The organism is Enterobacter sp. 04-C-12-SI-ECC (assembly GCF_047530715.1).
Lineage (GTDB): Bacteria > Pseudomonadota > Gammaproteobacteria > Enterobacterales > Enterobacteriaceae > Enterobacter > Enterobacter bugandensis.
In genome coordinates, this window is the sequence record NZ_JBLKDI010000016.1 from 1 (window position 1) to 57,671 (window position 57,671).

Annotated in this window: 50 protein-coding genes (1 of these 50 running past the window's edge); 13 read left to right on the forward strand and 37 right to left on the reverse strand. The window is 57.5% G+C overall.

Features of this window, described 5'->3' with window-relative positions:
- Nucleotides 1-140: 140 nt before the first annotated feature.
- The 4 genes from ACMWL8_RS18155 to ACMWL8_RS18170 all read right to left on the reverse strand — a co-directional run bounded on the left by ACMWL8_RS18155 (nt 141) and on the right by ACMWL8_RS18170 (nt 4,579).
- Nucleotides 141-842: a DnaA inactivator Hda gene (locus tag ACMWL8_RS18155; RefSeq protein ID WP_211438414.1), complete on the reverse strand. Its 702-nt coding sequence runs from the start codon at nt 840-842 to the stop codon at nt 141-143.
- A 96-nt stretch (nt 843-938) separates the two neighbouring features.
- Complete coding sequence (gene uraA, locus ACMWL8_RS18160) at nt 939-2,228, reverse strand: uracil permease (RefSeq protein ID WP_017692944.1); 1,290 nt, start codon at nt 2,226-2,228, stop codon at nt 939-941.
- Between the two features lie 82 nt (nt 2,229-2,310).
- Nucleotides 2,311-2,937, reverse strand: coding sequence for a uracil phosphoribosyltransferase (gene upp, locus ACMWL8_RS18165; RefSeq protein ID WP_008501641.1), 627 nt, complete (start codon nt 2,935-2,937; stop codon nt 2,311-2,313).
- Nucleotides 2,938-3,148: 211 nt separating this feature from the next.
- Complete coding sequence (locus ACMWL8_RS18170; RefSeq protein ID WP_045260211.1) at nt 3,149-4,579, reverse strand: 6-phospho-beta-glucosidase; 1,431 nt, start codon at nt 4,577-4,579, stop codon at nt 3,149-3,151.
- A 266-nt stretch (nt 4,580-4,845) separates the two neighbouring features.
- Between ACMWL8_RS18170 and purM the strand changes: the two genes are divergently transcribed.
- The 4 genes from purM to ppx all read left to right on the forward strand — a co-directional run bounded on the left by purM (nt 4,846) and on the right by ppx (nt 10,307).
- A complete protein-coding gene (gene purM, locus ACMWL8_RS18175) occupies nt 4,846-5,883 on the forward strand; it encodes a phosphoribosylformylglycinamidine cyclo-ligase (protein WP_008501643.1) in 1,038 nt (345 codons plus the stop codon).
- A complete protein-coding gene (purN, locus tag ACMWL8_RS18180; RefSeq protein WP_028014032.1) occupies nt 5,880-6,521 on the forward strand; it encodes a phosphoribosylglycinamide formyltransferase in 642 nt (213 codons plus the stop codon). The genes purM and purN overlap by 4 nt, the downstream gene beginning before the upstream one ends.
- A 183-nt stretch (nt 6,522-6,704) precedes the next feature.
- The gene (gene ppk1 / locus ACMWL8_RS18185; RefSeq protein ID WP_045260210.1) at nt 6,705-8,765 is read left to right on the forward strand and encodes a polyphosphate kinase 1; all 2,061 of its coding nucleotides are present in this window, start codon (nt 6,705-6,707) and stop codon (nt 8,763-8,765) included.
- A gap of 3 nt (nt 8,766-8,768) precedes the next feature.
- Complete coding sequence (ppx, locus tag ACMWL8_RS18190) at nt 8,769-10,307, forward strand: exopolyphosphatase (protein ID WP_028014034.1); 1,539 nt, start codon at nt 8,769-8,771, stop codon at nt 10,305-10,307.
- A gap of 4 nt (nt 10,308-10,311) precedes the next feature.
- On the opposite strand, the gene ACMWL8_RS18195 is transcribed toward ppx, so the two are convergent.
- A complete protein-coding gene (locus ACMWL8_RS18195; RefSeq protein WP_045260209.1) occupies nt 10,312-12,552 on the reverse strand; it encodes an EAL domain-containing protein in 2,241 nt (746 codons plus the stop codon).
- Nucleotides 12,553-12,923: 371 nt separating this feature from the next.
- Between ACMWL8_RS18195 and ACMWL8_RS18200 the strand changes: the two genes are divergently transcribed.
- Nucleotides 12,924-13,094 carry a YfgG family protein gene (locus tag ACMWL8_RS18200; protein WP_023337595.1) on the forward strand — a complete coding sequence of 57 codons (171 nt, stop codon included), beginning with the start codon at nt 12,924-12,926 and terminating at the stop codon, nt 13,092-13,094.
- On the opposite strand, the gene ACMWL8_RS18205 is transcribed toward ACMWL8_RS18200, so the two are convergent.
- Complete coding sequence (locus tag ACMWL8_RS18205; RefSeq protein ID WP_045260208.1) at nt 13,091-13,981, reverse strand: LysR family transcriptional regulator; 891 nt, start codon at nt 13,979-13,981, stop codon at nt 13,091-13,093. The genes ACMWL8_RS18200 and ACMWL8_RS18205 overlap by 4 nt on opposite strands.
- Nucleotides 13,982-14,078: 97 nt before the next feature.
- Here ACMWL8_RS18205 and ACMWL8_RS18210 point away from each other — a divergent pair, with 97 nt between their 5' ends.
- From ACMWL8_RS18210 to ACMWL8_RS18220, 3 genes are read left to right on the forward strand one after another with little or no spacing between them, the layout of a single operon-like run.
- Entirely contained in the window at nt 14,079-15,308 is a 1,230-nt protein-coding gene (locus ACMWL8_RS18210) for an MFS transporter (RefSeq protein ID WP_045260207.1), read from the forward strand.
- A gap of 49 nt (nt 15,309-15,357) precedes the next feature.
- Entirely contained in the window at nt 15,358-15,825 is a 468-nt protein-coding gene (locus tag ACMWL8_RS18215) for a DUF6130 family protein (RefSeq protein WP_045260206.1), read from the forward strand.
- 11 nt (nt 15,826-15,836) lie between these two features.
- Nucleotides 15,837-16,580: an alpha/beta fold hydrolase gene (locus ACMWL8_RS18220; RefSeq protein ID WP_045260205.1), complete on the forward strand. Its 744-nt coding sequence runs from the start codon at nt 15,837-15,839 to the stop codon at nt 16,578-16,580.
- Nucleotides 16,581-16,669: 89 nt separating this feature from the next.
- On the opposite strand, the gene iolB is transcribed toward ACMWL8_RS18220, so the two are convergent.
- The 10 genes from iolB to ACMWL8_RS18270 all read right to left on the reverse strand — a co-directional run bounded on the left by iolB (nt 16,670) and on the right by ACMWL8_RS18270 (nt 29,791).
- Nucleotides 16,670-17,494, reverse strand: a complete 825-nt coding sequence (gene iolB, locus ACMWL8_RS18225; RefSeq protein ID WP_045260204.1) for a 5-deoxy-glucuronate isomerase — start codon at nt 17,492-17,494, stop codon at nt 16,670-16,672.
- A gap of 9 nt (nt 17,495-17,503) precedes the next feature.
- Entirely contained in the window at nt 17,504-18,394 is an 891-nt protein-coding gene (gene iolE / locus ACMWL8_RS18230) for a myo-inosose-2 dehydratase (RefSeq protein WP_045260203.1), read from the reverse strand.
- Nucleotides 18,395-18,405: 11 nt separating this feature from the next.
- Complete coding sequence (locus ACMWL8_RS18235; protein WP_045260202.1) at nt 18,406-20,310, reverse strand: bifunctional 5-dehydro-2-deoxygluconokinase/5-dehydro-2-deoxyphosphogluconate aldolase; 1,905 nt, start codon at nt 20,308-20,310, stop codon at nt 18,406-18,408.
- Between the two features lie 12 nt (nt 20,311-20,322).
- The gene (locus ACMWL8_RS18240; RefSeq protein ID WP_045260201.1) at nt 20,323-21,456 is read right to left on the reverse strand and encodes a Gfo/Idh/MocA family protein; all 1,134 of its coding nucleotides are present in this window, start codon (nt 21,454-21,456) and stop codon (nt 20,323-20,325) included.
- Nucleotides 21,457-21,464: 8 nt separating this feature from the next.
- Nucleotides 21,465-22,493, reverse strand: coding sequence for an ABC transporter permease (locus ACMWL8_RS18245; protein ID WP_045260200.1), 1,029 nt, complete (start codon nt 22,491-22,493; stop codon nt 21,465-21,467).
- 11 nt (nt 22,494-22,504) lie between these two features.
- Entirely contained in the window at nt 22,505-24,052 is a 1,548-nt protein-coding gene (locus ACMWL8_RS18250) for a sugar ABC transporter ATP-binding protein (RefSeq protein WP_028014046.1), read from the reverse strand.
- Nucleotides 24,053-24,100: 48 nt separating this feature from the next.
- Nucleotides 24,101-25,030 (reverse strand): sugar ABC transporter substrate-binding protein, encoded by a 930-nt coding sequence (locus ACMWL8_RS18255; RefSeq protein ID WP_041908742.1) that lies wholly within the window; start codon nt 25,028-25,030, stop codon nt 24,101-24,103.
- A gap of 31 nt (nt 25,031-25,061) precedes the next feature.
- The gene (gene iolG / locus ACMWL8_RS18260) at nt 25,062-26,048 is read right to left on the reverse strand and encodes an inositol 2-dehydrogenase (protein ID WP_045260199.1); all 987 of its coding nucleotides are present in this window, start codon (nt 26,046-26,048) and stop codon (nt 25,062-25,064) included.
- A 300-nt stretch (nt 26,049-26,348) separates the two neighbouring features.
- Complete coding sequence (gene iolD / locus ACMWL8_RS18265; RefSeq protein WP_028014048.1) at nt 26,349-28,274, reverse strand: 3D-(3,5/4)-trihydroxycyclohexane-1,2-dione acylhydrolase (decyclizing); 1,926 nt, start codon at nt 28,272-28,274, stop codon at nt 26,349-26,351.
- Nucleotides 28,275-28,285: 11 nt separating this feature from the next.
- Nucleotides 28,286-29,791: a CoA-acylating methylmalonate-semialdehyde dehydrogenase gene (locus ACMWL8_RS18270; protein WP_045260198.1), complete on the reverse strand. Its 1,506-nt coding sequence runs from the start codon at nt 29,789-29,791 to the stop codon at nt 28,286-28,288.
- A gap of 292 nt (nt 29,792-30,083) precedes the next feature.
- On the opposite strand from ACMWL8_RS18270, the gene ACMWL8_RS18275 reads away from it, so the two are divergent.
- Nucleotides 30,084-30,917 carry a MurR/RpiR family transcriptional regulator gene (locus ACMWL8_RS18275; RefSeq protein ID WP_023333015.1) on the forward strand — a complete coding sequence of 278 codons (834 nt, stop codon included), beginning with the start codon at nt 30,084-30,086 and terminating at the stop codon, nt 30,915-30,917.
- A 695-nt stretch (nt 30,918-31,612) separates the two neighbouring features.
- Here the strand turns inward: ACMWL8_RS18275 and yidD are convergent.
- The 3 genes from yidD to ACMWL8_RS18290 all read right to left on the reverse strand — a co-directional run bounded on the left by yidD (nt 31,613) and on the right by ACMWL8_RS18290 (nt 32,623).
- Nucleotides 31,613-31,831, reverse strand: coding sequence for a membrane protein insertion efficiency factor YidD (gene yidD / locus ACMWL8_RS18280; RefSeq protein ID WP_072049681.1), 219 nt, complete (start codon nt 31,829-31,831; stop codon nt 31,613-31,615).
- 5 nt (nt 31,832-31,836) lie between these two features.
- Complete coding sequence (locus tag ACMWL8_RS18285) at nt 31,837-32,070, reverse strand: hypothetical protein (RefSeq protein ID WP_045260197.1); 234 nt, start codon at nt 32,068-32,070, stop codon at nt 31,837-31,839.
- Between the two features lie 115 nt (nt 32,071-32,185).
- Nucleotides 32,186-32,623 (reverse strand): hypothetical protein, encoded by a 438-nt coding sequence (locus tag ACMWL8_RS18290; protein ID WP_045260196.1) that lies wholly within the window; start codon nt 32,621-32,623, stop codon nt 32,186-32,188.
- A gap of 260 nt (nt 32,624-32,883) precedes the next feature.
- On the opposite strand from ACMWL8_RS18290, the gene ACMWL8_RS18295 reads away from it, so the two are divergent.
- A complete protein-coding gene (locus ACMWL8_RS18295) occupies nt 32,884-33,885 on the forward strand; it encodes a hypothetical protein (protein WP_052682969.1) in 1,002 nt (333 codons plus the stop codon).
- A 224-nt stretch (nt 33,886-34,109) separates the two neighbouring features.
- On the opposite strand, the gene guaA is transcribed toward ACMWL8_RS18295, so the two are convergent.
- Both guaA and guaB read right to left on the reverse strand, forming a co-directional pair.
- Entirely contained in the window at nt 34,110-35,687 is a 1,578-nt protein-coding gene (gene guaA / locus ACMWL8_RS18300; RefSeq protein WP_003860599.1) for a glutamine-hydrolyzing GMP synthase, read from the reverse strand.
- A gap of 66 nt (nt 35,688-35,753) precedes the next feature.
- Entirely contained in the window at nt 35,754-37,220 is a 1,467-nt protein-coding gene (gene guaB, locus ACMWL8_RS18305) for an IMP dehydrogenase (RefSeq protein ID WP_014884799.1), read from the reverse strand.
- A gap of 158 nt (nt 37,221-37,378) precedes the next feature.
- On the opposite strand from guaB, the gene xseA reads away from it, so the two are divergent.
- The 3 genes from xseA to ACMWL8_RS18320 are packed head-to-tail and all read left to right on the forward strand — an operon-like array spanning nt 37,379 to nt 40,181.
- A complete protein-coding gene (gene xseA / locus ACMWL8_RS18310; RefSeq protein WP_045260195.1) occupies nt 37,379-38,752 on the forward strand; it encodes an exodeoxyribonuclease VII large subunit in 1,374 nt (457 codons plus the stop codon).
- A gap of 58 nt (nt 38,753-38,810) precedes the next feature.
- Nucleotides 38,811-39,830, forward strand: coding sequence for a M4 family metallopeptidase (locus ACMWL8_RS18315; RefSeq protein ID WP_045260194.1), 1,020 nt, complete (start codon nt 38,811-38,813; stop codon nt 39,828-39,830).
- Nucleotides 39,831-40,181, forward strand: a complete 351-nt coding sequence (locus ACMWL8_RS18320) for a protealysin inhibitor emfourin (protein WP_028014053.1) — start codon at nt 39,831-39,833, stop codon at nt 40,179-40,181.
- Here the strand turns inward: ACMWL8_RS18320 and ACMWL8_RS18325 are convergent.
- The 16 genes from ACMWL8_RS18325 to pbpC all read right to left on the reverse strand — a co-directional run.
- Entirely contained in the window at nt 40,178-40,399 is a 222-nt protein-coding gene (locus tag ACMWL8_RS18325; protein WP_028014054.1) for a zinc ribbon domain-containing protein, read from the reverse strand. The genes ACMWL8_RS18320 and ACMWL8_RS18325 overlap by 4 nt on opposite strands.
- Before the next feature lie 47 nt (nt 40,400-40,446).
- Nucleotides 40,447-41,481: an oxidoreductase gene (locus ACMWL8_RS18330; RefSeq protein ID WP_045260193.1), complete on the reverse strand. Its 1,035-nt coding sequence runs from the start codon at nt 41,479-41,481 to the stop codon at nt 40,447-40,449.
- A 58-nt stretch (nt 41,482-41,539) separates the two neighbouring features.
- Nucleotides 41,540-43,084 (reverse strand): peptide MFS transporter, encoded by a 1,545-nt coding sequence (locus ACMWL8_RS18335; RefSeq protein ID WP_045260192.1) that lies wholly within the window; start codon nt 43,082-43,084, stop codon nt 41,540-41,542.
- A gap of 300 nt (nt 43,085-43,384) precedes the next feature.
- Entirely contained in the window at nt 43,385-44,860 is a 1,476-nt protein-coding gene (der, locus tag ACMWL8_RS18340; protein WP_028014057.1) for a ribosome biogenesis GTPase Der, read from the reverse strand.
- Nucleotides 44,861-44,972: 112 nt separating this feature from the next.
- The gene (gene bamB, locus ACMWL8_RS18345; protein WP_028014058.1) at nt 44,973-46,151 is read right to left on the reverse strand and encodes an outer membrane protein assembly factor BamB; all 1,179 of its coding nucleotides are present in this window, start codon (nt 46,149-46,151) and stop codon (nt 44,973-44,975) included.
- A gap of 10 nt (nt 46,152-46,161) precedes the next feature.
- A complete protein-coding gene (locus tag ACMWL8_RS18350) occupies nt 46,162-46,782 on the reverse strand; it encodes a YfgM family protein (protein ID WP_028014059.1) in 621 nt (206 codons plus the stop codon).
- Nucleotides 46,783-46,795: 13 nt separating this feature from the next.
- Nucleotides 46,796-48,070, reverse strand: a complete 1,275-nt coding sequence (gene hisS / locus ACMWL8_RS18355; protein WP_045260191.1) for a histidine--tRNA ligase — start codon at nt 48,068-48,070, stop codon at nt 46,796-46,798.
- A gap of 80 nt (nt 48,071-48,150) precedes the next feature.
- Nucleotides 48,151-49,269: a flavodoxin-dependent (E)-4-hydroxy-3-methylbut-2-enyl-diphosphate synthase gene (gene ispG, locus ACMWL8_RS18360; protein WP_045260190.1), complete on the reverse strand. Its 1,119-nt coding sequence runs from the start codon at nt 49,267-49,269 to the stop codon at nt 48,151-48,153.
- A 26-nt stretch (nt 49,270-49,295) separates the two neighbouring features.
- Complete coding sequence (gene rodZ, locus ACMWL8_RS18365; RefSeq protein ID WP_045260189.1) at nt 49,296-50,303, reverse strand: cytoskeleton protein RodZ; 1,008 nt, start codon at nt 50,301-50,303, stop codon at nt 49,296-49,298.
- 291 nt (nt 50,304-50,594) lie between these two features.
- Nucleotides 50,595-51,761, reverse strand: coding sequence for a bifunctional tRNA (adenosine(37)-C2)-methyltransferase TrmG/ribosomal RNA large subunit methyltransferase RlmN (locus tag ACMWL8_RS18370; protein ID WP_028014062.1), 1,167 nt, complete (start codon nt 51,759-51,761; stop codon nt 50,595-50,597).
- Between the two features lie 147 nt (nt 51,762-51,908).
- On the reverse strand, nt 51,909-52,340 hold the full coding sequence (gene ndk, locus ACMWL8_RS18375) for a nucleoside-diphosphate kinase (RefSeq protein WP_003860625.1): 432 nt from the start codon (nt 52,338-52,340) through the stop codon (nt 51,909-51,911).
- 122 nt (nt 52,341-52,462) lie between these two features.
- Nucleotides 52,463-53,338, reverse strand: a complete 876-nt coding sequence (locus tag ACMWL8_RS18380; protein WP_045260188.1) for a 4Fe-4S binding protein — start codon at nt 53,336-53,338, stop codon at nt 52,463-52,465.
- Nucleotides 53,338-54,126, reverse strand: a complete 789-nt coding sequence (locus ACMWL8_RS18385; RefSeq protein WP_045260187.1) for a dimethyl sulfoxide reductase anchor subunit family protein — start codon at nt 54,124-54,126, stop codon at nt 53,338-53,340. Before ACMWL8_RS18385 ends, ACMWL8_RS18380 begins: the two co-directional genes overlap by 1 nt.
- Nucleotides 54,119-54,748 (reverse strand): DMSO/selenate family reductase complex B subunit, encoded by a 630-nt coding sequence (locus tag ACMWL8_RS18390; protein ID WP_003860631.1) that lies wholly within the window; start codon nt 54,746-54,748, stop codon nt 54,119-54,121. Before ACMWL8_RS18390 ends, ACMWL8_RS18385 begins: the two co-directional genes overlap by 8 nt.
- Nucleotides 54,745-57,123 (reverse strand): DMSO/selenate family reductase complex A subunit, encoded by a 2,379-nt coding sequence (locus tag ACMWL8_RS18395; RefSeq protein ID WP_045260186.1) that lies wholly within the window; start codon nt 57,121-57,123, stop codon nt 54,745-54,747. Before ACMWL8_RS18395 ends, ACMWL8_RS18390 begins: the two co-directional genes overlap by 4 nt.
- A gap of 88 nt (nt 57,124-57,211) precedes the next feature.
- Nucleotides 57,212-57,671, reverse strand: partial view of a peptidoglycan glycosyltransferase PbpC gene (gene pbpC, locus ACMWL8_RS18400; RefSeq protein WP_045260185.1) — the 3' end only. 1,868 nt of this gene lie beyond the right edge of the window; the window shows 460 of its 2,328 coding nt (coding positions 1,869-2,328); its start codon lies beyond the right edge, outside the window; it ends in the stop codon at nt 57,212-57,214.

Genomic DNA, 57,671 nt, shown 5'->3' on the forward strand with positions numbered 1-57,671 from the left:
ACTGCAGGGATCTACAACACAGGCTCGTGGCCTAAGGCCGGGTACGGCATGTGGACTGCCTGACAGAAAGAACTGGCCGGTTCTTTCTGTACGGGAGGATAATACAAGGCCGGGTAAGGCGCAGCCGCCACCCGGCATAACTACAGCTTAAGAATATCTTTCACAAACGGAATGGTCAGCTTGCGCTGGGCGGTAATGGAGGCGCGATCGAGCTGATCGAGCGTATCAAACAGGGTGCGCATCTCGCGGTCCAGACGCTTGAGCAGGAAACGGCCCACGTCTTCCGGCAGCTCAAAGCCGCGCTGCTTTGCTCGCAGCTGTAACGCCTGCAGCTTATCTTCATCTGACAGCGGCTGGAGCTTGTAGATTTGTCCCCAGTCCAGACGAGACGCCAGATCCGGCAGCCCAAGGTTAAGCTGGCGCGGCGGACGATCGCCGGTGATCAGCAGCCGGGTTTTGCCCGACTCCAGAATGCGGTTGTAGAGGTTAAAGATCGCCATTTCCCACGGCTCGTCCCCCGCCACGCATTCGATATTATCGATGCAGACCAGCGAGAGATGTTCCATGCCCTCAAGCACTTCAGGCACAAACCAGGTACGTTTATCCAGAGGCACATAGCCGACCGCATCGCCGCGCGCCGAAAGCTCGGCACAGGCGGCATGCAGCAGGTGGCTGCGCCCCGCGCCTTCGCGTGACCAGATATAGATGTATCCGCTGTGATCCTGACGCAGCACGTTTTGCAGTGCAGCCAGTAAAGAGGGGTTATCACCCGGCCAGAAACTCGCAAAAGTTTCGTCGTCAGGGAGATAGAGTGGCAGAGAGAGCTGTGCCGGTCCGTTCAGAAATACCTCAACCAGAGATCTTACATAAAATCGGCGATGAGTTTAACACGGAACCTGCCAGGAGAGAACCGGGCGATCCTTCGCCCAGTTAATGGATCAGTGTGGGGCTTTTTCGCTTTCGTCAGCGTCCAGGACCACCTCTTCCGGGCGGATCACCGAGATCAGCTTGAAAATCAGGCTCAGGCCCACGCCCACGATGGTCGCCAGCGCCATGCCCTTCAGCTCGGCCGCACCGATGTGCACCTTCGCGCCGCTCACGCCGATGATCAGGATAACGGAGGTCAGGATCAGGTTTTGCGCCTTGCTGTAATCCACTTTGGATTCAATCAGCACGCGAATACCGGAGGCACCGATCACGCCGTACAGCAGCAGGGAAACGCCGCCCATTACCGGGACCGGGATAATCTGGATCGCTGCCGCCAGCTTGCCCACGCAGGAGAGCAGAATGGCGATGATCGCCGCGCCGCCGATAACCCAGGTACTGTAGACGCGGGTAATCGCCATTACGCCGATGTTTTCACCGTAGGTAGTGTTTGGCGTGGAACCGAAGAAACCGGAGATGATGGTGGAGAAACCGTTGGCAAACATGGAGCGGTGCAGACCCGGGTCGCGGATCAGGTCGCGCTTCACGATGTTCGCCGTCACCACCAGGTGGCCAACGTGCTCCGCAATTACCACCAGCGCGGCAGGCAGAATGGTGAAAATGGCGAACCATTCAAAGCGTGGGGTGTAGAAAGTTGGCAGCGCGAACCAGTGCGCCTCGGCAATCGGGGTGGTATCCACAACGCCCATGACGAAGGAGAGCGCGTAGCCCGCCAGCACGCCGATCAGGATCGGGATAATCGCCATAAAACCGCGGAACAGCACGGAGCCAAATACCGTCACGCCCAGCGTCACCAGCGAGATGATAATGGTTTTGGAGTCCGGTGACTGGCCGTCCGCAGGCAGCAGGCCGGCCATATTCGCCGCCACGCCCGCCAGCTCCAGGCCGATGACGGCAACGATGGCGCCCATCGCCGCAGGCGGGAACATCACGTCCAGCCAGCCGGTACCGGCTTTCTTCACAATGAAGGAAACCAGGCAGAACAGCACGCCGCACATGATAAAGCCGCCCAGCGCGACCTCATAACCCAGCGGCAACAGCAACAGCACCGGCGAGATAAAAGCAAAGCTCGACCCCAGATACGCCGGGATTTTGCCTTTACAGATAAAGAGGTACAGCAGCGTCCCGATGCCGTTGAACAGCAGCACGGTAGCCGGGTTAATGTGAAACAGGATTGGCACCAGCACGGTTGCGCCAAACATAGCGAACAGGTGCTGCAAACTAAGCGGGATAGTCTGTAAAAGCGGCGGTCTTTCACTCACCCCGATAGCACGGCGCGTCATAGTGTTTTCCTCTGTGTAGTATTGTTGGTTTTTATTCAAAAAAAAGCCGACTATCAAAGTCGGCTTATTTATCGTTATTCGATTATTTCGTACCAAAGATCTTATCGCCGGCATCGCCAAGCCCCGGGATGATGTACCCGTGCTCGTTCAGCCCCTGGTCGATAGAGGCGGTGTACAGCTCAACGTCCGGGTGCGCTTTTTCCAGCGCCGCGATCCCTTCCGGAGCAGCAACCAGCACCAGCACCTTGATGCTGCTGCAGCCCGCTTTTTTCAGCAGATCGATGGTGGCGATCATTGAACCGCCGGTCGCCAGCATTGGGTCAACCACCAGCGCCATGCGCTCGTCGATGTTAGAGACCAGCTTCTGGAAGTAAGGTACCGGCTCCAGCGTCTCTTCGTTACGGTAGATACCGACCACGCTGATGCGCGCGCTCGGTACGTGCTCCAGCACGCCTTCCATCATGCCAAGACCGGCACGCAGGATAGGCACTACGGTAATTTTCTTACCTTTGATCTGCTCAACCTGCACCGGTCCGTTCCAGCCTTCGATGGTCACTTTTTCCGTTTCCAGATCGGAGGTTGCTTCGTAGGTCAGCAGGCTGCCCACTTCAGAAGCCAGTTCGCGAAAACGCTTCGTGCTGATGTCATGCTCACGCATCAGGCCCAACTTGTGTTTAACGAGTGGGTGTTTCACTTCCACAATCTTCATTCTCTTTCTCCTCTGAGGTGGCATCCGCAAAAAAATCGCGGGATTATACCGCTTTTTTCGGATTGCGCCATACCCAACTTGCTTGACGTACATCAATCAAAAACAAAAAACCGGAGGCTGGGCTCCGGCTTGGGTGCGGGGTCTTGCCCGGTGGCGCTTACGCGGGCCTACGTGTATTGTAGGTCGAGTAAGCGTCAGCGCCACCCGACAATTAGAGGTTATCGCCGTTGCTCGCAATCACCTGCTTATACCAGTCGAACGATTTCTTCTTGCTGCGGTTCAGGGTGCCGTTACCTTCGTTATCTTTATCGACAAAGATAAAGCCGTAGCGTTTTTTCATTTCGCCCGTTCCGGCAGACACCAGGTCGATACAGCCCCACGGGGTATAGCCCATCAGATCCACGCCGTCTTCCACCACCGCTTTTTTCATCTCGCGGATGTGTGCGGAAAGGTAATCGATGCGGTACTGGTCGTTCACCGTGCCGTCGCTCTCCTGCACGTCGATCGCGCCAAAGCCGTTCTCAACGATAAACAGCGGCAGCTGGTAGTGATCCCAGAACCAGTTCAGAGAGTAGCGCAGCCCGACCGGATCAATCTGCCAGCCCCAGTCGGATTTCTGCACGTACGGGTTGGAGACCAGGCTCTTGCTCTCGTCGTAGTCCAGCGCCGGGTTATCTGCCGTCGCTTTGGTGGCGAAAGACATGTAGTAGCTGAACCCGATGTAATCCACGCAGCCCTGCTTCAGCGCGGCTTTATCTTCTTCGGTGATATCCAGCGCGAAGCCGCGACGCTCGAAGTAGTTGAGCAGATGCTGCGGATATTTGCCGCGCACGTGCACGTCGGTGAACCAGTAGCGACGGTGCATGGCGTTCATCGCCATCATCATGTCGTCCGGCGCACAGGTCAGCGGGTAGATGGGGCACATGGCAATCATGCAGCCGATCTGCAGCGACGGGTTAATCTCGCGGCCCGCCTTCACCGCCAGGGCGCTGGCCACCAGTTCGTAGTGCGCCGCCTGGAACATCACCGGCTCGCGGTCTTCACCTGGCGCGTACTTCAGCCCGGAGTTGGTAAATGGCGCAAAGTCTTCGTGGAAGTTGGCCTGGTTGTTGATCTCGTTAAAGGTCATCCAGTACTTCACCTTGTGCTGGTAACGCTCAAAAACAACCTTTGCAAAACGCACGAAGAAGTCGATCAGCTTACGGTTGCGCCAGCCGCCGTATTCCGTCACCAGGTGGAACGGCATCTCAAAGTGGGAAAGCGTGATAACCGGTTCGATGCCGTACTTCAGGCATTCGTCGAACAGATCTTCATAGAATTTCAGGCCCGCCTCGTTCGGCTCCAGCTCGTCGCCTTTCGGGAAGATACGCGTCCAGGCGATGGAGGTACGAAAGCATTTGAACCCCATCTCGGCAAAGAGTTTGATGTCTTCTTTATAACGGTGGTAGAAGTCGATAGCCTCATGGTTAGGGTAGTTTTTCCCCTCCAGCACGCCGTTGGTGATTTCACGCGGCACGCCGTGGGCGCCCGCGGTCATGACGTCGGCAACGCTTACGCCCTTACCGCCCTCTTTCCAGCCGCCCTCAAGCTGGTGCGCCGCAACGGCCCCACCCCACAGAAAATCTGCTTTGAATCCTGACATTCGCTTTCCCTCATTCTGCGTTATTTTCTGCAAAAACAATTACAGAAACCGGTTTCAGTTCGATGATGTGCAAAGGGGATATTCGTTGCAAGCAGATCGCCGAAACCGGTTTCATTTTCGTGAACGGAGTCAAGTTTGGCTGCATTTACGGGCTATACAGAAAAAAAGATCCCCACGTCCAGAATAGGCTCGCAAACGTTTGCCTGGACTGTTAGAATTGCGCCGATTTTTCTTACTAGCTATGCAATCGCGTGGGGATTTAAGCCGTGACCAACAAAACTTCTCTCAGCTACAAAGATGCCGGTGTTGATATTGACGCAGGTAATGCGCTGGTTGACCGAATCAAAGGTGTGGTGAAGAAAACCCGCCGCCCGGAAGTGATGGGTGGTCTGGGTGGATTCGGCGCACTGTGCGCGCTGCCGCAAAAATATCGTGAACCTGTTCTGGTCTCGGGTACTGACGGCGTAGGCACCAAGCTGCGCCTGGCGATGGATTTAAAACGTCACGACACGATCGGTATCGATCTGGTTGCGATGTGTGTGAACGACCTGGTGGTTCAGGGCGCAGAGCCGCTGTTCTTCCTCGATTACTACGCGACCGGCAAACTGGATGTGGATACCGCAGCCAGCGTCATTAACGGTATCGCCGAAGGCTGTCTGCAGTCCGGCTGTGCGCTGGTGGGCGGTGAAACCGCTGAAATGCCGGGCATGTACCACGGCGAAGATTATGACGTCGCGGGCTTCTGCGTCGGCGTAGTAGAAAAATCAGAAATTATCGACGGCAGCAAAGTGGCCGATGGCGATGTGCTGATCGCGCTGGCCTCCAGCGGCCCGCACTCTAACGGCTACTCTCTGGTGCGTAAAATCCTCGAAGTAAGCGGCTGCGATCCGCTGACCACCGAGCTGGACGGTAAACCGCTGGCCGACCACCTGCTGGCCCCAACCCGCATCTACGTGAAAAACGTGCTGGAACTGATCGAGAACGTCGACGTGCACGCCATTGCCCACCTGACCGGCGGCGGCTTCTGGGAAAATATCCCGCGCGTGCTGCCGGACAACACCCAGGCGGTGATCGACGAATCCTCATGGCAGTGGCCAGCCGTCTTTAACTGGCTGCAGACTGCAGGCAACGTGAGCTCTCACGAAATGTACCGTACCTTTAACTGCGGCGTGGGCATGGTTATCGCCCTGCCGGCAAGCGAAGCGGATAAAGCGGTTAAGCTGCTGACCGAGAAAGGTGAAAACGCGTGGAAAATCGGTACGATTAAAGCCTCCGATTCCGAACAGCGTGTGGTCATTGAATGAAAAACATCGTGGTGCTCATTTCCGGCAACGGAAGCAATTTGCAGGCCATCATAGACGCCTGCAAACAGAAGAAAATCAATGGCACCATTCGGGCAGTTTTCAGCAACAAGGCCGACGCGTTCGGCCTTGAGCGCGCGCGGGAAGCGAACATTCCCGCTCACGCGCTGGAAGCCAGCCAGTTCGCCGGACGTGAAGCCTTTGACCGCGAGCTGGTGCAGGAGATTGACGCCTACGCGCCCGACCTTGTGGTGCTGGCGGGCTATATGCGTATTCTGAGCCCGGCCTTCGTCGAACACTACGCCGGTCGACTGCTGAATATTCACCCTTCCCTGCTGCCAAAATATCCCGGCCTGCATACCCATCGTCAGGTGCTGGAAAACGGTGACGAGGAGCACGGTACCTCCGTCCATTTCGTGACCGACGAGCTGGACGGTGGCCCGGTGATCCTGCAGGCGAAAGTCCCGGTCTTTGACGGCGACAACGAAGACGACGTGACCGAACGCGTGCAGACGCAGGAGCACGCCATTTACCCGCTGGTGGTAAGCTGGTTTGTCGACGGGCGTCTGGAGATGCGCGACGGCGCAGCCTGGCTGGACGGCGTGAAGTTGCCCCCGCAGGGTTATGCGGCCGAAGAGTAGTTTGCTATGTCGGGTGGCGCTTCGCTTACCCGATATTCCCTCCCCCAACCCGCTAAATTCCCCAACAAAAAAAATAACTGTCATACTTTTCTGGCACTGTTGGACATATCGTGGAAATGCTCGCCATAATAAGGACGAGACGGATTTACCACGTCCTGTGATTGAACTGGAGTGTGAGCTGTAATGGGTCAGGAAAAGTTATATATCGAGAAAGAGCTAAGCTGGTTAGCATTTAACGAACGTGTACTCCAGGAAGCGGCAGATAAAAGTAACCCGCTGATCGAACGCATGCGTTTTTTAGGCATTTATTCCAACAACCTGGATGAGTTCTACAAGGTTCGCTTTGCCGAGCTGAAAAGACGCATCATCATCAGCGAAGAACAGGGCTTAAACTCGCACTCGCGGCATTTGCTGGGCAAAATCCAGTCCCGCGTGCTGAAAGCCGATCAGGAATTTGACGGCCTGTATAACGAACTGCTGCTGGAGATGGCGCGCAATCAAATCTTCCTGATTAACGAACGTCAGCTTTCCGTTAACCAACAAAACTGGCTGCGCCACTACTTTAAACAGTACCTGCGCCAGCACATTACCCCGATTCTGATCAACCGCGAAACCGATCTGGTGCAGTTCCTGAAGGATGACTACACCTACCTGGCGGTGGAAATTATTCGCGGTGAATCCATCCGTTATGCCCTGCTGGAGATCCCGTCCGACAAGGTGCCGCGCTTCGTGAACCTGCCGCCGGAAACCCCGCGCAGACGCAAGCCGATGATCCTGCTGGATAACATCCTGCGCTACTGTCTGGACGACATTTTCAAAGGCTTCTTCGATTACGATGCGTTAAACGCCTACTCGATGAAGATGACCCGTGACGCCGAATATGACCTGGTGCACGAGATGGAAGCCAGCCTGATGGAGCTGATGTCCTCCAGCCTGAAACAGCGCCTGACGGCTGAGCCGGTGCGCTTTGTCTATCAGCGCGACATGCCGGACGCCATGGTGGAGATGCTGCGCGAGAAGCTGACCATTTCGCGCTATGACTCCATCGTGCCGGGTGGCCGTTACCACAACTTTAAAGACTTCATTGGCTTCCCGAACGTTGGCAAAGCCAATCTGGTGAACAAACCGCTGCCGCGCCTGCGTCATATCTGGTTCGATAAATTCCGCAACGGATTCGACGCTATCCGCGAGCGCGACGTGCTGCTCTACTACCCGTACCACACCTTTGAACACGTGCTGGAGCTGCTGCGTCAGGCCTCGTTCGACCCGAACGTGCTGGCGATCAAAATCAACATCTACCGCGTGGCAAAAGATTCCCGCATCATCGACGCGATGATCCACGCGGCACACAACGGCAAAAAAGTCACCGTGGTGGTTGAGCTGCAGGCGCGCTTCGACGAAGAGGCGAACATTCACTGGGCGCGCCGCCTGACGGAAGCGGGCGTGCACGTGATCTTCTCCGCGCCGGGTCTGAAAATTCACGCCAAACTGTTCCTGATCTCGCGTAAAGAGGGTGGTGACGTGGTGCGCTATGCCCACATCGGCACCGGGAACTTTAACGAAAAAACCGCGCGGATTTATACCGACTACTCGCTCTTAACCGCTGACGCCCGCATTACCAACGAAGTGCGCCGGGTCTTTAACTTTATCGAAAACCCGTACCGTCCGGTGAGCTTCGACTATCTGCTGGTCTCACCGCAGAACTCGCGCCGCCTGCTGTACGATATGATCGATAAAGAGATCGCCAATGCCCAGAAAGGCTTGTCGTCCGGCATCACGCTGAAGCTTAACAACCTGGTCGATAAAGGGCTGGTGGACAGGCTGTATGCGGCGTCCAGCTCCGGCGTGCCGGTTAACCTGCTGATCCGCGGCATGTGCTCGCTTATTCCGGAACTGGAAGGCATCAGCGACAATATTCGCGTTATCAGCATCGTTGACCGCTACCTGGAGCACGATAGGGTCTATATTTTCGATAATGCGGGCGATAAACAGGTCTATCTCTCTTCGGCAGACTGGATGACGCGCAATATTGACTATCGAATTGAAGTCGCGACGCCGCTGCTGGATCCGCGTCTGAAGCAGCGTATCCTCGATATTATCGAGATCCTGTTCAGCGATACGGTGAAGGCGCGCTATATCGACAAAGAACTTAGTAACCGCTACGTACCGCGCGGCAACCGCCGTAAAGTGCGGTCACAGCTGGCGATTTACGACTATATCAAATCACTCGAGCAACCCGATTAACCTATGCCGATAAATGATAAGACCCCACGCCCGCAGGAATACGCCGCGGTCGATCTTGGCTCTAACAGTTTTCACATGGTCATCGCCCGTGAGGTGGATGGCGCGCTGCAGATCATCGGTCGTCTGAAGCAGCGCGTACACCTGGCGGATGGGCTTGATGAGCGCAGCATGCTCAGCGAAGAGGCGATGGAGCGTGGTTTAAACTGCCTGTCGCTGTTTGCCGAACGCCTGCAGGGCTTCTCGCCCTCCAGCGTTTGCATCGTGGGCACCCACACGCTGCGCCAGGCGCTGAACGCGCCGGAGTTCCTCAAGCGGGCCGAAAAAGTGATCCCCTACCCGATTGAGATCATCTCCGGAAACGAGGAGGCGCGTCTGATTTTCATGGGTGTTGAACATACCCAGCCGGAAAAAGGGCGCAAGCTGGTGATCGACATCGGCGGTGGTTCTACGGAGCTGGTGATCGGCGAAGACTTTGAGCCGCGCCTGGTGGAGAGCCGTCGCATGGGCTGCGTCAGCTTCGCGCAGATGTACTTCCCCGGCGGCACCATTACCCGTGAAAACTTCCAGCGGGCGAAAATGGCTGCGATCCAGAAGCTGGAGAATCTGGCCTGGCAGTACCGCATTCAGGGCTGGAACGTGGCGCTGGGCGCGTCGGGCACCATCAAAGCGGCGCATGAAGTGCTGCTGGCGATGGGTGAAAAAGACGGTTTTATCACGCCTGAACGCCTGACCCTGCTGACCGAAGAGGTGCTGAAGCATAAAAGTTTTGACGCCCTAAGCCTGCCGGGGCTTTCCGACGAGCGTAAGGCAGTCTTTGTGCCGGGCCTGGCTATTCTTTGCGGCGTGTTTGACGCCCTGGCGATTAAAGAGCTGCGCCTTTCCGACGGCGCGCTGCGTGAGGGGGTGCTGTATGAGATGGAGGGCCGCTTCCGCCATCAGGACATTCGCAGCCGCACCGCGCAGAGCCTGGCCAACCAGTACAACATCGACCGCGAGCAGGCGAAGCGCGTCCTGGAAACCACGGTGCAGATGTACGAGCAGTGGCAGGAGCAGAACCCCAAGCTGGCGCACCCGCAGCTTGCCGCGCTGCTGAAATGGGCCGCGATGCTGCACGAGGTGGGGCTGAACATCAACCACAGCGGGATGCACCGCCATTCAGCGTATATTCTGCAAAACAGCGATCTGCCCGGCTTCAACCAGGAGCAGCAAACCATGATGGCGACCCTGGTGCGCTATCACCGTAAAGCCATCAAGCTCGACGATCTGCCGCGCTTCACGCTGTTTAAGAAAAAGCAGTTCCTGCCGCTTATTCAGCTGCTGCGCCTGGGCGTGCTGCTGAACAATCAGCGTCAGGCCACCACCACACCGCCGACGCTGAAGCTGAAAACCGACGATCACCACTGGACGCTGAGCTTCCCGCACGACTGGTTCAGCCAGAACGCGCTGGTCCTGCTGGACCTGGAAAAAGAGCAGCAGTACTGGGAAGCGGTCACCGGCTGGATGCTCAAAATCGAGGAAGATAGCGCCGACGTCGCCGCGTAACGGCTCAGGCGTCCGCCGTGGACGCCTCTGCTTCCAGCAGTGACTCAAGCGGTGCCGGTCTGCCAATCAGATAGCCCTGCACATAATCAATGCCTAGCGCGTGCACCGCGCTACGTATCTCTTCGGTCTCGACATATTCCGCCACCACCAGCATCTTCTTCATGCGCGCCAGATGGCAGATAGAGGCCACAATCTGGTAATCCAGACTGTTGTTGACGATATTGCGGATGAAATCGCCGTCGATTTTGAGAATGTCCGCATCCACGCTTTTCAGCCGCGCATAGCTCGCATAGCCGGTACCAAAATCATCGATCGCAATGCGTACCCCCATTTTCTGCAGCTGCCGCAGGATGTGGAGCCCCTGCTCCGCGTTGCAAAAGGTGCTGCACTCCGTCACTTCAAAGATCAGCTGCCACGGCTCAATGGCATATTTCGCCAGCAGGCGACTCACCTCAAGCGGGAACTGCACCCGACACACCGTTGAAGGGGCCAGATTAATGGCAAAGCGCTGGCCGGGCAGCCGTTCGCGATGCGCGGCGAGGAAGCGCAGCGTATGCTCCAGCACCCACAAATCCACCCGCGAAGAGAGGCCAAACTCCTGGGCTATCGGCAGGAATTGTTCAGGGGAGATCAACAGCCCGTTTGCATCAGTCATCCGCAGCAAGACCTCATGATACCTATCGCCACGCAGGCCGCGTACGGGCTGAACGAGCAGCGTGAATGCGTTGTTATCCAGCGCACGCTGCAGGCGACTCATCACCGCGACTTTATCCTTCAGGCTGCGCTGCAGATGGACGGCGCCGCGCTGCTGAAGATTTTCCGGGTGGTTAGAGGAGAGCGACAGATCGGCCACCACCCCCAGCTCACCCAGCACCAGATAGAGGTGGTTAACCGGCGAACGCACATAGCAGTAGCTCACCCCCACCTGCGGCTGCAGCGGCATGCCGTCCCAGACAAAGCGGAACTGCTTGATGTGCTCGTCCAGGGTTTCAATCCGCTGCTGGTGCGATTCGGCGTTAAGGCGAACCGCCATGTCACAGCCCGTCAGGTGATAGATCTGCTCATTGGGCTGGAGCGTGCCGTTAATCCATTGCGCCAACTGCTGTTTGTACTGAATGCGCAGTAACACGCCATAGTTACGGCCCAGAATTTCAAGCTCCGGAACGCGGAGTAAACAGAGCGCCGACCACGGGTTTTTTGCCAGATCGCGCGAAAGCGCCCGCAGGTTAGGCATATGCAGAACCGGGTCGAGCAGCGCCAGCCTGCGGGAGCGTTTGTTCACCGCCCGCTGCCGGGTCGCCAGCATCGACATGTAAATTACCACAAACGAGAAGACCAGATAGCTGGAAGAGGTGATTGCCAGCTGAATGTCGTACCCCTGGTTCACGGGGATATAGCGGTAAAAATAGTGAATAGACACCAGCAGTATCGGGATCCAGATAAGCGAAATCAGCTTATAGCCAAAGCGCATCGCCCCCCAGAGCATCACCGGCATCAGCAGCGACAGGGTGTAGTTAGTGGTGAAAATCGAACTGTTTTCATTCATCGGCAGCAGCAGGAGCGAAAGCAGCCCGGCAAGCGCAATGGCCCAAATCAGAAACTCAGCGCGCGTCACCTTTTTGTCTATCTGGGTACGGATCTGCGAGATGAGGCTTTTGAGATAGCGCGGATGACGAATCAGGCGGATCAGCAGATAACTTAACGGCACGCCCGTCAGACCGCTGACCAGCAAGGCCTGATAGTTGATCAGCGTGCGAATGTTGAGGGGGTTAAGCCCTGCCAGGCTCTGGCGACTCTCATACACGCCCAAATACACCGCAAACTGGAACAACAGCAGAAACAGCGTCGCGGGGCAGAAGGCCTGCCAGAAGATGCGCTGCGCCATCAGCCGTACGTCGCCGTACGCCGTCATATTGCGTCTGGGCGCAAACACCCGGTAGCCGCCCCAGCTAAGCACTATAGGGACAATAAAATGGAGCACGCCGGCGACGGTTTCAAACATCCCGACCGACGGGTAATAGCGGATAAACAGCGACAACACGATCCCGGGAAGGGCTTCCAGACCAAAAAACATCATCAGCGAAAGCAAAAACGAGAGCGGTAAATAATAAAGTGCCGCTATCCCGTCGCCCAGGTGCGTGAACGTATTCGCCACGCTCAGTACGGGAAGTAAAACCACCGGTAAAATAAGCGGCAATACCCACCAGCGGTGTTTATTCTTTTTCAGGAAAGCAAAAATGTTCATAGATGCCCGGTTAAACCCCTTTTTCTCCAGAAGGAAAATAATGACAGGCATCCAACCTGACCTGGCGCAGCCCGGCGACGTGCGGGGCGAACGGTATGGAGGAGGGATTTTAAATATCAGGGCCGGAAATCCGTTGACATAAATCAAACTATTTTACGCAAATAAGCTTTGCACAGCGTTTTTTTGAAATAATTTTCTTCGTATTATCAATATGGTAAATGCAAATATTAATTTCAATAACAATAATTAATGTAAACGTTGACGGTTATTTACACATGACGGAATTGACCCTCTCTTTCCGCTGTGCCTTAATATCCCCGTCGCCCAGAAGGGCATGCCCAGGAAAAAGAAGAGTGAGTCAGGCCACGCGTATGCGCAAACGACACCGTTTTAACACCCGGATGACCCGCATTATACTGCTCATCAGCTTTCTGTTTTTCTTTGGCCGCTTCGTTTACTCTTCCATCGGCGCCTGGTATCACCATCAGGACAAAATCCAGTCGCAGCAGTCCAGCCTGAACGTCGACGCCGCTGACCGCTAGCCCTGCGATGGGTTTTGCACCAGCCGAATAATCCCCGCGATCCCTTTGCTGAGGATCTTGTCCTGCCGCATCACGATGGCGAGCTGGCGCTGCAGCACGGGCGTGAGCGACATGACGCAGAGCCCTTCACGGTCAGCGTCATGCTCAACCGCCATTCGCGGAACGATACTGTAGCCGAGCCCCACCCGAACCATACGCTTAATCGCCTCAATGCTGCCAAGCTGCATCACCGGCGCGATCGCTAACCCATTGGCCGCAAACCAGCCATCAATGAGCGCCCGGGTACCGCTGCCAGACTCAAAGGCGATCAGCGGCTGAGCATGGAGCGCCTCCGGGGTTAACTCGCTGAAAGCATCCTGCTGTTCCCGCGACGCGATAAAAACAAACTCCTCGTCCATCACCGGCATAACGTCCAGCGCTCTGCCGCTGACCGGCAGCGTCACCAGCCCCATATCGAGACGGTTCTCTTCGATGGCCCTGACGATGTCGAGGGTGTTGCCCGTTGTTACGCCCACCCGCAGGAGCGGATAGTCGCGGCGCAGCTGCTCCAGCAGGGGCGGCAGAAGATGGATACAGGCCGTCGCCCCCGTACCAAGAGTAATGGTCCCGCTGACATCGTGGCTGAACGCGCTCACGGACCGCAGGATTTCGTCCACAACCTGCTGAATGCGCTCTCCGTGCACCAGCAGTGACTCTCCGGCAGCCGTGGCCTTAATGCCCCGTCCGGTACGCTCCACCAGCCGCGTTTGCAGAAACTGCTCCAGCTGACGTATTTGCAGACTAACGGCAGGCTGGGAAATGCCCAGCAGATCCGCCGCCGCCGAAAAGCTGCCGCGCTGGATCACCAGACGGAACGTCGCGAGATAGCCAAGGTTAAGCGTCGTCATTCAAAGTTTCTCTTATACAGCGCATAAGGTTGCAGGCCTGCCAGCACAATACCGCGCTCGCTATGCTCAGGACAACTGCATAACGGAATGAAAAACAATGGAAACACCTGCCCTGCCTCGTCGCCTTGCCCTTACTGCCGGATGTAATCAGCTTATCAACTGGGGGATCTCGTTTTATCTGCCCGGCACCTTTGCGCGGACCATTTCAGCCGACCGGGGATGGTCAGCGCCGCAGATTTACCTCGGCCTGACGCTGGCGATGCTGGTGATGGCCGCGGTCTCCCCTTTCGTCGCCCGTCTGCTGGCACGCTTTGGCGGACAGAAAGTGGTAATGGGCGGAACGCTGCTGATTGCCGCAAGCTGCGCCGGTATGGCGTATACCCGGACGCTGTCTGGCTGGTACGGCGCCTGGCTACTGTGCGGCATCGGGATGCGTCTGTCGCTGTATGACGCACTGTTCGCCGCGCTGGTTAATCTTTATGGTCAGCAGGCACGCGGGACGATCTCACGTATTACGCTGATGGGCGGGCTGGCGTCTGCCGTCTTCTGGCCGCTGGGCGATGGCCTGCTTCACATCATGAGCTGGCAGGACGCGTTACGCATTTATGCCCTGCTTGGTCTGCTGAGCGCAGTGCTGATCCGCACGCTTCCCCGGCAGCGGCTGACGGAAAACACAAAGGCCATCGCGCCGCCCCTGCGCAACGAGCGGCGTAACGCCTGGCTTTATGCGGCCTTCATCGCCCTTATCACCTTTGTCTCTAACGGCACCTCCACCCATCTGCCGGAGTTTATTGCCCACTTTGGCCTGCCGGTCGCCATCGGCATGCTGTGGGGGATCGGACAGACGGGCGCGCGCTCGCTGGAGGTGCTGGCAGGCGGCCACTTAACCCCCTTCAAACTTACGCTTTTTACCGCTCTTGCCATGCCGCTGTGTTTTCTTGTGGGAATAAGCAGCACCCTGTTTGTCTGGTGCGCAGCCGGGTTTGTGCTGGGCTATGGCGCCATCAACGGGCTGGTCACCATAGTAAAAGCCACGCTGCCACTGGAGCTGTTTAGCACGGAAAGCTATGCCCGCCGCACGGGCATGCTGCTTATCCCGGGCCAACTGATGGCCGCAGCCGCACCGTTTGCCTATGCGTGGCTGAACAAAACGCTGGGGATCGCGGGTGCAATGGGAGTGTCGACGGGGTTAACGCTGGTGATTGTCGGGCTGGCGATAGCGATCGTGCGCCATCCCGGTAGGCAAACTGTATCGCACTGTATCCCGCACGACGCGCTGACAAACGGGTACAAAACGCCCCCTCCGGCAAATATCTCCGATACATAAAAATGGTTTTCTTTCCCTGTCGTCATTCAGAACTGATGAGGAGAGAACCATGATTCGTCGTTACGCAATTTTACCCCTGCTCGTCCTGGCCTCTGTAACACATGCCCAGGCCACGCCGCTGGACAACCTGAGCGCCGCGGACGTTAACGGCCCCGCCGCCGTTGCCCCGCTGGCGCAGCCGCAACCGCCAGCAAAACTGATCGTCGATCCGCCGCTTGCCGGGCCGCTGAGCAAAGGCGCGGTGTTTATTCAGTACCGGGCCGAAAACCTGCGCATCGAGCCGGTATTCGGCCCCGAGGCGCTCAAGGTGACCCCGCGCATCGGGCACATTCACGTGGTGGTGGACGGCGCGCCGTGGCACTGGGCTGACGCCAGCGGCGAGCCTGTGATCCTGGTGGGGCTGCCCGCCGGCAAGCACGAGGTAACGATCATCCTGGCTGACCCGACGCATAAGCCGCTCGACCACAAAACCATTGAATTTACCGTCCCGCCCCACGCGGCGATCCACCATTTTTAAGGAGTCTGAACATGAAAGCACTGTCTGTACTGACGGCGGGCCTGCTGGCACTTTCTGCCAGCGCCTTCGCGGAAAATAAAACCAGCGTCGTGCTGGTGCACGGCGCGTTTGCCGACGGCAGCAGCTGGAATAAGGTGATAACCCTTCTGCAGAAACAACACGCAGAGGTCATTGCCGTCCAGCTCCCGCTCACCTCGCTTAATGATGATGTTGCCGCCACAAAACGGGCCATCGCCCGGGCGCACGGCGACGTGGTGCTGGTAGGCCACTCCTGGGGCGGCACCGTCATTAGCGAGGCGGGCAACGATGCACGGGTAAAATCGCTGGTGTATGTGGCGGCGTTCGCGCCGGATTCCGGCCAGTCGACGGCGGATCTGGCAGGTAGCTTCCCTCCGCCGCCGGGCAGCGCGGGCATCGCTAAAACGGCGGACGGCTATTTATACCTGCCGACAGAAGCCGTCAGGAAGGACTTCGCGCCTGACGTGAAGCCGGCTGAACAAAACGCTATCGCGGCCACGCAGGGGCCGATTAAAGCCGATGCGTTTGGTGAAAAGGTGACTCACGCGGCGTGGCATGATAAACCGAGCTGGTTTGTGGTCAGCAAGCATGACCGGATGATCAACCCCGACCTGGAACGTGCGATGGCGAAGGCAATACATGCGAAAACCACCGAGGTGGCCGCGAGCCACGTGTCGATGGTGAGTCAGCCTGAGGCCATCGCCCGGACGATTGAGCAGGCGAGGCGGACGCACTGAGGACAATTCGCCCGGCGGCGCTACGCTTGCACGAACCTACGATTTCGTAGGCAGGGTAAGCGCAGCGCCACCCGACAAGAAAGGCCGTCTCAGCCCCCCGTCTCTGCGGGATAATCGCGATTAATCCACGCGTGGTCCTCTTCCCAGGTGAACATCCATTTGCGCACCGGACCGGCCATCACGTTGAGGTAGTAGCTGTCATACCCCGCCATCGTCGCCACCGGGTGATACCCCTTCGGCACCATCACCACGTCACGGTTGTAGACCGCCATACACTCATCCAGCGTTCTGTCGTCGGTGTAGACGCGCTGCATGCAGAACCCCTGCTCCGGGTTGAGGCGATGGTAGTAGGTCTCCTCCAGGTAGGTCTCCTGCGGCGGGTTATCCGTGTCATGCTTGTGGCTCGGGTACGAGCTGGTACAGCCCTCGTTAGTCCAGACCTCCACCACCAGCAGGCTGTCGGCGGGCTTGTCTTCCGGCAGAATGTTGTGCACGTAGCGCTGGTTGTGCCCCTTGCCGCGCGCTTCAGCGTCGATATCCTGCGGGGCAATCAGCCGCGTCGGGTACGAGCTCTTGCCCGGCGCGGCGCAGACCGCCAGCTCCAGCGCCGTCAGCGCCTTCACCTGCACCGTCTCCAGCGGGGTAACGTACACTGCCCACGGTTTGATGCGCTCGAAGGGGCTCATCCGCTCGCCGATATCGTTAAACTGCGCGGAAGGCGTGGTGATAGAGGCGCGCCCGGCGACCAGCACCAGGCAGCGCTCTTCCCTGACGGCGGGCAGCGTCAGCGTCTGCCCCTCCTGCAGCTCATACGCCTCAAACCCGACGTACCCCCACCCTGCGCGTTCCGGGGTGACGGACTGAGTGCGCCCCTCCGCGTTCGGCTGCTGCCAGCGTGATAACAGACGTGACATGTCACCTCCTCAAATAAGCCCGGCGTCGCGCGCCAGGCGGCTCAGGTTGTTATACCCCAGACGAGCGTAGGTCAGCGGATGGGCAATCGCCGGATCCTGCTCGGCCTCCACCACCAGCCAGCCGCGATAGTCCTGCGCCTTCAGCAGACTCATGATCGGCGGGTAATCGACGCAGCCGTCGCCCGGCACGGTAAACACGCCGCTCAGCACCGCATCAAGGAAGCTTGTTTTGCGGTTTTTCACGTCCGCCAGCACGTCGGCGCGCACGTCTTTGCAGTGAACGTGGTTGATGCGCGACGCCCAGCGCTGCGCCACCGCCAGCGGATCGGCCCCGGCAAAGGTCAGGTGACCGGTGTCCAGCAGCAGTCCCACCGCCTCTCCGGTGTGGGTCATCAGGTTGTCCACGTCGTCGGCGGACTCAATCACCGTGCCCATATGATGATGGTAAGCAATCTGGACTCCCTGCTGCTGCGTGTAGCGGGCAAATTCGGTGAGCTTCTCGCCGTACTCCTTCCAGCGCGCCTGAGGGAAGCGCGGACGCAGATGCACCGGGGTCTGCTGCTCGCCGTGAATGCAGCCGCTCACTTCCGCAAAGACCAGCACCTTCGCCCCCAGCTCGCGCAGCAGCGTCAGGTGCGGCTGCACGGCGGCGATCTCCTCCTCCACGCTGCGCTCCAGCAGGCGGCCGGAGTACCAGCCGGAGACCAGCTGCAGGTCGTGGCGCTGCAAAATCGGGCCAAGCAGGCGCGCTTCACGCGGGAATTTGTTGCCCAGCTCAAAGCCAGCAAAACCGGCCTCTTTCCCTTCGCTCAGGCAGGTCTCCAGCGAGGTTTCCGCGCCGAGGGAAGGCAGATCGTCGTTCGTCCACGTCAGCGGGTTAATGCCTAATTGCACACTCATTGTTATCTCCATTATGCGTGTCCGCGCTCGCGCCACCAGGCGATAAGCTGCAGGTAGTTGTCCCGGATGCGCGCTACCAGCTGCGCATCGTCAATATCGTGCTTCAGCCACGCGCGGGAGGCGTCGCCAAACAGCGTGCGCCCCACGGCGAAGCCTTTAACCAGCGGCTGCCCCGCTGCGGCCTTGAAGCCCGCGCGCAGCTGTTCCGCCGGAGCGTCCAGACCGAGGATCACCACCCCGCGGCAGTGCGGGTCCCGGCGTTCGATAATCTCGCCGAGCGCCGTCCAGCCGTCGGCGGAAAGCGGCGGCAGCTTCCACCAGTCCGGGTAAATGCCCAGGTTGTAGAAGCGGGAAATGGCGCGCAGGTAGAGCTCGTCGCTGCGCGGCATGCTGGCGGGCAGGATCACCTCCAGCAGCAGCTCGTGCCCGGACCGGCAGCAGGCGTGGTACACCTCAGCGATTTTCTGCTCCTGCTCCAGGCGCAGGCCATGGGCATCTTCCGGGTGGAAGAAGACCAGGCACTTCACCACGTGCTCCTGCGGCCAGCTGATAAGCTGGGTGCCGATATTGCCGTGCTCCATCTCCAGCGGGCGGGAGCCCGGCAGCTCAATGGGGCGACCAATCCACCACCCTTCTCCGGTGATCGCGTTCAGCGCGTCCTGACCAAAGGTGCCGTCACACAGCAGGCCGGCTTTGCCCTCCAGCCCGGCGCGGCTCGCCGCCTCGCGGCTGGCCTGCAGGATCAGCTGCTTCAGCGCCGGAATGCGCTTAAGCGACGCGCCGCACTGCATCGCCATATCCTCAAGCTGGCTGCGGTGATCGAAGGCCATCACGCACAGCTCCGGCCATTCGCGGCGGCGGGTGGTCACCCGGTGGAGATGGTTAAGACGCGGGTCAAGATCCGGGCGCGGCACATCCGCAGCGCGGGAGAGATAGTCGTCCAGCTCGATTTTGCTCGGCATCGCCGGGGCGCAGCCGTGGCGCGAGACCACCAGCGCGCCGCAGGCGTTGGCGTAGCGGCACGCCTGCTCCCAGCCCTCGTCGTTCAGGTAGCCGCGCAGCAGGCCGGACATAAACGCGTCCCCCGCCCCGAGAACGTTCAGCACTTCCACGCGCACGCCTGTCACCGTCAGGCCGTCGTCCAGCCGGGGCGGAATGGCGTCGGTATAGACCGAGCAGCCCAGCGCGCCGCGCTTGCAGACCAGCGTTGCTTCACTGACGGCGCGCACCTGCCCCAGCGCCTGCAGGGTATCCGTGCTGCCGCCCGCAATGTGGAACTCCTCTTCGGTGCCGACAATGACGTCGAAGAGGTGCAATACCTCCTGCAGCTCGCGGGTGACCTGGTCGGCGGCGATAAAGCGCGTTTCGCCGTCGCCTAAGGAGGTGAGCCCCCACAGCACCGGACGGTAGTCGATGTCCAGCACCGTGCGCACGCCGTGACGGCGGGCATAGCCCAGCGCCGTCAGCACCGCCTCGCGGGTCTGCGGATGAGAAAGGTGGGTCCCGGTGATGGCAAGAGAACGTGCGGAGGCAATGTAGCTTTCATCCACATCGCTGGCGGTAATCGCCATATCCGCGCAGTTATCGCGATAAAAAATCAGAGGAAAGGTGTCCCGGTCTTTAATGCCGAGTAGCACCAGCGCCGTGAGGCGCTCTTTATCGGTAATCAGATGGCTGGTATCGCAGCCTACCTGGTTGAGCTCTTCGCGCAGGAAGCGGCCCATATGTTCATCGCCGACGCGCGCCAGCATCGACGAGCGCAGGCCCTGGCGCGCGGTGCCGTACGCCACGTTGCCGGAGGATCCGCCAAGGTATTTGGCGAAGCTCGACACGTCCTCCAGGCGGGCACCAATCTGCTGACTATAGAGGTCTACCGCCACGCGGCCCATGCATATCACATCAAACTGCTTTTCCACGTTGATACCTCATCAGACAATGTCGTTCACGTTCAGCCAGCGGCCTTCCCGGTGCGAGAGCGCAATCGCGTCCAGCACGCGCGACACCTTCCAGCCCTCTTCGAAGTCCGGCCACATCGGCACGTCGGCGGCAATCCCGTCCACTAGGTCGCGCACCTCCACCGTTTTTTGATCGTTAAAGCCAATTCCGTGGCCTGCGCCCATGCAGAACGCGGCGTAGTCCGGGTGCGCCGGGCCGACGAGCAGCGTGCGGAACCCCTGACGGTTCACCGGATCGTCATGCAGATAGAGCTTTAGCTCCGCCATGCGCTCCTGGGTGAAGCTGATGGCGCCCTTCGTCCCGGTGATCACGTACGAGAGCCCCATTTTGCGGCCGCAGGCGACGCGGGAGGTTTCAATGACACCCTGCGCCCCGCCCGCGAAGCGCACCATCGCGTGGGCCTGATCCTCGTTTTCCACCGCAATCATCTCTGACGATCCGGCCTTCGCCGGGCGCGCCGGGACCACGATCTTCAGATCGCCGCAGACCTGCTCGATATCGCCCACCAGGTACTGAGCCATATTGACGATATGCGCCGCGAGGTCGCCCAGCGCGCCCAGCCCGGCGGTCTCTTTAAAGCAGTGCCAGTGGATGGGCGACAGCGGGTCGGCCATATAGTCTTCGTTGTGGGTGCCGTAGAAGTGGATCACATCGCCAATCTCGCCGCGGCCGATAATCTCCTTCGCCAGCTGCGCCGTCGGGTTCTTCATGTAGTTGAACCCCACCAGCGTTTTCACCCCGGCCCGCTTCGCGGCGTCGACCATCTCGCGCGCATCGTGGGCGTTGAGCGCCAGAGGCTTCTCCGAGTAGACGTGCTTGCCGTGGCGGATCGCCTCCAGCGCCATCTCTTTATGCAGGTGGTTAGGTGAGCAAATATCCACCACGTCAATGGCCGGGTCGGCCACCAGCGCCCGCCAGTCTCCCGTTGAACGGTTAAAGCCAAACGCCCGGGCGCGCTCTGCCGCCAGCTCCGGCGTGACTTCCGCCACCATCTCGCGCACCAGCCTGCCGCGCAGGTTGAACACCGTCGGGGCCTGGGCATAAGCGATAGCGTGCGCCTTGCCGATATACCCGGTGCCAATCAATCCAATACGAACCTCTTTCATCACGATCCTCACAGTGCGCCGCGACGGCTCTTGGCGTAGGTATCAAACGCCACCGCCAGAACGATAATTAACCCGGTGATAATTTGCTGGTAGTAAGCAGAGACGTTCATCAGCACCAGGCCGTTAATCAGAATGCCCATAATGATGGAGCCGATAATGGTGCCGCCGATGCGCCCGTAGCCGCCCATCAGCGACGTGCCGCCAATCACCACCGAGGCGATGACGCGCAGCTCAAAGGAGATCCCGGCCACCGCCTCGGCGCTCCCCAGACGCGCGCTCAGGATGAAGCCCGCCAGCCCGGCCAGACAGCCGATCAGCACGTAGACGCTGACGAGCACGCGCTTGACGTTAACCCCCGCCAGGCGCGCCGCCTCCGGGTTGCCGCCGATGGCGTAGACGAAGCGGCCCCAGCGGGTTTTATGCAGCGCCAGATAGCCGCCAACGGCGACGATGGCGAAGATCCAGATCGGAATGGAGATGCCGAGCAACCCCCCGCGTCCCCACCAGCGGTAGCCAGGGTCAAAACCGGCAATCGGCGCGCCGTCGTTGATCACCAGGGTCAGGCCGCGCCAGATGGTCATCCCGCCGAGGGTGACGATAAACGGCGGCAGGCGCAGGCGGGTGACACCCAGGCCGTGCAGGAAGCCAATCGCCGTGCCCATCGCCAGACAAATCCCCAGCCCGATCAGCCAGCTCATGCCACCCCAGGCATTCGGGTCGACGGTGGTGAAGTTATCGCCCTTAATAACGTACGCCGCGGTCATGGCGCACACCGCCAGAATGGAGCCCACGGAGAGGTCGATCCCGGCGGTCAGAATGACGAAGGTCATCCCCACGGCCATGATCCCGTAGATTGAGACTTCGGTCAGGATGTTGAAAATATTGCGTTCAGAGAAAAAGTTGCTGTTCTGCGACTGGAAGAAGATCAGCAGCAGAATCATGAAAATCAACACCCCGAAGCGCTCGAAGAAGGCGATGGGATCGATGCGTCCGGCGCGTTTGACCGGGGCCTGCGTTTTAGAAATCATCTGCGTCATGAGAAACTCCGTTATGCCGCGTTCAGGGCGTTGTGGTTGATGGCCATCATCGTCATCAGCCGTTCTTCGTTAGCGTCGTCACCGTGGATCTCGCCGGTCACCCGGCCTTCGCTGAGGGTGATGATCCGGTCAGACACCGCCATCACTTCAGGCAGATCGGAGGAGATCACGATCACCGCCACGCCTTTTTTCGCCATGTCAAACAGCACCTGGTGCACTTCCGATTTGGTCCCCACGTCAATGCCGCGCGTCGGCTCATCGACGATCAGCACCCGCGGGTTGAGCGCCATGCAGCGCGCGAGGATCACCTTCTGCTGGTTACCGCCGGAGAGCTTGCGCACCTCCTGCGCGCTGTTGACCATTTTGATCTGCAGGGCCTGCCGGTAGGACTCAATCAGATCGTCCTCTTTGCGGGTGTTCACGAACCAGCGCCACTGCAGCAGCGAGGAGAGGCACGAGAGCGACAGGTTGTCGCGAATCGACAGCCCGAGCACCGCCCCCTCTTTTTTACGGTCTTCGGGCACCAGCGCCACGCCCTGGTCGAGGGCATACAGCGGGTCGCGCGGCTGGTATGGCACGCCGTCCAGCTCAAAGCTCCCGGAGGTAAAGGCGTCTGCGCCAAACAGGCAGCGAGCCACCTCGGTGCGTCCCGCGCCCACCAGCCCGGCAATGCCCAGAACTTCCCCGGCGTGGACGTGGAAGCTGATGTCGTGCAAGGCGATGCCGTGCGGATCCAGCGGCGGCTTTTCACGGCTCAGCCCCTTCACCGCCAGGCGGACAGGTTTGTCTTGATGATGGGTTTCGCTGGCGGGGCGACGGTTAAAGGCCACGTCGCGCCCGACCATCAGGCGGATCAGCTGTTCGACGTTGGTCTCCGCCACCGCGCCGGTGCCGGTGAAGCGGCCGTCCTGAAATACGGTGAAGCGATCGCAGAGCTGGAAAACTTCGTGCAGGCGGTGGGTAACGTAAATAATGCTCACGCCGCGGTTTTTAAGCTCCCGCACCACGCGGTGCAGGCTTTCCACCTCGCTGTCGCTCAGCGCGGCGGAAGGTTCGTCCATGATGATCAGGCGAGCGTTGAGGGTCAGCGCCCGGGCGATCTCCACCATCTGCTGCTGGGCGACGCTCAGACGGGCGACCGGCGTGGTCGGCGCAACGTTTAGCTGCAGGTAATCGAGAATGACCTGCGCCTCCTGATTTACCGCCCTTTCGTCGACGATCAGATTACGTTTACGCGGCTCGCGCCCGAGAAACATGTTTTCCGCGACGGTCATGTTGGGCAGCAGGTTGAATTCCTGATAGATGGTGATAATGCCCTTGTTCTGCCGTTCCACCGGAGAGTCGTCCACCGGCAGCATTTCGCCGTTAAACCAGATATCCCCGCGGGTTTGCGGCTGCGCGCCCGCAAGCGCCTTCAGCAGCGTGGATTTTCCCGCTCCGTTTTCCCCCAGCAGGGCGTGGATCTCCCCCGCGCCGACGGTCAGCTGGGCGCTGCTTAGCGCCCAGACGCCGGAAAAGCTTTTTGCCAGGTCGGTCACTTTCAGTAAGGGTTGCGACATCGGTCTGCTCCTCCTCATGTTGAGCCGCCAGAGGCGGCTCGGGACATATCAGTTACCGGCCTCACCGATACGCTCAGCCTGCTGCAGGTTCTCTTTGGTGATAAGCGTTGGCGGGTAGTCGGCCCCGGTGATGGCTTTCTTCTCGCGCACGTTGGCCACCAGCTGGCTCATCGCCGTCTGCACCGCAAAGCCCGGACGCTGATCCGCCGTTACCGCCAGCCAGCCGTCGCGCACGCGGGCCAGCGCTTCCGGCACCGCATCAAAACCGGTCACGAGGATTTCACCCGGCTTCACGCCCTGGCTCTGCAGGGCTTCAATCGCGCCCAGCGCCATATCGTCGTTGGCGGAGAGGATCACCTGCGGGCGTTTCGGTAGCGAAGGCAGAACGCTTTCGACGATGCGCATCCCTTCAGAACGCATCCAGTTGCCGGTCTGATCGGCGACGATCTTGTACTTATCCCCGCCCGCCTTCAGGCTGTCGCGGATCCCTTTGGTGCGTTCAATATTGGAGGAGGAGCCCGGCTGGCCGGTGAGCAGGATGATCTCTGCCCCGTCGGGGAATTTGGTTTTGACGAAGTCGCCAATCGCCTGGCCGCCTTTGTAGTTGTTGGCGCCAAAGTGGGGCACTTTCTTCTGGCTGTCGACGGAGCGGTCTAGGGTGACCACCGGCAGCTTCGCATCCTGAATTTCATCCACCGCGCTGGAGACCGCGTTCACGTCGTTCGGGGAGACGATAAAGCCCTGCGCCCCGCGGGTGATGGCGTTTTCCAGGTCAGCCACCTGCTTCGGTGAACTGCCCTGCCCGTCCAGTACCTGAAGCTTCACGCCCATCTCTTTCGCGGCTTTCACCGCCGTACGCTGCATGTGAACCTCAAACGGCATGGCCAGGTTTGGCGTACTGAAAACAATCTGCTCGTTTTCGGCGAGGGCGGCCCCGGACGTCATGGCGATGAGGGCGGCTAAGATCAGTTTTTTCATTATTATGTCTCTCTGTGTAGGGTTGTTGTGTTTAGAGGACGATCTCGCGCTGGCTACGCAGCGACTCCAGCGCTTTATCCGCAAGGTACAGCGCACGTTCACCATCATCGCCGCTGCAGTCAGACACCGCTTCGCCGCGCAGGACCGCAACAAAGTGTTCCCATTCCGCGGCGTAAGCGGATTTGTAGCGCTGCAGGAAGAAATGTTCCGGCAGCGCGCTGGTGCAGCCCTGTTTGCCGTAGTGCTGCACCTGGTTTTCCAGAATATTGCCGGCGCACAGCAGCCCTTCGGAGCCGTGCAGCTCCAGGCGCTGGTCGTAACCGTAAGAGGAGCGGCGGCTGTTGACGATGGTCGCCATCGCGCCGGAGGCATATTTCAGAACGATAAACGCGGTATCGATATCCCCCGCCTCGCCAATCGCCGGATCCACCAGGTTACTGCCCTGGGCATACACCGACACCGGCTCTTCGCCCATGATGAAACGGGCCATGTCGAAGTCGTGAATGGTCATATCGCGGAACATGCCGCCGGAGACGCGCACGTACTCCGCGGGCGGCGGAGACGGGTCGCGGGAGATGATCAGCAACGATTCCGGCTTGCCGATGCGCCCGGCCTGGGCATCGGTTTTCACGCGGCGGAACTGTGGGTCAAAGCGGCGGTTAAAGCCGATGAACAGCGGCACGTCGTACTCTTTAACCACTTTCAGGCAGTCGCGCACGCGGGCGAGGTCGAGGTGTACCGGCTTTTCGCAGAAGATAGCCTTGCCGTGGCGGGCGGCCATTTCAATCAGATCCGCGTGGGTGTCGGTGGCGGAGGCGATCAGCACGGCGTGAACGTTAGGGTCGGTCATCGCCTCATTCACGCTCTGCTGGCGGACCTGATACTGTGCGGCGAGACGGGTGGCAAATTCCTGATTCGGGTCAACCACGGACCAGAGCGTGGTCGCGCCGTGGCTGGCGATGTTAGCTGCATGTACCTGGCCAATTCGGCCAGCGCCCAGTAAAGCAATGTTAAACATAACGGCTCCCGGTGTTGGTGAATGCTGTGAACTAACGACCCTATAAATAAAACATTTATTTCATTTTTATAAATAGTGAAAATTATGTTTTTGAGTGCGGGTTAACACTTTTGAGATGTATGAGATAATTTTTGTTATCAATCTCACAACATGAAAGAAGGTACTGCTCACCCCTCACCCCGGCCCTCTCCCCAAAGGAGCGAGGGAGAAAAGCGTGCACCACCCCATCCCCTCTCCACTTTTGGGAGAGGGTTAGGGTGAGGGGAAAATGAAATGAAAATTTCGTTAAGACAGTAAAACTCAATACTGACGGGCTTTTTTCACCTGCGCCTGCGTTTGCTCCGCGGCCTCACGCACGGCAGACGACTCTGCCACCTGCGCGTCACCGGTTCGCCACCACGAGCCGTAGTCATGGGTCATGGTCTTCGGCAATACCTTGATGTCCAGCAGCGTCGGGCCCGGATGGGCGCGTGACGCCTCAAGCGCCGCCAGCAGGCTCTGCTCGTCGTTCACCCGCCACGCGCGACAACCGTAGCTTTCCGCGTTTTGAGCAAAATCGACTTTCACCAGCGGCCCGTCAAGCCGCCCGGTTTCCGGGTTGCGATGGCGATTTTCCGTGCCGAAGCTGCCCATCCCGTGCCCCATCTGAAGGTTGTTAATGCAGCCGAAGCTGGCGTTATCAAACAGCAGAACGGTGACCTTAATGCCCTCCTGTACGGCGGTTTGCAGCTCGGAGTGCAGCATCATGTAGGAGCCATCCCCCACCATGGCGTAAACCGGCTGCCCGGGTCGGGCGAGCTTCGCGCCGATGGCCGCCGCAATCTCGTAGCCCATGCAGGAGTAGCCGTACTCCAGGTGATAGCTGTCCGGCGTTTTGACCTGCCAGAGGCGCTGTAAATCTCCCGGCAGCGAACCGGCCGCGCCCACCACGATGGCGTTATCTTCCACATGCTGATTGATCAGCCCCAGCACCCGCGTCTGGGTCAGGCGGGTATTGAGCGTCTCGCCGTATTCCGCCAGCTGCGCGTCCAGATGCCCCGCCACTTCGGGCGCGTCGTCCGGATGCCACTGGCGATCCCACAGGCGGCGGCACTCATCGCGCCACGCGGATTTCGCCTGGGCGATCGCCTCTCCCCAGCCGCTGCGATACTCGCCGAGCGCGTGGGTTAAGGCCTGGAGCCCGGTTTGGGCATCGGCAATCAGCGCGGTGGCGTCCAGCTTCAGGGCGTCAAACTCGGCCACGTTCAGCAGCAGGAATTCGACGTCCGGGTGGGAAAAGAGCGCCTTGGAGCCGGTGGTAAAGTCGGTCAGGCGCGTGCCGACGCCAATCACTAAGTCAGCCTGTGGCGCAAGCTGGTTGGCAGCCATTCCGCCCGTCACTCCTACGCCGCCGAGGTTAAGTGGGTGGTCACTTACCAGCGCCCCCTTCCCGGCCTGCGTTTCGGCAAACGGCAGCTGCAGCGTCTCGACAAATTCGCGAAACGCCTCATGCGCGCCGGAGTAACGCACGCCGCCGCCGCACACCACCAGCGGACGGCGCTTGCGGGCGATCAGCGCCCGCGCCTGCGCCAGTCGCTGCGGATCGGGCGGACGGCGTTCGATGTGGTGCACCCGACGCGCGAAGAAGCTTAGCGGGTAGTCCCACGCTTCCCCTTGCACGTCCTGCGGCAGACAGAGGGTCACCGCTCCGGTATCTGCGGGGTCAGTAAGCGTTCGCATCGCGCTTAGCATGGCGCTCATGAGCTGCTCGGGGCGGTTGATGCGGTCCCAGTAGCGGGAAACCGGACGGAAGCAGTCGTTGGTGCTGATGCTGAGATCGTGATACTGCTCGATCTGCTGCAGCACCGGGTCCGGCTGGCGGCTGGCGTAGATATCGCCCGGCAGCAGTAAAAGCGGGATGCGGTTCGCCGTGGCGGTGGCCGCTGCCGTGACCATATTGGCGGCGCCCGGCCCGACCGAGGAGGTGACGGCAAATATGCGCTGGCGGCGGTGCTGTTTGGCGAATCCCGTCGCCATGTGGGCGATGCCCTGCTCGTTGCACCCCTGCATGATTTTCAGATGACCGGGATCCTGCTCCAGCGCCTGGCCAATACCCAGCACGTTGCCGTGCCCAAAGATCGTCGCCACGCCCTCCACGAAGGGCGTTTCGTTGCCGTCAACGCTGACGTACTGTTGATTCAGGAACCGGACCAGCGCCTGGGCCATGGTCATACGTTCGGTTTGCATAATGCCTCCTGTCAGCCCAGCGTCGGCATGGAGAACGCAGCGCCTGTCTCCTGCTGCATTTCCGGCCAGCGCGCGGTGATGGTTTTCATTCGGGTATAGAAACGCACGCCGTCGTTGCCGTGTACGTTGAGCGCGCCAAAGATGGAACGCTTCCAGCCACCGAAACTGTGGAATGCCATCGGCACCGGGATCGGCACGTTGACCCCCACCATGCCCGCCTGCACCTCTTCGCAGAAGCGGCGCGCGCAGCCGCCGTCACGGGTGAAGATCGCCGAGCCATTACCATATTCATGGCGGTTAATCAGATCCACCGCGCTGGCGTAATCTGCTACCCGCACCACAGAAAGCACCGGGCCAAAAATCTCTTCTTTATAGATGGTCATCTCCGGTGTGACGTTATCGAACAGCGTCGGCCCGACGAAGTAGCCCTGCTCGTGGCCCTTCACGCTGAAGCCGCGCCCGTCCACGCGCAGTTTCGCCCCCTGCGCTTCCCCGCTGTCGATATAGCCCAGCACCTTGCTGCGGTGCGCGGAGGAGATAAGCGGCCCCATTTCGTTTTCCGGCGTCTGGTCCAGCCCCGGCCCGACGCGCAGCGCTTCAATCTGTTTTTCCAGCCGGGTGCAGAGGTCATCGGCGGTTTTATCCCCCACCGCCAGCACCACCGAGAGCGCCATGCAGCGTTCCCCCGCCGCGCCATAGGCCGCGCCCATGATGGCGTTGGTCGCCATCTCCATGTCGGCATCCGGCATTAAAATGCAGTGGTTTTTCGCGCCGCCCAGCGCCTGACAGCGCTTACCGTGGGCGGAGGCGGTCTGGTAAATGTATTCGGCAATCGGCGTGGAGCCCACAAAGCTCACCGCCTGCACGCGCGGGTCGGTCAGGAGCACGTCAACGGACTCTTTATCCCCCTGCACCACGTTGAAGACGCCGTCCGGCAGGCCTGCCTCTTTTAGCAGCTGCGCCAGCGCGAGCGCGAGAGAAGGGTCTTTTTCCGACGGCTTCAGCACGAAGGTATTCCCGGTCGCCAGCGCAATGGGGAACATCCACATCGGCACCATCGCCGGGAAGTTAAACGGCGTGATCCCGGCGCAGACGCCGAGCGGCTGCATCAGCGAGTGGCTGTCGACGCCGGTACCGACGTTCGCAGAGTGTTCACCCTTTTGCAGATGCGGGATACCGCAGGCAAATTCCACCACTTCCAGGCCGCGGGTCAGTTCGCCCACCGCGTCGGAGAAAACCTTGCCGTGCTCTTCGCTGATGATGCGGGCCAGGCGCGTCATGTTCTCTTCCAGCAGCGCCTTGAAGCGGAACATCACGCGCGCGCGCTTAAGCGGAGCCTGGCGCGCCCACGCGGGAAACGCCTGATGCGCGGCGGCAATCGCCTGCTCCGTTTCCTGTGCCGTACTCATTACCACCTGGCGGATCTGCTCGCCGGTGGCCGGGTTGAAGATCGCCTGAACGCGCTGGCCTGAACCGGTGACACATTCGCCGTGAATAAAATTCGCTACCGTCTCCATCCTTAACCTCTCGCTGTTGATACGTGACTGTTACCTGAACGCTGTGTACTGGACACTATATATGAAACAAATATTCCATTTTAAGTTGAAATAAAATAAATGATGATTATTGTGATCAAGGATGGATTTTTATGTTAACAGCCAGCAACACTGACGCTGCGTGCGCTATTAAGGGATTTCGGGCGAGGAAATGACTGAAGCTTCTGTTTCATTTTTGCTGCCAGATGGATGGCCGACATTTAAAAGACGCGGTTTTGCGTTTAGAATCATCAGACTGTATTTGGGGGATAACATGACGACAGCAACCAGCCTGAACGAACTGCAGCAGCAAATCCGCGATCGCTACGATAGCCTGAGCAAGAGGCTGCAGCAGGTCTCCCGCTACGTTCTGGATAACACTAACAGCGTGGCCTTTGATACGGTTGCCGTCATTGCCGAGCGCGCCGACGTGCCGCCTTCGACGCTGATCCGCTTTGCTAACGCCTTTGACTTCACCGGTTTCAACGAAATGAAACAGCTGTTTCGCATGAACCTGGTGGAGGAGACTGCCAGCTACAGCGACCGCGCGCGGCTGTTCCGCGAAATGGAGAGCGAGGCCGTGCCGGAAACGCCGCTCGATATTCTGCAGGAGTTCGCCCGCTCGAACGCGCAGGCGCTGCAGCAGCTGGCCGCCCGCGCCGAGCCGGAAATGCTGGAGCGCGCCGTACAGCTGCTGGCCGACGCCGACACTATCTACATCGCCGGACTGCGCCGCTCGTTTAGCGTCGCGGCCTACCTCACCTACGCCCTGAGCCACCTGGAGTGCCGCCCTATCCTGCTCGACGGCATGGGCGGGATGCTGCGCGAGCAAATCAGCCGCATTAAGGCGCGCGACATCGTGGTGTCGATCAGCTTCTCGCCATACGCGGAAGAGACGGTGATGGTCAGCGAAACCGCCGCCAGCGTCGGCGCCCGGCAGATCGTGATTACTGACAGCCAGATAAGCCCGCTGGCGACGTTTAGCGATCTCTGCTTTGTGGTGAAAGAGGCGCAGGTGGATGCGTTCCGGTCTCAGTCGGCAACGCTGTGCCTGGTGCAGTCGCTGGTGGTGGCGCTGGCGTATCGCCGGGATAACAGCGGAAAATAGTTCACGCCTCCCGGCCCGGCACGCGGGGCCGCAGCCTTTACGTTATTTTTTATATTCTTTTATTTTGATAAATGTTCGAGCTTCTTTCGTTTCCACCATAAAGATAGCAAAGAAGATGCCTCGTCATCAGTCTTATCCATAATGACTGACTGATTGATAGACATGATGCTTAATGCCGAGATAAACATAATCAATAAGCACACCGCAGCATTACCTTCATTATACCATGACCCTGCAAAGATCTCCGTGAGGTACAACCCGTAGCAACTACCAAGGAAAAGCATAGCATTAAGTAATAATGCAATAATTCGCTACTTTACGAATAAATATAATTTAGCTTCAAAATATTCCATAGAGACTCCATGTTATTGGGGAACCAGATGCATCAGGCCACCATAATGTTTGGCTGAATTCTTATCTAGGAACTCTGCTCTACTTTACGCAGCGAGGCGCAGGAAATGCATTCCTGTATCTAAATAACTTTGCATATTTCCTATCCACTTTAGCCCGGCTTTGTTGATTACCGATGAATGCAATGGCAGCACTTATGAGGTAGATAAATCATCCGTCTAAGTAATCACCGCCAGCACCATAAGGCTGCGGGAGAACTTATTTTATTCTTAATCGTTCTGGTACAGCATTATTCATTGTGACCAGAGCGTGACGCTTAGCAGGGCAGCCGAAAGCTAGCCCACTCAGTGACAACGGTGTGGTGGATAATCGATTCCACCGTTCGGCGGCCTGCAGCGCTGAAAACGCTTGAATGCAATTATCCATCCCCGGCAGAAACCAAAGCGCTTGATGCTGACAAACGTATATTTTGAACATGAAGGGTGATAGCGACAGCGCCGTCTGACGCTGTCTGGTGCATGTTTGCGGTAAAGCAGTATCAGCCAGAAGCTCAGACTACGCATCACAGTTAAACCTCTTTCCTGAAGGTAATAACATAGTACTGCATAAATTTGACCTTACTGCCGCCAAAACAGCCCGGTCGTTCTTCAATACCGATAGTATCAACTCGCTGAAATTCCCAGCCCTGCGCTGCCCACTCGTTGACCACGTCCTCAAGGTATTGCGCAGCAATACCGATTTTGTTGTCTTTAGCCCTGACTGAAATGTTGGGTGGAACCTGGACCATTTTGTACTGAAACATTAGATTAACCTTATTGTAAACGGTGGCTGATTATTCGCTCTGCCAGGAATAGCGACAGAGGCGTTAAATGCCGCTGGCCATTCCGGGAATTATGTATTTGTGCACAGTGATTGCTTTACTTAACTCTTCGCACATCTGCTGTAGTACCTTCAACCCGCATTTTGTAACCTGTTCCGCTATTGTAAATGAATGCCTCCGGTCTGTATGAATACTTGTATTCATAGTGGTAGGTGCATTGCTTCCACACCTGCCCGTTAGTGAGAGTGTAAACGGTTTCGCCTTCCCATCCTTTAAATTCGCCATCAATTCGTGATTGGATGACATCAGTGATTTGTCTGACGGGTACAACTTTGTCTTTCCCATCTATCTGCAGATAAAACCGTCCATTCGCTCGTAAGAGATTGACATCAGGTCGATAGGCATAATGATACCAGTACATGTATTGCGCCTGTATCCAGTATGTCCCGTCAACAAACCTGAATAAAACCTCGTCATCAAACCCTTCGAAATCACCATCGATTTTTGTTTTGCGTACAAGTTCATATGTGCTCATGGTCATTCTCCATTGGATATAACTTTTTCTCTACTACAAGCTACCCCTTTATTTGTGGTGATATCAACCGCAAATAGGAGCATGGTCTAAATATTTCGGTAAAACATTCATGACACGAATATTTTATTTTTTAAACATATCTCTTGTGAATTTTTTATGATGGAATTCGAGGCGCGTCAAATAAATTCTGGTTAGTCCGTTACGATTATTACAAACCTGGCTTATATTGCTACCAGGCAGGGCTAACAGGAAACAGGGCGATGGGTTTAATTGGAAAACTACGCAGTATTTTAGGGCATCAATGTGGCAAGAGAGAACCTTCATCTACGCATGAACGCAACACGGAACTGGAGGGTAAATGGCTTACCGTGGATCACCCTTACTTCTTCGGTCACGCAAATATTTCGCCGGATAAGCGCTGGGTGGTGGGCTGCGATGATTCGGATGGTGGCAGCCTTGGAGGCCACAGGATGAAGGGCAATGGCCGTGTCATTCTTGTCGATTATCCCTCTGACAGGATTGTGTATGAGCTAAAATGTTTTGCACGCCCTGTCGATGCCGCTGTTTCTGATTCCGGTAGTTTCATAGTCCACGATTGTGGTTTCGGTAGTGCACTTAGCGGGGATGTCATCGCTATCAACACCAGCGGTGATGAAATCTACCGTCGGCATTACTGCGCCAATATCTTTAATATTGGTTTGTCCCAATGTGGCCGGTACGCAGCTGTCCAGACAGCAAATGCAGATAATAAAGACAGTAATATTTTGGAGGTTCTCGATCTCCAAAAAAGACAGCAAATGTTTACAGTTCGCCCCGTCGGGACCTGGGCAGATTGCTATTTATTCGATACAAACGCTGACGGAGAGTTATGCCAACTACGCGTCAATCTTCGTGATCTTGGATACTTCCGTTATTCCACCGCTGGTGAGTTCCTTGATGCTGAATCACTACAGATAGCCCAGTTGGACAAAGGTGATTACACCACAAAGATTATGGCCGCGCAGGAGTTGCTTAAGACGGATACCACCGAGGAAAGCGCCAGGAAAGCTCTGAGCGTCGCTGATACAGCTCTTACGCAGGGAGCCCGAGAACGATATGACTGGGGAGCGCTAGCTCACAGGATCAGAGGGGAGTCGTTTGAATCGCTTGGGCAGTTATCTGACGCCTTGGAAGCCTATGAACAGGCACTTGCAATGAATCCTAAAGTGGGTGTATTGCGCCGGGCAACCACTCTGCGTAAAAAACTTTCTGCAAAGAAATAAAACCCCCTCCTAATACGGTGCAAGTAAAATAAGTAAAGGTGATGAGACAAAATGGCACGAAACCGTGATCATTTTAGCCAGCGCACAAAAACCGAACTGGCTCTTTGGGTCAGCTATCAGTATTCAAAATGTAAATGTCCAACTATATGTACTAAAAAGCCCGCAGTTACGCGGGCTAAGAGTACTTTACTGTTTTTACGCGCTGGCTATTGCCAGACGTTAAATCATTCCCACTCAATCGTAGCCGGTGGCTTACCGCTGATGTCATATACGACTCGCGATATCCCATTGACTTCGTTGATTATTCTGTTAGACACGCGGCCTAAGAAGTCATACGGCAGGTGCGCCCAGTGCGCGGTCATGAAGTCGATGGTTTCCACCGCACGCAGGGAAACAACCCAGTCGTACTTGCGGCCATCGCCCATTACGCCGACGGAGCGAACCGGCAGGAACACGGTGAACGCCTGGCTCACTTTGTTGTACAGGTCAGCTTTGTGCAGCTCCTCGATGAAGATCGCGTCCGCGCGACGCAGCAGGTCGCAGTACTCTTTCTTCACTTCGCCCAGCACGCGCACGCCCAGACCCGGACCCGGGAATGGGTGACGGTAGAGCATGTCGTACGGCAGACCCAGTTCCAGACCGATTTTACGCACTTCGTCTTTGAACAGCTCGCGCAGCGGTTCAACCAGACCCATCTTCATCTCTTTCGGCAGGCCGCCCACGTTGTGGTGAGATTTGATGACGTGCGCTTTACCAGTTGCGGAAGCCGCAGACTCGATCACGTCCGGGTAGATGGTACCCTGCGCCAGCCACTTCACGTCTTCCAGCTTCAGCGCTTCTTCGTCGAACACTTCCACGAACACGCGGCCGATGATCTTACGTTTCGCTTCCGGATCGTTCTCGCCTTTCAGCGCGTCCAGGAAGCGCTGCTCGCCTTCCACGTGAACGATGTTCAGACCGAAGTGGTCGCCGAACATGTCCATGACCTGCTTCGCTTCGTTCAGACGCAGCAGACCGTTGTCCACGAAGACGCAGGTCAGGTTTTTGCCGATGGCACGGTGCAGCAGCATCGCGGTGACGGAGGAGTCCACGCCGCCGGAGAGGCCGAGGATCACTTTGTCATCGCCAACCTGCTGGCGGATACGCTCAACGGCGTCGTCGATGATTTTTGCCGGGGTCCACAGGGCTTCACACTGGCAGATGTCACGCACGAAGCGCTCCAGCATGCGCATACCCTGACGGGTGTGGGTCACTTCCGGGTGGAACTGCACGCCGTAGAAGCGTTTTTCTTCGTTCGCCATGATGGCGAACGGGCAGCTTTCGGTGCTGGCAACGGTCACGAAGTCGGATGGGATGGCGGTAACCTTGTCGCCGTGGCTCATCCACACGTCCAGCAGCGGCTTGCCGTCTGCGGTCAGGGAGTCTTCGATACCGCGCACCAGCGCGCTGTCGGTGACAACTTCAACCTGCGCGTAGCCGAACTCGCGCTCGTTAGAGCCTTCTACGTGGCCGCCCAGCTGCATCGCCATGGTCTGCATGCCGTAGCAGACGCCGAATACCGGTACGCCCGCTTCGAACACGTACTGCGGCGCGCGCGGGCTGTTCTCTTCGGTGGTGCTTTCCGGGCCGCCGGACAGGATGATGCCGCTTGGATTGAATTCGCGAATCTGTGCTTCCGTGACATCCCACGCCCACAGCTCACAGTAAACGCCCAGTTCACGCACGCGACGCGCCACCAGCTGAGTGTACTGAGAACCGAAGTCCAGGATGAGAATGCGATGTTTATGAATGTTTTCCGTCATTGACGCTAATTCCGAGGCAAGTGAAACAAAACAAAGCGCCCGGCAGAAGCCGGGCGCGGAAATTTATCAGGAGCCCAGACGGTAGTTCGGGGACTCTTTGGTGATCGTCACGTCGTGAACGTGGCTCTCCTGGATACCCGCACCGCTGATACGTACGAATTCCGCTTTGGTACGCAGCAGGTCAATGGTACCACAGCCGGTCAGACCCATACAGGAACGCAGGCCGCCCATCTGCTGGTGAATGATCTCTTTCAGACGGCCTTTATAGGCCACGCGGCCTTCGATACCTTCCGGTACCAGTTTGTCAGCAGCGTTATCGGTCTGGAAGTAACGGTCAGAGGAACCTTTGGACATCGCGCCCAGGGAGCCCATTCCACGGTAAGATTTGTAAGAACGGCCCTGGTAGAGTTCGATTTCGCCCGGGGATTCTTCGGTACCAGCGAGCATGGACCCTACCATTACGGCAGCAGCGCCCGCGGCGATGGCTTTAGCAATGTCGCCAGAGAAGCGGATACCGCCGTCAGCGATAACCGGAATACCGGTGCCTTCCAGCGCTTCAACCGCGTCAGAAACCGCGGTGATCTGCGGAACGCCCACGCCGGTCACGATACGAGTGGTACAGATAGAGCCAGGGCCGATACCCACTTTCACCGCGCTGCAGCCGGCGTCAGCCAGCGCGCGAGCGCCTGCGCCCGTCGCCACGTTGCCGCCAATGATCTGCAGGTCAGGGTATTTTGCACGGGTGTCGCGAATACGCTGCAGCACGCCTTCGGAGTGGCCGTGAGAGGAGTCAATCAGCAGGACGTCAACGCCCGCCGCCACCAGCGCGTCAACGCGCTCTTCGTTACCTGCACCCGCGCCTACGGCAGCGCCGACGCGCAGACGGCCATGCTCGTCTTTACAGGCGTTCGGTTTACGTTCTGCTTTCTGGAAATCTTTAACGGTGATCATGCCGCGCAGGTGGAAGTTCGCATCCACAACCAGCGCTTTCTCAACGCGTTTTTCGTGCATTTTCGCCAGCACCACGTCGCGAGTTTCGCCTTCGCGGACGGTCACCAGGCGCTCTTTTGGCGTCATGTAGACGCTGACAGGCTGGTTCAGGTCAGTCACGAAGCGCACGTCACGACCGGTGATGATGCCCACCAGTTCATTGTCTTCGGTCACTACCGGGTAGCCGGCAAAGCCGTTACGTTCGGTCAGGGCTTTCACTTCGTGCAGGGTAGTGGTTGGCAGAACGGTCTGAGGGTCGGACACGATGCCGGACTCATGCTTCTTCACGCGGCGAACTTCTTCCGCCTGACGCTCGATAGACATGTTTTTGTGGATAAAGCCAATGCCGCCTTCCTGTGCCAGGGCGATAGCCAGGCGCGCTTCAGTCACGGTGTCCATTGCCGCGGAGAGCATAGGAATGTTCAGACGAATGGTTTTCGTCAACTGCGTGCTGAGGTCGGCAGTATTCGGCAGAACGGTGGAATGAGCGGGAACGAGGAGGACGTCGTCAAACGTCAGTGCTTCTTTAGCGATACGTAGCATGGGCAATATCTCTGACCTGGGTGGTTAAATATTGCCGTGGCATTATACAGAGCGTAACCGATTGCATCTACACTTTTTTGAAAAAATGCTTGCGAATGCCTCTCAGCAGGTTACTATCGACTGAATAACTTGCTGATTTAGAATTTGATCCCGCTCACATGTTATCCTCTCAATCCCCCTCAATTTATACTGTCAGCCGCCTTAATCAGACGGTGCGTTTGCTGCTTGAGCAGGAAATGGGGCAGGTCTGGATCAGCGGTGAAATCTCAAACTTCACGCAGCCGTCTTCCGGACACTGGTACTTTACCTTAAAAGACGATACCGCCCAGGTGCGCTGCGCGATGTTCCGTAACAGCAACCGCCGCGTGACGTTCCGTCCGCAGCACGGCCAGCAGGTTCTGGTTCGCGCCAATATCACCCTGTATGAGCCGCGCGGCGATTATCAAATCATCGTTGAAAGCATGCAGCCCGCGGGCGAAGGTCTGCTGCAGCAAAAGTATGAACAGTTAAAGACGAAGCTCTCCGAAGAGGGACTTTTCGACCAACAGTTCAAAAAGCCGCTGCCCTCACCTGCCCACTGCGTGGGTGTCATCACCTCGAAAACCGGTGCCGCCCTGCACGACATTTTGCACGTACTGAAGCGTCGCGATCCTTCCCTGCCCGTCATTATCTACCCGACCGCCGTTCAGGGTGACGATGCGCCAGGCCAGATTGTACGCGCCATTGAACTGGCAAATGCGCGTAAGGAGTGTGACGTGTTGATCGTCGGGCGCGGCGGCGGCTCGCTGGAAGACCTGTGGAGCTTTAACGACGAGCGCGTGGCGCGGGCAATCTTTGCAAGCGAGATCCCCGTGGTGAGCGCCGTCGGGCATGAAACGGACGTGACAATCGCGGATTTTGTTGCGGATCTGCGTGCGCCTACGCCGTCCGCGGCGGCGGAAGTGGTGAGCCGTAATCAGCTGGAGCTGCTGCGTCAGCTTCAGAACGGCCAGCAGCGTCTTGAGATGGCGATGGACTACTTCCTTGCCAACCGTACCCGCCGCTTTACCCAGCTTCATCACCGTCTTCAGCAGCAGCACCCGCAGCTTCGTCTGGCGCGTCAGCAGACCGTGCTGGAACGCCTGCGTCAGCGCATGAACTTTGCGCTTGATAATCAGCTTAAGCGCGCGGTGACGCGCCAGCAGCGTGTGACCCAGCGCCTGAACCAGCAGAATCCGCAGCCGAAAATCTATCGTGCGCAAACGCGCATTCAGCAGCTGGAATATCGTCTGGCGGAGACTCTCCGGGCGCGCCTGAGCACCACACGTGAGCGTTTTGGCAACGCGGTGACCCATCTGGAAGCCGTCAGCCCCCTCTCCACGCTGGCGCGCGGCTATAGCGTAACGACGGCAGCGGACGGCAAAGTGCTGAAGCAAACCAAGCAGGTGAACACCGGTGACGTTCTTACCACCCGCCTGTCTGACGGCTGGGTGGAAAGCGAAGTGAAATCAATTAAACCGGTGAAAAAGACGCGTCAGCGCAAAACCGGATAATTCTTCGCCGGTTACTTACTATACTGCTGCTATTCCCTTTTTTAATAAGGAGAGCAGCATGTCCCATCTTCGTAGCGTTATTCCCCCTTATATTCTTCGTCGTATTATCGAAAGCGGTTCCGAACCGCAGCAGCGCTATGCCCGTCAGACCTTAACCCACGTCCAGACGCTGATGGCGCATATGCCGGGCAAACCCGCCGCGCCGCACGTGAATAAAGCCGGTCAGCTTGAGCGCGATATCTACGATGCGAAACAGACCCAGGAGCTGCCGGGTACCCAGGTGCGTTACGAGGGCCAGCCGTCGAATGGCGATGTGGCCGTGGACGAGGCGTACGATTATTTGGGTATCACCCATGATTTCTTCTGGAAAGAATATCGGCGCGATTCGCTCGATAACAAAGGGCTTATTTTAACCGGCACCGTTCACTATGGTCGGGAATATCAGAACGCCTTCTGGAACGGTCAGCAGATGGTGTTTGGCGACGGCGACGGGGAGATCTTTAACCGCTTTACGATTGCCATCGACGTGGTGGCGCACGAGCTGAGCCACGGCGTCACCGAGACCGAAGCCGGGCTAATCTATTTCGAACAGTCAGGCGCGCTGAATGAGTCCCTGTCAGACGTGTTTGGCTCACTGGTGAAACAGTACCATCTCAAGCAAACCGCTGATAAAGCAGACTGGTTGATTGGTGAGGGATTATTGGCAAAAGGCATCAACGGCAAAGGGCTGCGCTCCATGTCTGAACCCGGCACCGCCTACGACGATCCGCTGCTCGGCAAAGACCCGCAGCCTGCGCACATGAAAGATTTCATTAAAACGCGCGAGGATAACGGCGGCGTCCACCTTAACTCCGGCATCCCCAACCGGGCGTTTTACCTGGCCGCAACGGCGATCGGCGGTTACGCCTGGGAAAAAGCCGGTTATGCCTGGTACGACACGGTTTGCGATCGCAATCTGGCGCAGGATGCGGATTTTGATGCCTTCGCAAAACTGACGATAGCGCACGGAGAGAAACGCTTCGGTAGCGACGTTGGGGCGGCGATAAAACAGGCCTGGGAACAGGTGGGAGTGCTGTAAATGCAGGTTCCGGAACTGACGGATGACGCCGTGGTTGAGCTGGCCCGGGAAGGCGGCGTCGCTTTTATTCCTAAGCTGAGCGGCCAGCGTACCATCGCGCTCTCCTCGCTTAATGAGGCCCAGCGCCAGCGCCTGGTGAGCATCCTGGAGCAGGCCTTTCCACGCGGTCAGCCGCCGGGTCAGACGTCGTCACCCGGCAGCGGTGACCAGCGCTATTTCCGCATCCAGATTATCTGGACCGGCCAAAATCAGGCGCACTACGCCGATATCATCGTGCTGGTACCTGAGCAGGAAGCGCCAGAGTCGCTGGTCGAGCTGTGGAAAAAAGGCGAAGACTGCGTGTGCGATTAATCTTCGGCCGGAACAAACTCCACGCGCTTTTTAGAAATTAAGCCGTGGCCGTTCTGGCAGAAATAGTCCACTGCCCCGCAGGCCTTTAAGACCTGGAGTGGCTGATGGCACTCCGGGCAGCGGGCTTCGAGCGCAATATCTTTATTACAGCTGTCGCAGTGCGCCGCCCCGTTCAGGGGTTCAAGCTGTGCCTGGCAATCCGGGCAGGTAATGGTCATGGTGTCTCCTTCAGGGCGTTCAGGTCTGCGATAATTTTACCACGTCTTCAGTGCGGGCCACGCAACTGTTGCTGCAAGGTCAGCAGCAGCGCCACCTCATCTATCCTGCGGCGCGTTGTGCGGCTCACCTCCTGCGGATCGCGCTCAAACAGACTGTTTGCGCCAAGAATATGACCGGCAAGACAGCGTTCGTAGATCGTGCCGGGGATATACCAGCGCTGAATATTCTTACCTTTAACTAGCTCCAGCACATCTTCCGCGCCGCGTCGGTCGTAGTTGATAATGCGGCCGTCGCGTAAATAGAGACGCAGGCCCTTTTGCCCGCCCGCGGGTCCCGCGTATTTATTAAGCCAGATGCCCACCGGCACGCCGCTGATGGTTCCCTGCAAGTGCGCCTCGCCTTCCGCGGTGGTCTGGTCACCCTTTGCAATATCGTGGCCCAGGCGGTCTTTAGCCGTTACCACCTGCAGCGTCATATCGTCCTGACCGCCCAGATAACGCAGCGTTTCACGCAGCATCGCCAGCACGTGCGTTCCGATATCCAGAATCACGCCGTCCGGGTGGCGAAGCGTTCTGGTATCCGGTTCTCCGGTCGCGAAATTGAGCGCGATGGATTCCCCTGCGGCGTTATATCCGCTCGGCTCCTGCAAAAAACCTTCGATTCTGGCAATGTCAGATACATGGCCGACCAGCGACCGCTTCACCGTTTCGATGCGCGCCATCCAGTGGTCGAGCGCCAGCACGCGGGACGCCACGCCGGGCGTTGCCAGCAGCGCGTTGAGTTTTTCGATTTGAGGAAGCGTGGCGACAATCGGTTTTTCAATCACAATCCGCGGAACCGGCGAGGCAATCGCCAGCTCAAGCACCTCAAGGTGGTGCAGCGATGCGGTGGTAATAAAAAGGGTATCCAGCGGGGTGGCTAAAAGCGCCGCAAGCGAGGCGCAGCGCGTAACGCCTTCAGGGTGCTTTGCGGGGAGAACATCAAAGCCGAAACAACGAACAGCGCCATCGAACAGATTACGTATTGCAGGCAGATACGCTGTTTCCACTACCGCACCAAGACCAACAAATCCTAACTGCATGGTTTCACCTCAGGAAGTACAGTGCCGGGGCATAACGCCTGCCCCGGCACACTGAGGTTTATGAGGCGCTAGCTGCCGGTTTAGTTTGCGCATTTTCCAGCATGCGGCGCACCGGAACAATGAGGACGATCAGCACTGCGGCACAAATCAGCAGCGCGATGGAGCAGCGCGCGAAGAGATCCGGCAGCATATCCAGCTGGTCGGCCTTCACGTGACCGCCAATCAGGCCCGCCGCCAGGTTACCCAGCGCGCTGGCGCAGAACCACAGCCCCATCATCTGGCCGCGCATTCTCTCCGGCGCCAGTAGGGTCATGGTCGCCAGACCGATCGGGCTCAGGCACAGCTCACCCAGCGTCAGCATTAAGATACTGCCCACCAGCCAGAACGGCGACACGCCCGCCCCGCCGTTGCTCAGCACGTTCTGTGCCGCCAGCATCATCAGGCCAAAGCCCGCTGCCGCACACAGAATACCGATAACAAACTTGGTGATGCTGCTCGGGCGAATGTTCATGCTCGCGAGCTTTGGCCATGCCCAGCTGAACACCGGGGCCAGCAGGATGATGAACAGGGCGTTGATCGACTGGAACCACACCGCCGGAATTTCAAAATCACCGATCATGCGGTTAGTGTAGTCGTTGGCAAACAGGTTGAACGAGGTTGGCTTCTGCTCAAACGCGGACCAGAAGAACGCGGCGGAGACCAGCAGAATAAAGCAGACCAGCAGCCTGGCGCGCTCTTTACGGTTCAGGCCCGCGAAGATGAACAGGTAGATGAAGTAGAGGGCAACGGACGCCGCAATTACGTAGACCAGCACGCTGGCTACCGCGACCGGGTTAATGACAATCACGCCCTGCGCGATCAGCGTCACGAGCGTTGCCACGCCTGCCGCCAGCGCCAGCAGCCAGACGCCCACGCCGTTGCGCTTCACCACCGGGCTGTTCCATGTGGAGTCCAGACCGACTTCGCTGTCGTAGCGCTTCATCGCCGGAACCGCAAACACGCGGAAGATAATCAGCGCCACCAGCATCCCGATGCCGCCAATACCAAAGCCCCAGTGCCAGCCGTGGGTTTTTATCAGCCAGCCGGAAATCAGCGGGGCGATGAACGAGCCCAGATTTATGCCCATGTAGAACAGCGAGAAACCGCCGTCACGACGTGCATCGCCTTTTTTATACAGGGTGCCGACCATCACCGAGATACAGGTTTTGAACAGGCCAGAGCCGAGCACGATGAACATCAGGCCGATAAAGAACAGGTTGTTGCCCATGATGGCCGACAGCGCAATCGACAGGTGGCCGAGCGCGATCAGAATCGAACCGTACCAGACGGCTCTCTGCTGGCCGAGCCAGTTATCCGCCAGCCAGCCGCCCGGCAGCGCGGCCAGGTACATGGTGCCGGCAAAAATACCGACAATCGCCGAGGCGTTTTCGCGCGCCAGCCCCATCCCGCCGTCATAGACGGTGGCGGCCATAAAAAGGATCAGCAGCGGGCGAATGCCGTAGAACGAGAAACGCTCCCACATCTCGGTAAAGAACAGCGAACCGAGCGGATAAGGATGGCCGAAGAAGGTTCGGCTCTCTTTGTGATTAACAGAGGATTGCATAATTCTCCCGAAAGGTATGTGTCGTGCTTGTAAACACCAGCAGGTACGCCGGCCAGTTACGTATCTGACCGATTTTTTACATGCGGCGAAAAGTTAGTTAACCATTTGATAACCAGTCGCTAGTTTTGTCTAGTACCGGACCAGGGACTTTAAGATGAAAATTCGACGATTGTCTACTTTTCTGGATTTAAAGATGGTTGGGAGTGAATAGTGATTGACTTCACACAGAGAGAACCGACGGTATGATTGGGCCAAAAAAAAGCCCGCGATAAACGCGGGCCTTTGTGAGATCGGCAATGATTATTTGCTTTTCTTAATGTGCTTAATCAAACGCTTACGCTTACGCATCTGGTTCGGCGTCAGGGTGTTGCGCTTGTTGGCGAACGGGTTTTCCCCTTCCTTGAACTGGATACGAATAGGCGTGCCCATCACGTCCAGCGATTTACGGAAGTAGTTCATCAGGTAGCGCTTGTAGGAATCCGGCAGGTCTTTCACCTGGTTGCCGTGAATCACCACGATTGGCGGGTTATAGCCACCGGCGTGGGCATATTTCAGCTTCACGCGACGACCGCGCACCAGCGGCGGCTGGTGGTCTTCCGCTGCCATATTCATGATACGGGTCAGCATGGCGGTGCTCTGACGACGGGTGGAGCTGTCGTAGGCTTCACGCACGGATTCGAACAGGTTACCGACGCCGCTGCCGTGCAGCGCAGAGATAAAGTGCACGCGGGCAAAGTCGATAAAGCCCAGACGGAAGTCCAGGGTCTCTTTCACCTGCTCGCGCACTTCATTGCTCAGGCCGTCCCACTTGTTGACGACGATGACCAGTGAGCGCCCACTATTGAGGATAAAGCCGAGCAGAGAGAGATCCTGATCGGAGATACCTTCGCGCGCGTCGATGACCAGCAGCACCACGTTGGCATCTTCAATCGCCTGCAGGGTTTTGATAACGGAGAATTTTTCCACCACATCGGTGATTTTTCCGCGCTTACGTACACCGGCGGTGTCGATGAGGACATACTCACGTTCATCACGCTGCATTGGGATGTAGATGCTGTCACGCGTAGTGCCCGGCATGTCGTAAACCACCACACGCTCTTCACCCAGAATACGGTTAGTAAGCGTAGACTTACCTACGTTTGGACGACCGACGATAGCCAGCTTGATCGGCAGATCCTGCGGGTTGAAGTCATCCTCAGGCTCTTCTTCTTCGCCCTCTTCACCGTCTTCGAACTGCGCCCAGTATGCGGCGTCTTCGTCCACCTCTTCCGGCGGGTTCACTTCGTCCACCCACGGCAGCAGAACGGTTTCCAGCAGGCTGGTCACACCGCGGCCATGCGATGCCGCAATCGGGTGGATATCCCCCATGCCCAGAGACCAGAAGTCCGCGATAGCCTGATCGGCATCGATGCCGTCAGTTTTGTTCGCCACCAGGAAAGTTGGCTTTTCGCGAGAACGCAGGTGCTTAGCAATTGCGGAGTCCGCCGGCATCAGGCCAGCGCGCGCATCAACCATGAACAGCACAACATCCGCTTCTTCAATCGCCAGCAAGGACTGTTCCGCCATGCGGGTTTCAACGCCGTCTTCTGTGCCGTCAATACCGCCGGTATCAATACAGATGAACTCGCGTCCTTCCACCTCTGCACGACCGTACTTACGGTCACGCGTCAGCCCCGGGAAATCCGCAACCAGCGCATCACGGGTGCGTGTTAAACGGTTAAAAAGAGTGGATTTTCCAACGTTAGGGCGCCCGACAAGCGCGACCACAGGTACCATGTTTGAAGCCTCATAAAATTCAAATAAACGTCGCATTCGCGGCGTTTTTAAAAATGTCAAAACGGCTCCTGAGTGAACAGGAGCCGTTTAGTATACTACAACCGCCGGGTAATTAACGCGTGATCGCGTACAGCGTGCCGTCTTTTGCCTGAATCAGCAGTTTGCCGTCAGCCACAACCGGGTCGGTCAGGAAGCCTGAACCGTCCACTTTCTGCTGCGCCACGAAGCGGCCATTCTCTGGATCAACCCAGTGCATATAGCCTTCGCTGTCGCCAACCACCAGGCTACCGTTGTACAGCACTGGCGCGGTCAGCAGACGGTGCAGCAGATCGCTTTGCGTCCACAGCGTCACGCCGCCTTCGGTGCTCAGCGCCAGCAGGCGATCGTTCTGGTCAACCATATAGATGCGGTTACCGTCCACGATGAAATCATTCACAGAGCCCAGCTCACGTTTCCACATGATCTGGCCGCTGCGCAGGTCCAGCGCGGTCAGGTTGCCGTTATAGGCCAGGGCGTAAACCACACCGTCAACGATAACCGGAGTAGTGTCTACGTCGCTCAGGCGGTCGATTTCAGTTGAGCCAGTGGCCTGCGAGATACGCTGCTGCCAGATCATCTGGCCCTGCTGCATCAGCACGGCACTCACGCGACCGTTGTCACCGCCCACAATGGCAGCGCCAAATGCGGTTGCAGGTGCGGATTCACCGCGCAGAGAGAGCGCAGGCATATCCAGGTTAACGGTCCATTTCACCAGACCGTCCGCTTCGTTCAGCGCCTGCAGCTGGCCGTTGCTGGTATGGATCAGCACCAGCCCGTCGCTCACGACCGGACGTGACAAGGATTCACCGGCTACGGCGGTCTGCCATGCAACAGAACCATCGCTGGCATTCAGCGCGTAAACCTGCGCTTTTTCGCTGCCCACGTAGACATGCCCACCGGAAACGGTCAGGCCGCCAGACAGCAGTGCAGGTTTACGGGAGAACCAGCCGTCTTTTTCCGCCAGGTTAACGGACCACACTTCTTTCCCGTCATCGGCGTTCACCGCTTTCACGGTACCTTTGCGGTCAGCGGCATAGACAACGCTGTCTGCATACGCAGGATGAAGGTTGGAATAGAAATCACCAATCCCACTGCCCACGGAGACATCCCACGCGGTGGATGGGGTAAACTGGTTTTCAACCGTCGGCAGTGGGGACATTTTCACAACGTCTTCTTCGCCACTGAACAGTGAACAACCACTTAATAACGTAACAGAAAGCAGTCCTGGCAGAAGTAATTTACGCAATTGCATCGGGTCCCTCTCAGACGGACAAATTATTTATTTTCATCTGCATCATTTCGCTCAGCGCAGGTGACGCTTTGCTCTCTACGCCAGCTTGCCACGCTTTACGCGCGCCCGCTTTGTCACCTTTGCTCAGCAGTGCTTCACCGCGCAGATCGGCAACGATGGCAGCAAAACCTTCGCCTTTGATTGTATCGAGCGTTTTCAGCGCGTCGTCAGCTTTTTTCTGCTGAACCTGAATACGTGCCAGGCGCAGATTGATCACTGCTTTCAGGTTTTCATCGCTGGCAGCAGCAAGGCCCTGAGACAACTGAGCAGCGGCTTTATCCAGTTCGTTTTTATCAACGTACTGCTGAGCCACTTCCAGCGCTGCCAGTGCACCGTAGGTGTTTTTGTTATCAGCGGCAAATTTCTCTGCCGCAGCCAGCGTTTGCGGCTGGTCGGCACGAATAGCGCTAACGGTATTTTCATAGGACAGGGACGCGCCGCGCGCGGAATCCGCCTGATGGTTGTTCCAGTAACGCCAGCCCACCAGCGCACCCACACCTAAAATAACCCCAACAACCAGCGCTTTGCCGTTTTCAGCAAAGAAGCGTTTAATCGCGTCGACCTGATCGTGTTCGTTCTCGTACATTTCCACGCCGTCTTTCTCCTTAGCCCAATAGAGTGCGCAAGTGCGCCGCAACGCCGTCCTGCGTTACCGTTGTCTGCTCACCAGAGCGCAGGTCTTTTACTACCACTTCGCCGTTAGCCACTTCGGACTCGCCCAGCACCAGTGCAATACTTGCGCCCCACTTATCGGCACGAGCAAACTGTTTTTTGAAGTTGCCGCCGCCATGGTTGGTCATCAGCTTAACGCCCGGCAGCGCATCGCGCACGCGTTCGGCAAGCTGCATCGCCGCAGACTGCGTTTCCGCGCCTGAAGCCACCAGGTATATATCGACAACGGAATCTGCTTTAAATTCCGGATTAACTGCCTGAACCAGCAAAACAAGTCGCTCAAGACCCATCGCGAAGCCAACCGCAGGCGTCGCACGGCCACCCAGTTGCTCAACCAGACCGTCATAACGGCCGCCGGCACACACGGTGCCCTGAGAACCGAGGCTGGTGGTTACCCACTCAAACACGGTGCGGTTGTAGTAGTCCAGACCGCGCACCAGACGCTGGTTCACGGTGTAGGCAATGCCCGCCGCTTCGAGCAGCTTGCACAGGCCGGTAAAGTGTTCGCGAGACTCGTCGTCCAGGTAGTCACCCAGCGCAGGGGCATCGTTCAGCAGCGCCTGAACATCAGGGTTTTTGGAATCCAGCACGCGCAGCGGGTTGCTGTACATGCGACGTTTGCAGTCTTCGTCCAGCTTCTCTTTATGCTGCTCCAGGAACGCCACCAGCGCATCGCGGTAGTTAGCGCGCGCTTCCAGAGAACCGATTGAGTTCAGTTCCAGCGAAACGTGCTCAGAGATACCGAGGGCGCGCCACCAGCGGGCGGTCAACATAATCAGTTCGGCATCGATGTCCGGGCCCTGCAGGCCAAAGACTTCCACACCCAGCTGGTTAAACTGGCGATAACGACCTTTCTGCGGACGTTCGTGGCGGAACATCGGGCCGATATACCACAGGCGCTGCTCCTGATTGTACAGAAGACCATGTTCGATGCCGGCGCGTACGCAGCCCGCCGTACCTTCCGGACGCAGGGTCAGGCTGTCGCCGTTGCGGTCCTCAAAGGTGTACATCTCTTTTTCAACCACGTCGGTCACTTCACCGATCGCGCGTTTGAATAACGGGGTCTGCTCTACAATCGGCAAACGGATTTCGCTGTAACCGTAGCTGCCGAGCACCTGCTTCAGCGTGCCTTCAATGCGCTGCCAGATGGCGGTTTCGCCAGGCAGGTAATCGTTCATGCCGCGGATGGCTTGAATGTTTTTTGCCACGTTTATTCTCTTTCTATATACAAAAAAAACCCAAAGAATGGGTTCAATCATACATGGGAAGCGGCACGCTTCCCATCACGTTATTTTTCAACCTGCTGAACGCTGATGCGCTGTGTCTCGTCCATCATCGCGGCTTTGGCGCGGATGCGGGCTTCAAGCTGGTCAATCATGTCGCTATTATCCAGACGATCTTTACGAACGCCATCTTCATAGAGACCACTTTTCTTGTTACCGCCGGTTACGCCCAGGGTTGAGACCAGCGCTTCACCCGGACCGTTCACGACACATCCGATGATGGAGACGTCCATCGGGGTGATGATGTCTTCCAGACGCTGCTCCAGGGCATTCACCGTGCCGATCACGTCAAATTCCTGACGCGAACAGGTTGGGCAGGCAATGAAGTTGATCCCACGCGAGCGGATACGCAGCGATTTCAGAATATCGAAACCGACCTTGATCTCTTCAACCGGATCCGCCGCCAGCGAGACGCGCAGGGTGTCGCCGATCCCTTCGGAGAGCAGTAGGCCCAGGCCGATCGCAGACTTCACCGAACCGCTACGCAGGCCGCCCGCTTCGGTGATCCCGAGATGCAGAGGCTGATCGATCTGTTTTGCCAGCAGACGATACGATTCAACGGCCAGGAAAACGTCAGAGGCTTTTACGCTGACCTTGAACTGATCGAAGTTAAGACGATCCAGATGATCGACGTGACGCATGGCGGATTCGAGCAGCGCCTGCGGCGTTGGCTCGCCATATTTTTCCTGCAGATCTTTTTCCAGAGAGCCGGCGTTCACGCCGATACGGATTGGAATGTTTTTGTCGCGGGCGCAGTCAACCACCATGCGAATGCGTTCTTCATTGCCGATGTTACCCGGGTTAATACGCAGGCAATCAACGCCGTATTCAGCAACTTTCAGCGCGATACGGTAGTCGAAGTGGATATCTGCAACCAGCGGCACGTTGACCTGCTGTTTGATCAGCTTGAACGCCTCAGCGGCATCCATCGTGGGCACTGAGACGCGAACAATGTCCGCGCCTACACGCTCTAATGCTTTGATTTGGTTGACCGTTGCTTCCACATCCGTGGTGCGCGTATTGGTCATCGACTGGACGGCGATAGGTGCCCCATCGCCGACTGGCACATTCCCAACGTAAATCCGTTTCGATTTTCTACGTTGAATCGGAGCCTGGTTATGCATGAAAAATCTCCCGCGTTGCCCGTCTGTTACTGTGCTGCTGATTGTTCGGCATTAACGGTAAGACGTGCAACCTGGTTAGTTCTGATAAAGCGGCTCAGGTCGACAGGTTTTCCTTGATACTGGATCTGTACCGCTGCCGGAGCGCCGATTTTAAGTTTGTAAGGTGCCTGACCCGTTAGGTTTAACGTGCCATCTTTCCGCTGCAGGCCGCTGAACAGTTTTTTACCTGTCGCGTCAGTCACTTCCAGCCAACAGTCAGCCGTGAAGTTCATCACCAGCGCGTTTGGATCGGCGGCTGGCGCGGCGGTTGCCGCCGGGTCGGTCGGCAGGGACGCCGCGGCGTTGTTCGCTGGCTGAGTCGGTGCAGGGGCGTTCGCCGCAGTATCGACATTTGCCTGAGAAGGGGCGACGACCGCGTTTTGATCCTGAGCCTGAGGCGCAGCGGTGTTCGCCGTTGCGGCCGGAGCCTGTGCTGCATCGGTTGCCGGAGCCGTTGTTTGCGGCTCGCTTGAGGCCGCCGCACCGTCGGTGTTCAGCGGAACGCTCTGGGCACCACCATTGCTCGCCTGATTGAGTTCAGCGGAGGACTGATCGGCCATAGTGGTGATCTCTTCCTGCTGCGCCTTATGGTTTTGCCACCACCATGCGCCGGTCAGGCCGACAACAACAAACAGCACCAGCCAGGTAAAGCTCATCAGCCAGCCATCACGTTTTTTACGACGTTTCCCCAGGGAGAAAGTTTGCATCGGGGCAACTTTTGCTGCACGAACCGGTGCCTGCTTCTCCATCATTGGCAGTAATTCGTTTTCGGGGATGTGCACCAGTTTTGCGTAAGAGCGGATATAGCCGCGCAGAAATGTTGAAGCCAGATCGGCAGGCGCCTTATCTTCTTCAATATCGCGAACCGTGGAAACTTTCAGGCACAAGCGTTCTGCAACAGCTTGCTGGCTGAGTCCGAGTTGTTCACGGGCGTTGCGAAGACGAACGCCAGTGGAGAGTGCTTCATGTTGGTCGTGAGTGGCTTCAGTATTCATTCGCTACAACTACTGGTACGTGAAAAAAAGGGTTCAGGTGCCGGTGAGTCACAATGCCGCCCGCACCGCGAAACTTCAGGTCAGTTAACCTTGAACAGACAGTATAAGACTGTCAGCCGGTAGATGACAGTGCAGCTCTGCCCGCGTGGCTAAACTGTTGTTACGTCGTTACATACTGCCCGAAACTCATATGAAACGCACCGTAATTATTAATCAAACGTCACGAATCTGACTGATTATTCAGTCAGATTATGCATCACAGCGTAGATAATGCGCCGTGATGCATAATAATCAAACAGCTTTAACCGCAATGGTCTCGCCCTGCATGCGTTTACGCAGGGTACGTTTGGTACGGTCAATGACGTCACCGGCCAACTGTCCGCATGCAGCATCAATATCATCACCGCGGGTTTTACGCACGATGGTGGTGAAACCATACTCCATCAGCACCTTGGAGAAACGGTCGATACGGCTGTTCGAGCTACGGCCATACGGCGCGCCCGGGAACGGGTTCCATGGGATCAGGTTGATTTTGCATGGCGTATCCTTCAGCAGTTCAGCCAGCTGATGCGCGTGCTCAGTACCGTCGTTGACGTGGTCCAGCATCACGTACTCGATGGTGACGCGGCCCTGGTTTGCGTTGGATTTCTCCAGGTAGCGACGCACGGCAGCGAGGAAGGTTTCGATATTGTACTTTTTGTTAATCGGTACAATTTCGTCACGAATTTCATCGTTTGGCGCGTGCAGGGAGATAGCCAGCGCAACGTCAATCATGTCGCCGAGCTTATCCAGCGCAGGCACAACGCCTGAGGTAGACAGCGTCACGCGGCGCTTGGACAGGCCAAAACCGAAGTCATCCAGCATGATTTCCATCGCCGGCACCACGTTGGTCAGGTTCAGCAGCGGTTCGCCCATCCCCATCATTACCACGTTGGTGATCGGACGCGTGCCGGTCACTTTTGCTGCACCCACGATTTTCGCGGCGCGCCAGACCTGACCGATGATTTCAGACACGCGAAGGTTACGGTTAAAACCTTGCTGAGCCGTAGAGCAGAATTTGCACTCCAGCGCACAGCCCACCTGAGAAGAGACGCACAGCGTGGCACGATCGTCTTCCGGGATGTAGACGGTTTCAACGCGCTGATCGCCTACGGCAATCGCCCATTTGATGGTGCCGTCTGCCGAGCGCTGCTCTTCCACCACTTCCGGCGCACGGATTTCAGCCACTTCTTTGAGCTTGTTGCGCAGCACTTTGTTGATGTCGGTCATCTCATCAAAGTTGTCGCTGCAGTAGTGGTACATCCATTTCATTACCTGATCGGCACGAAACGGCTTCTCACCCATATCTTTAAAGAACTCGCGCATCTGCTGACGGTTCAGGTCCAGCAGGTTAATTTTTCCATTTTTATTGGGAACCGCAGGAATGGCGACTTCGGAGGTATTCACTAGTTCAGACATAATTTTTTCCGGCCTCGTTGTTACACGTTGTGGCCCTTGGTGGGTTGAAAAGAAACGCCCCGGTAAGCAGTCTGCTCGTCCGGGGCGTTGCATTGTACAAAGTCTGGCGCAGGGATGCCACGTTTGCACGCGGCATTTACGAAATTATTAGCGAGTGCGCGGGCACACTTCGCCTTCAGCGAAGAAGAACGCGATTTCGCGCGCGGCAGACTCAACGGAGTCGGAACCGTGGGTGCCGTTCTCGGTGAAGCTGTCCGCGTAGTCAGCGCGCAGGGTACCTGCCAGCGCGTTGTCCGGGTTGGTTGCACCCAGCAGATCGCGGTGACGCTGTACTGCGTTTTCGCCTTCCAGCACGGAGACCACGATTGGACCGGAGGTCATGAACTCCACCAGGCCGTCAAAGAATGGACGACCTTCGTGCTCAGCGTAGAAACCGCGAGCCTGCTCAACGGTCAGGTGCAGCATTTTGGTGCCAACGATCTTAAACCCTGCTGATTCAAAGCGAGCGAAGATGCTGCCAATAACGTTTTTTGCCACCGCGTTTGGTTTGATGATGGAAAAAGTACGTTCAATAGCCATGATAACCTCTGTAAAATGTTCTGTTGTTTTGCATACCTGAGTATGGTGTGGCGCGGATTATAAAGAGCAATAGCGCCATTGCCTATGGTTCTGCATAACATTTTTTTAAAATGAGACGAAGATTAGCAACAGGCCGGATTTCGCATACCGTGTTGATGGCGTAAACAGAGCGGGCACTGCTTTTCATCAGGCGTAAATGACCAGAACTGGCGCTGGCACGTCAGGCAAACTGCTTTATATGCGGGAGTGGCCACGTTTTTTGCCGGTCCATCTGTTTCTGCGACGTTTATGGCCTCGTGCTGACATACTGCCTCACAGCCACCGCAGCCGGTACAGCGCCCGGTCTCCACCACCAGCGCGGCGTTCTCAAACCGAATCGCGTTTTCCGGGCAGCTTCTCCAGCATGCACCACACAGCACGCACTTATTAATATCGAGTGCGATATCTGACTCGCTAAACGTCGAGAATGCCCTGCGCAGCTCCCGCGGCCCCGGGGAAACGCGACAGGCTTTTACATCCTCGCGGGGAACGTGCATCAGCGCACGACGAGCGATATTCACCTCGCCGATCGGTATGAGCTTAAACCCCCACTCCGCTTCACCACGGCGACGAAGCGCAAGATTAAGCCGGGCAAGCGCCAGCAGCCAGTCAGGGTATTGCTCTGCGTCGATACTGATAAAACGAACCTGGCGTTGCGCGTGCCACAGCAGCAGCTCATTCACCCCAGGTGCGCGTTCAGTAAAAGGCCCAACAAGGGTATCTCCACTCAGAAATCGCTTTCGCGGCGCGATGCCGGTAATGGCCCCGGAGGGGCAGACGAACAGGCAGTCACCGCATTCAATACAGCGATTTTCATCAACCAAGACGCCGGTTTCCGTAAAAGAAAAAGCCTGCGCTGGACAAACGTCCGCGCAGGCGCAGCAGGAAGCGTGGCGAAAACGGCGACGGACGCACGCATGCGTCACGTCCATCGCAGGGGCAAACGTCAATCTGCCCATCAGCCAATACTGAAGAAAACGAAGCGCAGCATCAGCTCACCCACAATCAGCAAGGCGCTGCCCAGCAGCAGCGTGCCGCGCGCCGTTTTCAGGCCGCCCGCAGCAAAGCAGAGCATACCTGCAACGGAGACGCACCAGCTTAGAAGGTGTAACGTTCGCAGCTGCGCCAGCATCTTGAGCGGATCATGAGGGAACGTCACCACGGTAGTGTCTGTGGCAGAGATGTCGGCCAGCCAGACGGGCTGCATCACCAGACGCACAAGCACCAGCAGCGTGATAATGACTACCGCCGCACGCAGAGCAGCTCGGGAGCGCATCCCTGCCGCCATGCAGGCAGAACCAATAATGCCCACCGAGCCGATAAACAGCACCAGCGTGTTGATATGCTGCCAGGTCACCACGGACGCGTGCATGTAGATTTGTGCCATGCAGAACACGTCCACCAGCCCGACAAGACCCGCCACGGCCAAAAGCAGCTTCCAGCCTGGCTTATTGGAAAACATCAGCAGCACGGCGAGGCCAAGCGCCGCAAGGTAAAGGCTGGCGAAGATAATCTCACGGCTCAGCCACGAGCTGGAGACGTGGCGTAGCGCGTTCAGGGCATTGAGCGGATAGCCCATATGCAGCGCTGAGGCGAGCAGCCCCAGGCTCGCCAGCACAAACGCCCCAGCGGCAGGCAGCAGCGCGCTACGCGGTGTAGTATGCGCCCCCCCGAACGCCAGCCAGAGCGTCACGCCAACCGATCCCTGCAGGAACAGCGTAAAAATCAGCAGCGGTAACTCATGCATGACGTTTCCCCTCTTTCTCTGCGCCCTGATGCGCTTTGATAACCAGGTTCGGTTTTGTAATCGAGGAATCAGGCAAGCCCTTCACATCGCATACCGCACCATATTTCGCCCGAAGTTCATCAATAGGCCCAAATTTGATCGCCTCAAGCGGACAGGTTGCCACGCAGACGGGCTGCTCGCCCTTCGCCTGCAGATCCACGCAAAAATCGCATTTGGACATCTGCCCGGTCTGCTCGTTGAGCTGTGGCGCGCCGTAAGGGCAAGACCACGCGCAGTAGCCGCAGCCAACGCACTTGTCCGTATCGACGCGCACGATGCCGTCGCCCGGACGCTTGTGCATTGCGGTGGTCGGGCAGTTTTTGGTGCAGATCGGGTCCGCACAGTGGTTACAGGAAATAGAGAGCGTGTAGGCAAAAACGTTGTTGCTAACGCCGCCCTGCCCGGTTGGGATGAAATTCCCGCCGTTGACTTCGTATACGCGACGGAAACGACGTCCGACCTCAAGGTTGTTTTTGTCTTTGCACGCCACCTGGCATGCCTTGCAGCCCGAGCAGCGGGAAGAGTCAATATAGAAACCCAGCTGTTTATCGCTCACCGGCGCGTAGTGTTTAAACTGACTCATGCTTTAGCTACCTCCACCAGCATGGTTTGATGGGAATTCCCTTTCGCAAGCGCGGTAATACGGGCAGAGCTGAGCACGTTCGCGCAGCCGCCTTTATCGACGCCCTGTTCGTCCGGCAGCCACCAGGCGCCTGCCTGCATGGCAACAACGCCCGGAATGATGCGCGGCGTGACTTCAGCCGGAATTTCACAAATGCCGCGCGCGTTATGAATGCGCACGGTATCCCCCTGGGAAATGCCGCGCTTTTGCGCGTCCTGCGGGTTGATCCACAGCTTTTGCTGCTGCGCCTCAATCAGCCACGGGTTGGCGTACTGGGTTGAGTTAGCACGGTTTTTCCCTTTCCAGGTGATCAGCTGCAGCGGGAAGGTTTTCGCCAGTTCGTCTTCCGGTCCTTCGTGGGCGGGCACGTAGTGCGACAGCGCCGGAATCTCCGGATGGTGCATGTCGTACAGACGCTTCGAGAAGATCTCAATTTTCCCGGACGGCGTCGGGAACGGATGATTTTGCGGATCGCGAATATTGTCTTCAAAAGCGACGAACGGCGCGCTTTTGAAAAGATGCTGGCGCGTCTTTTGTAGCGTCGCGAAGTCCGGCAGGTTTTCATCTGGCATGGAGAGCCGCGTATGCTCCCAGATGTGCTCAATCCACGCTTTTTCGTCACGGCCCTCGCTGAATGAAGGTTCGACGCCAAGCTTAGCAGCAACTTCCCGCAGCCAGTCGTAGTCTGAACGGCGTTCGAATTCAGGTTCAATTAGCTTTTCCGACAGGATCAGATAGCTTGCCGTGCCCCAGGTTTCGCCGATATTCCAGCGTTCCATAAAGCTGGTTTCCGGCAGGAGAAGATCGGCGTATCGGGCGCTCGGCGTCATAAACAGATCGCTTGCCACGATAAACTCGATTTTCGACTCGTCTTCCAGCACGCGCGTCGCCTGATGCAGATCCGGGTTCTGGTTAGCCAGATAATTTCCCGCCAGCGAAAACAGGATGCGGATATTGCTGTCCAGCTTTTCTGCATCCTTCAGGCCGTCTTCCGCCGTTACCTTAGAAGCATCATCGGCGGCCTGCACCCAGTTCATTACCGATATTTTGGCTTTTACCGGGTTATCCGGCATCTCCGGCCCGGCAGCAAATTTACGATTAGCGCAGCCGCCATAGCCTGCCGCCCAGCCGCCCTTGACCCCAACGTTACCCGTCAGCGTTGCCAGTAACGTCGAGCCGCGCGCGGTGCGCTCGCCGCAGTTATGGCGCTGCGGTCCCCAGCCCTGGATCAGCGCGGCGGGTTTGGTGGTTGCGTAGTCGCGCGCCAGCTGACGAATGGTCTGCGCAGGTACGTGGGTGATTTTCTCTGCCCACTCAGGCGTTTTCGCCACGCCATCTTTTGCGCCGCTCAGATAAGCCATCAGGGATTCATTGGCCGGAACGCCTTCCGGCATGGATGCTTCGTCAAAGCCCAGGGTATAGCGCTGGATGAAGTCGCGATCGTGCAGGTTCTCCGTGACGATCGTGTACATCATAGCGTCCATCAGGGCGTTGTCTGTTGTGGGAAGCAGCGGGATCCACTGGTCAGCCAGGGAGGAAACCGTATCGGAATAGCGCGGATCGACAACGATAAAGCGCGTGCCGTTTTGCTTCATCTTCTGATAGAAGTAGTTGCTGTGACCAAAGATCGTCTCCGTCGGGTTATGTCCCCAGAGAATGACCAGTTTGGTGTCCAGCAGCGTGTCCAGAGAGCTGCCGCTGGCGGCGGTGCCGTAGGTATACGGCGTGGCTGCCGCCGTGTTGCCCATACTGACCGAGTGATAGCTTTCGAGATAGCCGCCGGTTAAGTTGAGCAGACGACGAACCATTTTATCGCCGGAAAACGTTCCGCCGGATACCGCAGTGCCCACATGCACATAGCGTGAGGCAGCGCCGTATTTTTGTGTAATCGTTTTTAATTGATTCGCAATAAGCGTGGTGGCTTCATCCCATGTAATACGCTCGAATTTTCCTTCGCCACGTTTACCCACGCGTTTCATTGGATATTTAAGCCGATCGGGATGATAAACAAATTTCCGATACGCGCGGCCACGAACGCAGGCGCGCATTATCGGCATCTGCGGATCTAACGCATTGTCCGGACGCGTTGAAATTCGGGTAACAACGCCCTCACTAACGTGAGCGCGAATATCACATTTACCGCCGCAGTCAAACGTGCTGCAGGTTTGCACCACTTTTTCTTCAGGCGTCGCGTGTGTTGCCGCCGCACTCTGTGCCTGTGCTTTACCTGTTGTCGCTACAAAAGGAAGGGCGGCGAGCGCCGACCCTGCCTGAATAAAATGACGCCGGGATAGCGCGGGAATAAGCCCCTCTCCCTGATTTTTATTTTTTTTCATTGCTCGTTCCTTAAAATAAAAACGCATTCTCGTTTTTTTTCAGGAACGAATATTGATAATTATCAAACTAACTCTTCGGGGGTAACACTTAACGGTCTAATTCAAAATTCACCGTCGCCGTTTGTCCTGAGTCATCCATTACAAGTAATTGATATTCGCCAGGCAAATATAATTTTAATGAATGAGTATTATTGCGCCCTTCTAACGGTTCTCCATTTAAAAACCACCAGCGCCCACCTTCTCCTCCAGTCGTAATAACAGAAAGCGTCACGTTCCCTTCACCAGGGAGTCGCTTAATAACAGCCCCCTCTCTGATACCCGAAATCATAAGCGGTGCTGCATTGTTATTATCCAGCGGCGGGCAGAGCGTCGATCTCGCAGGAAGACGCGCAGCCCTTTTTTCCGCTGCGGGCAGCCACGGCTCCAGCGGCAGCGGCCAGACGTCGAGAACTTTTTCTGTGGCATCAGGGCAATCTGCCGCCACACGCTTGCCCGTTTTATCCAGCCAGACCGGGAAACGAATGCCGCGAATGCCTTCCTGTTCCGGC

Bases quoted from the DNA above. Each gene is read 5' to 3' on its own strand.
- ACMWL8_RS18285 (WP_045260197.1), bottom strand. From the start codon at position 32,070: ATGTTTCAGTACAAAATGGTCCAGGTTCCACCCAACATTTCAGTCAGG.
- guaA (WP_003860599.1), bottom strand. From the start codon at position 35,687: ATGACGGAAAACATTCATAAACATCGCATTCTCATCCTGGACTTCGGT.
- rodZ (WP_045260189.1), bottom strand. From the start codon at position 50,303: ATGAATACTGAAGCCACTCACGACCAACATGAAGCACTCTCCACTGGC.
- ACMWL8_RS18195 (WP_045260209.1), bottom strand. From the start codon at position 12,552: ATGAACATTTTTGCTTTCCTGAAAAAGAATAAACACCGCTGGTGGGTA.
- ACMWL8_RS18385 (WP_045260187.1), bottom strand. From the start codon at position 54,126: ATGCATGAGTTACCGCTGCTGATTTTTACGCTGTTCCTGCAGGGATCG.
- ACMWL8_RS18200 (WP_023337595.1), top strand. From the start codon at position 12,924: ATGCGCAAACGACACCGTTTTAACACCCGGATGACCCGCATTATACTG.
- iolD (WP_028014048.1), bottom strand. From the start codon at position 28,274: ATGCAAACCGAACGTATGACCATGGCCCAGGCGCTGGTCCGGTTCCTG.
- purN (WP_028014032.1), top strand. From the start codon at position 5,880: ATGAAAAACATCGTGGTGCTCATTTCCGGCAACGGAAGCAATTTGCAG.
- iolB (WP_045260204.1), bottom strand. From the start codon at position 17,494: ATGTCACGTCTGTTATCACGCTGGCAGCAGCCGAACGCGGAGGGGCGC.
- upp (WP_008501641.1), bottom strand. From the start codon at position 2,937: ATGAAGATTGTGGAAGTGAAACACCCACTCGTTAAACACAAGTTGGGC.
- ACMWL8_RS18320 (WP_028014053.1), top strand. From the start codon at position 39,831: ATGCAGGTTCCGGAACTGACGGATGACGCCGTGGTTGAGCTGGCCCGG.
- ACMWL8_RS18330 (WP_045260193.1), bottom strand. From the start codon at position 41,481: ATGCAGTTAGGATTTGTTGGTCTTGGTGCGGTAGTGGAAACAGCGTAT.
- ACMWL8_RS18325 (WP_028014054.1), bottom strand. From the start codon at position 40,399: ATGACCATTACCTGCCCGGATTGCCAGGCACAGCTTGAACCCCTGAAC.
- ppk1 (WP_045260210.1), top strand. From the start codon at position 6,705: ATGGGTCAGGAAAAGTTATATATCGAGAAAGAGCTAAGCTGGTTAGCA.
- iolE (WP_045260203.1), bottom strand. From the start codon at position 18,394: ATGAGTGTGCAATTAGGCATTAACCCGCTGACGTGGACGAACGACGAT.
- yidD (WP_072049681.1), bottom strand. From the start codon at position 31,831: ATGCGTAGTCTGAGCTTCTGGCTGATACTGCTTTACCGCAAACATGCA.
- ACMWL8_RS18250 (WP_028014046.1), bottom strand. From the start codon at position 24,052: ATGTCGCAACCCTTACTGAAAGTGACCGACCTGGCAAAAAGCTTTTCC.
- der (WP_028014057.1), bottom strand. From the start codon at position 44,860: ATGGTACCTGTGGTCGCGCTTGTCGGGCGCCCTAACGTTGGAAAATCC.
- uraA (WP_017692944.1), bottom strand. From the start codon at position 2,228: ATGACGCGCCGTGCTATCGGGGTGAGTGAAAGACCGCCGCTTTTACAG.
- ispG (WP_045260190.1), bottom strand. From the start codon at position 49,269: ATGCATAACCAGGCTCCGATTCAACGTAGAAAATCGAAACGGATTTAC.
- ACMWL8_RS18270 (WP_045260198.1), bottom strand. From the start codon at position 29,791: ATGGAGACGGTAGCGAATTTTATTCACGGCGAATGTGTCACCGGTTCA.
- iolG (WP_045260199.1), bottom strand. From the start codon at position 26,048: ATGTTTAACATTGCTTTACTGGGCGCTGGCCGAATTGGCCAGGTACAT.
- ACMWL8_RS18315 (WP_045260194.1), top strand. From the start codon at position 38,811: ATGTCCCATCTTCGTAGCGTTATTCCCCCTTATATTCTTCGTCGTATT.
- ndk (WP_003860625.1), bottom strand. From the start codon at position 52,340: ATGGCTATTGAACGTACTTTTTCCATCATCAAACCAAACGCGGTGGCA.
- ACMWL8_RS18205 (WP_045260208.1), bottom strand. From the start codon at position 13,981: ATGACGACGCTTAACCTTGGCTATCTCGCGACGTTCCGTCTGGTGATC.
- ACMWL8_RS18390 (WP_003860631.1), bottom strand. From the start codon at position 54,748: ATGAGTCAGTTTAAACACTACGCGCCGGTGAGCGATAAACAGCTGGGT.
- ACMWL8_RS18220 (WP_045260205.1), top strand. From the start codon at position 15,837: ATGAAAGCACTGTCTGTACTGACGGCGGGCCTGCTGGCACTTTCTGCC.
- ACMWL8_RS18170 (WP_045260211.1), bottom strand. From the start codon at position 4,579: ATGTCAGGATTCAAAGCAGATTTTCTGTGGGGTGGGGCCGTTGCGGCG.
- ACMWL8_RS18335 (WP_045260192.1), bottom strand. From the start codon at position 43,084: ATGCAATCCTCTGTTAATCACAAAGAGAGCCGAACCTTCTTCGGCCAT.
- ppx (WP_028014034.1), top strand. From the start codon at position 8,769: ATGCCGATAAATGATAAGACCCCACGCCCGCAGGAATACGCCGCGGTC.
- ACMWL8_RS18215 (WP_045260206.1), top strand. From the start codon at position 15,358: ATGATTCGTCGTTACGCAATTTTACCCCTGCTCGTCCTGGCCTCTGTA.
- ACMWL8_RS18275 (WP_023333015.1), top strand. From the start codon at position 30,084: ATGACGACAGCAACCAGCCTGAACGAACTGCAGCAGCAAATCCGCGAT.
- ACMWL8_RS18395 (WP_045260186.1), bottom strand. From the start codon at position 57,123: ATGAAAAAAAATAAAAATCAGGGAGAGGGGCTTATTCCCGCGCTATCC.
- ACMWL8_RS18290 (WP_045260196.1), bottom strand. From the start codon at position 32,623: ATGAGCACATATGAACTTGTACGCAAAACAAAAATCGATGGTGATTTC.
- xseA (WP_045260195.1), top strand. From the start codon at position 37,379: ATGTTATCCTCTCAATCCCCCTCAATTTATACTGTCAGCCGCCTTAAT.
- ACMWL8_RS18380 (WP_045260188.1), bottom strand. From the start codon at position 53,338: ATGGGCAGATTGACGTTTGCCCCTGCGATGGACGTGACGCATGCGTGC.
- bamB (WP_028014058.1), bottom strand. From the start codon at position 46,151: ATGCAATTGCGTAAATTACTTCTGCCAGGACTGCTTTCTGTTACGTTA.
- ACMWL8_RS18255 (WP_041908742.1), bottom strand. From the start codon at position 25,030: ATGAAAAAACTGATCTTAGCCGCCCTCATCGCCATGACGTCCGGGGCC.
- ACMWL8_RS18295 (WP_052682969.1), top strand. From the start codon at position 32,884: ATGGGTTTAATTGGAAAACTACGCAGTATTTTAGGGCATCAATGTGGC.
- ACMWL8_RS18245 (WP_045260200.1), bottom strand. From the start codon at position 22,493: ATGACGCAGATGATTTCTAAAACGCAGGCCCCGGTCAAACGCGCCGGA.
- guaB (WP_014884799.1), bottom strand. From the start codon at position 37,220: ATGCTACGTATCGCTAAAGAAGCACTGACGTTTGACGACGTCCTCCTC.
- ACMWL8_RS18370 (WP_028014062.1), bottom strand. From the start codon at position 51,761: ATGTCTGAACTAGTGAATACCTCCGAAGTCGCCATTCCTGCGGTTCCC.
- ACMWL8_RS18210 (WP_045260207.1), top strand. From the start codon at position 14,079: ATGGAAACACCTGCCCTGCCTCGTCGCCTTGCCCTTACTGCCGGATGT.
- ACMWL8_RS18240 (WP_045260201.1), bottom strand. From the start codon at position 21,456: ATGAAAGAGGTTCGTATTGGATTGATTGGCACCGGGTATATCGGCAAG.